Consider the following 55,398-nt stretch of genomic DNA (forward strand, 5'->3'; position numbering starts at 1 on the left):
TCGATCGCCGTCGCGTCTCGGTACAATGGTTCAGCGGGACAATTCTGACCGGACTCTGCGGCGCAGCCCTGATCGGCGGCGCCGTTTTCGCGTCTCTCGACGGCGAGATGACCTTCGCCAAGGTGCCCGAGCGGGTCGAAGGCGCGCTGCGTGGTGCGTTCGGCGCAGCCGATCGCGCCGCCACGCTGCACAAGAGCGACCGCCTGCCTCCCCCCAGTGAATCCACGGCTTCGCGCAACATCGTGCGCGTCTCGACGGTCGCCCGCGTCGGCAACCGCGACGTGATGCGGGTGCGCCCCTTCGTCCGGATCGCCGGCAATCTGTCGATGACGACGAGCGATCTGTCGGCGAAGATTCCGCCGTTCAACGCCCAGCGTCTGCTGACCGACGTCGGCTCCGATCCGAAGACGGCGTCGGAGGATCCGAACAATCCGGAGGCCGTCGAGCCCGACGCCGAGGTCTCCTTCGTCACCAAGGACCTCGCGCAGGTGCTGCCGAAGGCCAAGATCACCGCGGTGGTGGCGCTCGACGACATCCTGATGCGAGTGCGCGATGCCGCCAATTGGCGCGGCGGCAGCGGAGTTCGTTACGCCTCGCTGGCCAATGCCGCCGCCGACGTATCCGGTGCGACCGGTCCTTCCGACATCAAGATGGCCTACGCCACCGAGGTGTCGTCGTCCGATCCCTATGCCGGCTTCGAGACGCGCGTGGTGCCGGAAAACGTCACACTGCTGCCGAAGACCAAGGAACAGATCACCGGCGGCAATCCGAACGGCGAACGCGTCCACGTCGTCAAGAAAGGCGACAGCGTCGGCTCCGTCCTGCGCGATCTCGGCGCGACGGCCGAGGAAATCAAGGCGATCACCGCGACACTCGGCCCGCGCGGCCGCGATGGCGGCCTGAAGGAAGGCGAGAAACTTCGCATCCTGATGGCGCCCGCGAGCCCCGGCGCCCGGCTCCAGCCCTATCGCGTCGTGGTTGCAAACGACACCATGGTCGAGGCGATCGCGGCACTGTCCGACCTCGGCAAATACGTCGCCGTCGACGTCTCCAGCATGAACACCGTCGCCGACGCTGCGGCCAACGCCAACAGCGACGACGATGACGACGATGACGGCACCGGCGTGCGGCTCTACCAGAGCATTTACGAGACCGCGATGCGCAACAAGGTCCCGATGCCCGTCATCGAGGACATGATCAAGATCTACTCCTACGACGTCGATTTCCAGCGCAAGGTGCAGCCGGGCGATTCCTTCGACGTCTTCTACGCCGGCGAGGAAGAGGGCACGACGTCGAGCGAAAAGAACGACGTGCTGTTCGCCTCCCTCACGGTCGGCGGCGAGACCAAGAAATACTACCGCTACCAGAGCCCCGACGACGGCGTCGTCGACTACTACGACGAGACCGGCAAGAGCGCGAAGAAGTTCCTGGTCAGGAAGCCCGTCAACAATGCCATCATGCGTTCGGGCTTCGGCGGCCGCCGCCATCCGATCCTGGGCTATGTGAAGATGCACACCGGCGTCGACTGGGCCACCGCCTACGGCACGCCGATCTTCGCCTCCGGCAACGGCCTGATCGAGAAGGCCGGCCCCGAAGGCGGCTACGGCAAATACATCCGCATCAAGCATTCCAACGGCTACGAGACCGCCTACGGTCACATGTCGGCCTTCGCCAAGGGCATGGAAGTCGGCAAGAAGGTGCGTCAGGGTCAGGTGATCGGCTTCGTCGGTTCGACCGGCCAGTCGACCGGTCCGCATGTGCACTACGAAATCCTCGTCAACGGCCGCTTCGTCGATCCGCTCCGCGTAAAACTGCCGCGCGGCCGTTCGCTCGAAGGCGCGGTGCTGGCGGGCTTCGAGAAGGAACGCGACCGGCTCGACGGCATGATGAGCGGCCGCGGCGGCGCCATCGCGCGCATGTCGGACGCCACCGGCGGGCCGTTGCAGGTCAGCAACCGGTAGTCGCAACCGGCCGATACCGGCCTGACATCTCCAGACATTGCCGGAAACAGCGCTGCGAAACCGCAGGTCGCTTCACTGCATCACAACGTCAAGTTTCGTTTGCCAAAGCCGTGTGACGGGCGAATACTTTCCAAAAAAACGGGAGGTCTCGCCATGAAGAGCAGGTTCGCCTGCGCGGCCCTGGTTGCCGCGGTTTTCTCCGTCTCGAGCGCATCGGCCGACACCTGGGAAATCACAAAGCTCGTTCCCGGCTCGGCCTTCCACGGCGTGCACGGGCTTGCGATCGACAAGGCCGGCCATTTGTTCGCCGGCAGCGTCGCGGGCGCGGCGCTCTACGAGGTCGACATCCCAGGCGGTACCGCCAAGGTTGCAATCCCCGCGCCGATCGGGATGGCCGACGACATTGCGTTCGCGCCCGACGGCACCATGGCCTGGACCGGATTCCTCGCCGGCGATCTCTATGCCCGCAAGGGCGACGGCCCGATCAAGAAACTCGCCTCGGGCCTTCCCGGCATCAATTCCCTCGCCTTCCGCAAGGACGGCAGGCTGTACGCCACGACCGTTTTCCTCGGCGACACGCTCTACGAAATCGACGTCGAGGGCGTCAAACCGCCCCGCCAGATCATGGAGAAGATGGGCGGCCTCAACGGCTTCGAGTTCGGTCCCGACGACAAGCTCTACGGTCCGCTCTGGTTCAAGGGCCAGGTCGCCAAGGTCGACGTCGACAAGGCCGAGCTCACCGTCGTCGCCGACGGCTTCAAGGTCCCCGCCGCGGTGAACTTCGATTCCAAGGGTAGTCTCTTCGTGGTCGATACCGCGCTCGGCCAGCTTGTCCGGGTCGATCCCAAAACGGGCGCCAAGACGACGGTCGCCCAGTTGAAGCCGTCGCTGGACAATCTCGCCATCGACGACAAGGACCGCATTTACGTGTCCAACATGGCCGACAACGGCATCCAGCAGGTGGATCCCACGACCGGTGAGGCCAAGCAGATCATCATCGGCAAGCTCGCGCTGCCCGGCGGCATCGGCGTCACCTCGGAGAACGGCAAGGACACCATCCACATCGCCGACGTGTTCGCTTATCGCACGGTGGACGGCGCGACCGGCGAGGTCACCGAGAAGGCCCGCATGCACGCCGCCGGCACCACGCTCGAATATCCGATGAGCGCGACGGCGAACGGCAATGACGTGATCCTGTCGAGCTGGTTCACCGGCACCGTGCAGGTGATCGACGGCAAGACCGGCGCAACGCGCGACATGCTGCACGGTTTCAAGGCGCCGCATGACGCGATCGTGCTGGCAGACGGCAGCATCCTGGTGGCCGAGCTCGGCACCAAGTCGCTGACCAAGGTGAGCGGGGAGCACGGCAAGGATCGCACCACGCTGGCAGGCAATCTCGAGGGCCCGGTCGGGCTCGTTCGCGGAAAGACCGACGAGGTCTACGTCACCGAGGCCTTTGCGGGCACCGTGTCCCGGATCGACAGCAACGGCGAGAAAACCGTGCTCGCCAAGGAGCTGAAGATGCCCGAAGGCATCGCGCGAGGTCCCCAAGGCCAATTGATCGTGGCGGAGGTCGGCGCCAGGCGGCTGATCGAGATCGCACCGGAGAGCGGCCAGGTCACGGAGATCGCGGCCAATCTCCCGATCGGCCTGACGGGCGCGCCCGGCGGCCTGCCGACGCACATTCCAACGGGCGTGGCGATCGGCGCAAGCGGCGTGATCTACTTCTCCTCCGACATCGAGAATGCGATCTACAAGGTGGTGAAGAAGTAGCGTCTGCCCGCGGAACCTCCCTGCACGGGAACCGGCCCCGCCGGTTCCCCGTTAAATGCTGAGGGGAAGCCGACCAGCAGGAGGATCGCCATGACGCGCCTCTCACGCGACGATGTCATCAAGACCGTGGATCGGGCCGACGACGTCACCATTGCCCAGATTATCGGGACCGGCGCGACCGTCGAGGAACTCGCCGAGGCCCAGGCCTGGCTCGCCAATGACGAGCCGATGATCAACGATTTGCGGCCATTGGCACAGGGACGGGTGCGCGAGCTCGTCGACATCCTGTCCGAGCTCGAGGAAGACGATGAGGAGGCCGCACCGGCCGCGCCCGGCGCCGCGTCGGCACTCGGCTAGGACGTCAACCGGGCGCGATCAAAGCAGCTCGCTCAAAACAATACGCCCCGGAGAAACCTCTCCGGGGCGCTCTGTTATTTCAGGCAGCGATGACGCTCAGTTCAGCTTCCGCTTCGATACCGGCGCCTCGAACTGGGCGATCTCCGCGGTTTGCGGCGCCTTGCCGTTGAAGGTCAGCACGTTGCCTTCGGACGAGATCGCAACGTTGTCGCCGTCGCGGACGTCGCCGCCGAGGATCATCTCGGCGAGCGGATCCTGCAGGTAGCGCTGGATCACGCGCTTCAGCGGCCTTGCGCCGTAGGCGGGATCCCAGCCATTGGCGGCCAGCCAGTCGCGGCCGGCGGCGTCGAGCGTCAGAACGATCTTGCGATCGGTCAGGAGCTTCTGCAGCCGCGCAAACTGGATTTCGACGATCCGGCCCATCTCGCTCCTCTGCAAGCGGTGGAACAGGATGATCTCGTCGACGCGGTTGAGGAATTCGGGGCGGAAATGCGCCCGCACCGTTCCCATCACCTGCTCGCGCACGGCCGCGGTGTCCTCGCCCTCCGGCTGGTTCACCAGGAATTCCGAACCGAGGTTCGAGGTCATGATGATCAGCGTGTTGCGGAAGTCGACGGTGCGGCCCTGGCCATCGGTCAGGCGGCCGTCGTCGAGCACCTGCAGCAGGACGTTGAAGACGTCAGGGTGCGCCTTCTCGATCTCGTCGAACAGCACGACCTGGTAGGGCCGGCGCCGCACCGCTTCGGTGAGCGCACCGCCCTCGTCATAGCCGACGTAGCCCGGAGGCGCGCCGATCAGCCGCGAGACCGAGTGCTTCTCCATGTATTCGGACATGTCGAGGCGGACCATCGCGGTCTCGTCGTTGAAGAGGTACTCGGCGAGCGCCTTGGTCAGCTCGGTCTTGCCGACGCCGGTGGGCCCCAGGAACATGAACGAGCCGGTCGGCCGGTGCGGGTCCTGCAGGCCCGCACGGGAGCGGCGCACGGCGGTTGCGACCGCACGCACGGCCTCGGCCTGGCCGACGACGCGCCTGCCAAGCTGCTCCTCCATCTTCAGGAGCTTCTCCTTCTCGCCCTCCAGCATCTTGTCCACGGGCACGCCTGTCCAGCGCGAGACCACCTGCGCGATGTGGTTGGCGGTGACCGCCTCCTCCATCATCTCACCGGAACCTTCGCGCGCCTCGATGTCGGCGAGCTGCTTCTCGAGCTGCGGGATCCGGCCATAGGCCAGCTCGCCCGCCTTCTGGAATTCGCCGCGCCGCTGCGCAGCGGCCAGATCGACGCGCAGGGCGTCGAGCTCTGACTTCAGCTTCTGGGCGTTGGAGAGCTTGTTCTTCTCCGCGCTCCAGCGCGCCGTCAGTGCCGCAGACTTCTCTTCGAGCTCGGCGAGTTCCTTCTGCAGTGACTCGAGACGGGATTTCGAGCCGAGATCGCTTTCCTTCTTGAGCGCCTCCTGCTCGATCTTGAGCCGGATGATCTCGCGGTCGAGCGAGTCCAGCTCTTCCGGCTTGGAATCGACCTGCATCTTCAGCCGCGCCGCGGCCTCGTCCATGAGGTCGATCGCCTTGTCGGGCAGGAAGCGATCGGTGATGTAGCGGTTGGACAGCGTCGTGGCGGCGACCAGCGCGGAATCGGTGATCCGCACGCCGTGGTGCTGCTCGTACTTGTCCTTGAGACCGCGCAGGATCGAGATGGTGTCCTCGACCGAGGGCTCGCTGACGAAGATCGGCTGGAAGCGCCGCGCCAGCGCGGCGTCCTTCTCGACGTGCTTCTGGTACTCGTCGAGCGTGGTCGCGCCGATGCAGTGCAGCTCGCCGCGGGCGAGCGCAGGCTTGAGCAGGTTGGAGGCGTCCATCGCGCCGTCGCCCTTGCCGGCGCCGATCAGCGTGTGCATCTCGTCGATGAACAGGATGAAGTTGCCCTCGCTCGCGGTGACTTCCTGGAGCACGGCCTTCAGCCGCTCCTCGAACTCGCCGCGGTACTTTGCACCCGCGATCAGGGCGCCGAGGTCGAGCGACAGCAGCTTCTTGTCCTTCAGGCTCTCGGGCACGTCGCCGTTGACGATGCGCAGCGCGAGGCCTTCCGCGATGGCGGTCTTGCCGACGCCGGGCTCGCCGATCAGGACGGGATTGTTCTTGGTCCGGCGCGAGAGCACCTGGATGGTACGGCGGATCTCCTCGTCGCGGCCGATGACCGGGTCGAGCTTGCCGTCGCGCGCAGCCTGGGTGAGGTCGCGGGCATATTTCTTCAGCGCATCATAGGCGTTCTCGGCCGTCGCGGAATCCGCGGTGCGGCCCTTGCGCAGCGCCTCGATGGCCGCGTTGAGGTTTTGCGGGGTGACGCCGCCCTTGGCGAGAATCGCGCCGGCCTCGCTGGACTTCTCCAGCGTGAGACCGAGCAGCAGCCGCTCGACGGTGACGAAGCTGTCGCCGGCCTTCTCGCCGGCCTTCTCGGCGGCGTCGAAGGTGCGGGCAAGCTCGGGCGCGAGATAGATCTGGCCGGCGCCGCCGCCGGAGACCTTGGGCACCTTGTTCAGGGCCTCCTCGGTCGCCTTCAGGATCGCACGGGAATTGCCGCCGGCGCGGTCGATCAGACCGGCAGCGAGGCCCTCATTGTCGTCCAGGAGGACCTTGAGGACGTGCAGGGTGGAAAACTGCTGGTGCCCCTCGCGCACCGCAAGCGACTGCGCGGACTGGATGAAGCCCCTGGAGCGTTCGGTATATTTGTCGATATTCATGGTCTTTTCTTTCCCTCGGCCTGCCCCTGGGGCCCTCTAAGGCACCCCAAACGGCATCTTCATTGGGTTTCCGAATACCGCATTGACGTTTCTCAACCGGTAACGGTCGTCTTGGACCGGCGTTGCCGCCGGCCTGAGGCAGATGTGGGAAGCGGGCTGCTGATGCGAAAGAGGCGACTTCACAATTTCGTGCGCTGATCGGCCCGCTTGGCGGGGCTGCGTCGAATCCCCTAAGTAGCGGCATGACAGCCAGCCAGACCGCCGAGATCACCGGCCTCTACCGCTACCCGATCAAGGGCCTGACGCCCGAGAGCCTGCCCCGGGTCCCCTTACGGACCGGCCAGACGCTGCCGGCCGATCGCCGCTACGCCATCGAGAACGGGCCGAGCGGGTTCGATCCCGAAGCGCCCGAATGGAAGCCGAAAATCCTGTTCCTGATGCTGGCGCGCAATGAGCGGCTGGCTTCCCTCGACAGCCGGTTCGAGGACGCGACCAATCGCCTGACCATCCGCAGGGACGGCCAGATCGTCGCCAGCGGCGATCTGGAGACCGCCGCCGGGCGCGCCGCCATCGAGAGCTATTTCACCGAGAACTTCCAGCCGGAGTTGAAGGGCCCGCCAAAGGTCCTGTCCGGCCGTGACCACAGCTTCTCCGACGTCGCCCGCAAGGTCGTGTCGATTATCAATCTGAACAGCGTTCGCGCCATCGAGGCGATGCTGGGCGGCACCGCCGTGCATCCGCTGCGCTTCCGCGGCAACCTTTATGTTCAGGGCTGGCCGGCCTGGTCCGAGCTCGACCTCGTCGGCCAGACGCTCGCGATCGGCAAGGCCCGGCTGAAAGTGGTCAAGCGCATCGTCCGCTGTCCGGCCACCAATGTGGACCCCGTGACCGCCGCACGCGATCTCGATATCCCGCCGACGCTGTCGCGCCATCTCGGCCACATGGATTGCGGCATCTATGCCGAGGTCATCGCGGACGGCGAGATCGGCGTGGGGGATGTGGTGGCGGTGGAGCAGCCGCGACTGGTGTGACGGTTCGTAGGGTGGGTTAGCCGCAGGCGTAACCCACCACTGTCTGTCACCGCAGAAGCAGAAGAGGTGGGTTACGCTAGCGGACCGCGCTTCGCGCGACCGCCAGCTAACCCACCTTACGGCAGCGTCGCCGCCCTCACCTCAATTCGGCATCACATACGCATAGATGCGGCCGCGCGAGACCGGCGCCTCGCGGACGCGGTTGCCGTTGTTGCCGGAGATCATGATCGGATTGCCCTGCGCGTCGACGCCGGTGATGATGCCGACATGGCCGCCGCGGCGGCCGCGCGACATCACCGCGATGGCGCCGACCTGCGGACCGGAGACGCGCGTGCCATAGCGGGCGAACGAGCTCGCCATGTCCGAGCCGGTGCCCTGATGGCCGGTATGCTGCAGCACCATGTTCATGAAGCGCGCGCACCACAGGCTGCCGCGCCCGGTCGGGTTGCCGCCGAGATAGCGCCGTGCCTCGGACACGAGGCCCGATCCGCCGCCGAAGCCGCCGCTGCTTGCGACCGCCGTCGTGCTCGCCATCGCATTGCGGGCCATGCCGCCGCTGTTGGCGTTCGGATCATAGGAGGCCTGGGTGTCGCCAAAGCCGCTCGCCTGCAATTGCGCCGCGCTGCGCTCGAAGCGCGAGCTGCGTGCATGGTGGCGATAGTGATGATGTCTGGCGTGATGTGCGTGAGCGTGCCGCTCTGCGCTGTGACGATGGTGAGGCCGCGCTGAGGCCGGAGAAACGAAAGCGGCAACCGCCGCGAAGACGATCGCCAGCGCGACAACACAGCGCGACAGGCGAGACGCAAACAACTCAAACATACTTCATCCTTCGTTACACCCCTCTTTCCCGTCGGCCCGTGCGGTGGCCGACATCCGTCGGGCCGTAAAGCTTCCGGATGTGGCGAGAAAAAGACGCCACGCCCGGCGAATAGCTGCGATGATTTTGCGCTGGTGCTGCGATCACGCTGCCGCATTGCGGACAACAACATTAACTGCGATCCTGCGTGCACGGCTTGAAGAGAGGGAAACGGTTAATGCCCCACGCCACGACCAGGGATGACGTCCGCATCTATTTCGAAGAAGCGGGCCAGGGAACGCCGATCATTTTTCTGCACGAGTTCGCGGCCGACTACACCAATTGGGAGCCGCAGATGCGCTACTTCTCGCGCGGCCACCGCTGCATCACCTATTCCGCGCGCGGCTACACGCCATCGGACGTGCCCGCGGGCGAGGTCTACAGCTACACGCATTTCTACACCGATGCGCTCGCGGTGCTCGATCATCTCAAAATCGAGCGCGCACATCTCGTCGGCCTCTCGATGGGCGCCTATTCGTCGCTCCAGATCGGATTGAACGCGCCGCAGCGCGCGCTGTCGATGACGCTCGCCGGCGTCGGCTCGGGCTCCGAGCTCGAGAACCTGGAGGCTTGGCGCAAGCAGTGCCGTGCCAATGCCGAGCAGTTCGAGACGCTGGGCTCCGCGGAGGTCGCAAAGGTCACGCGCGAGGCGCCGAGCCGGATTCCCTTTCTTGTGAAGGACCCGCGCGGCCATGCCGATTTCTACGCCGCGCTGGCGCGGCACGATTCCAAGGGCTCGGCGCGCACGATGCGCGGCTTCCAGGGCGGCCGACCCTCGATCTACACGCTGACGGAATCGATCGCGAAGGTCGCGACGCCCGCACTGATCATCTGCGGTGACGAGGACGATCCGTGCATCGGCGCGAGCCTGTTCCTGAAGAAGCACCTGCCCGCCGCCGGGCTCGCGGTGTTTCCGAAGTCGGGCCACGTGCTCAACCTCGAAGAGCCCGCGCTGTTCAACGAGAGCGTCGAGCGCTTCGTGACGCTGGTCGAGGCCGGCCGCTGGCCGGTGCGGGATCCTAGGTCGCTGGCGGCGCATTAGAGCGAAGGTGCGGCGAAACTCTCCGTCGCGTAGCCCGGATAGAGCGCAGCGTAATCCGGGATTCTCGACCGCGGCACGACCTGCCCCGGATTGCGCTGCGCTCCATCCGGGCTACGGGCCGCTACTTCCCTTGCCCGCCGCGCGTCAGCAGAAACACGCCCTGCTCGCCGAACATGTTCCACACCCACCAGGGCAGGTTCAGCGGCACGGGGCGGCCGTAGAGATCGAGCGCCACGGAGCGCTCCATCTTGACGTTGATCGCGTCGCAGAGCTCGACGAAATCCTTGATGGTGCAGAAGTGGATGTTGGCGGTGTCGTACCAGGTCGCGGGCAGATTCTCCGTGCGCGGCATGTGGCCGCCGATCAGGAGCTGGAGCCGCATCTTCCAGAAGCCGAAATTCGGGAACGACACGATGGCGCGATGGCCGATGCGCAGCAAGTTCTCCAGCACGACCTTCGGCTGCCGCGTCGCCTGCAGCGTCTGCGACAGGATCACGTAATCGAATGCATCGTCGGGATAATTGACGAGGTCGGTGTCGGCATCGCCCTGCACCACGGCAAGGCCCTTGGCGACGCAGCGATTGACGCCCTCGCGCGACAATTCGATGCCGCGCCCGTCGATGCCGCGGGCCTCGAGCAGCTGCAGCAGATCGCCGTCGCCGCAGCCGACGTCGAGCACTCTCGAGCCCGGCTTGACCATCTCGGCCACCAGCAGATGGTCGGCGCGAGCCTGGCCGGATTGTCCGGCCGCAACGCCGCCGAGCGGCAGCACTTCCTGTACAGACATCGCTAGCCGTCCTTAGCCGTAAGCCCGCGTGCCTTGCCGGCCGATTGCAGGAAGGCGCGGGAGATGTCGAAGAATTCGGGCACGTCGAGCAGGAAGGCGTCGTGGCCGCGATCGGTCTCGATCTCGGCGAACGACACCCGCGCGCTCGACGCATTCAGCGCATGCACCAGCGCGCGCGATTCCGAGGTCGGGAACAGCCAATCGCTGGTGAACGACACAACGCAGAAACGCGTCTGGATGCCGGCGAACGCCTTCGCCAGCACGCCGCCATGGTCGGCCGCGATGTCGAAATAGTCCATCGCGCGCGTCAGATAGAGATAGGCATTGGCGTCGAAGCGCTCGACGAAGGACGAGCCCTGGTAGCGCAGATAGGACTCGACCTGGAAGTCGGCATCGAACGAGAAGGTCGGCAATTCGCGATCCTGCATGCGCCGGCCGAACTTGCGATGCAGCGCCGCGTCCGAGAGATAGGTGATGTGCGCGGCCATGCGCGCCACCGCGAGGCCGCGATGCGGATGGATGCCCTGATCGGCATAGCCGCCATTGTGCCAGTCGGGATCGGCCATCACCGCCTGCCGGCCGAGCTCGTGGAAGGCGATGTTCTGCGCCGAGTGCCGCGTTGCGCAGGCGATCGCCAGCGCGGAGTAGACGCGGCCAGGATAGGCCGCAGTCCATTGCAGCACCTGCATGCCGCCCATCGAGCCACCGACGACGGCGAACAGCGTGTCGATGCCGAGCCGGTCGATCAGCATCGCCTGCGCGCGCACCATGTCCGGAATGGTGATGACGGGAAAATCGAGGCCCCACACCTTGCCGGTGGCGGGATTGATCGAGGCCGGCCCGGTCGAGCCCATGCAGCCGCCGATCACGTTGGAGCAGATGATGAAGTAATGCTTGGGATCGAGCGGCCGGCCCGGGCCGACCAGCGTCTCCCACCAGCCGGACTTGCCGGTGACGGGATGCACATTGGCGACATGCTGATCGCCGGTCAGCGCATGGCAGATCAGCACCGCGTTGGAGCGATCGGCGTTGAGTTCGCCATAGGTCTGATAGGCGATCTGGAACGGGGAGAGATCGACGCCGCAATCGAGCCGCAGCGGCTGGTCGGCGCCGAACTGCGCGACCGGCGAGCTCGGATGATCCACCTCATGCGACCGGTCGTCGGCACTGATCGCGGGACTGGGCACGGACTTGACGCCAACCATCATCGACCTCGTTTGCGACTGTCGTCAGACCGCCGCTGGAATCAGGCCATGAAAAACCCGGCCTGAACGATAGGTTCGGCCGGGATCGGAAGCGTCCCCGGCCTGTTTAGCGAGTTTTTTAACGTGGCTGCAAGCCGGCCGGCTCAAATGACCACGGAACGGGCAAAAAACTACCGGCTTGGGCGGTTTTCGTCAAGTCGCGGACCGGATCAACCAAATTCGTCCCTGTCTTGCCCGCCGGACAGGCCGTCATTTCTCTTTGCTTTCGCCGCCCCGACTGCCTAATCAAGACGTCGATCGCAGCGGATCCGGCCTTACCAGTTTCCTACCAGTTTCCTGGGCCGGCCCGCATTGGAACGCCTCTCAACAGTCCAGTCAGATATGTCCCAACGTCCGCCCGCGCCACCGTCATTGCAGGAATTGCGCAAGGAGATTGACGCGATCGACGAGGGCATGCATCGCCTGCTGATGCAGCGCGGCGACATCATCGACCGCCTGATCCAGGTCAAGCAGACCCAGGAGGTCGGCTCGGCCTTCCGTCCGGCGCGCGAGGCCTCGATGATGCGCGAGATCGTGCAGCGTCATCGCGGCATCCTGCCGCTCGACACGGTCGAGAGCATCTGGCGCGTCATCATCTCGACCTTCACCTATGTGCAGGCGCCGTTCTCCGTGCACGCCGACATCTCGGTGAGCGAGCCAGCGATGCGCGATTCCGTGCGCTTCCATTTCGGCTTCACGGTTCCTTACGTCGCGCATTTCAGCGCGCAGGCAGCGGTCGAGGCGGTGGCGAAATCCAAGGGCGATCTGGCGCTGGTCTCGGCGACCTCGAGCCGCACACCCTGGTGGCTGGAGCTGGAAGCAGAGGGCGCGCCGAAGATCATCGCGCGGATGCCCTTCGTCGAGCGCGCCGACCATCCGGCCGCGCTGCCGGTGTTCGCGATCTCGCGCGTCGCCGACAGCGCCCTGGTGACGGAGGTCGAGACCTTCAGCGTGCGCGTGTCGGGATGGAATGCCGAGGTCGCGCGCGCCCTGTCGCCGCTCGCCGAGATCGTGGCGGTGCCCGATACCGCCTTCGACGGCGCGGCCTTGCTCGTCTCGGTTACGAGCGAGAGCAGCATCGGCAAAATCAGGGCTGCCCTGATCGAGGCGGGGGCCTCGGTACGCTCCACGGCCCTCGTCGGCAGCCACGCAACGCGCTATACGGTGGCCCCGACCGGGCCGAAATCGTAAATCGCGTATCGCCTAAAGCCTATCCGGAGTTGAAGATGTCCCGCCCCGTGCCGAACCCCGGCATTCTCGATATTGCGCCCTACACGCCCGGCAAGACCCCGGTGCCGGAGCCGGGCCGCAAGGTGTTCAAGCTGTCGGCCAACGAGACGCCGTTCGGGCCCTCGCCCAAGGCGATCGAAGCCTTCAAGCGCGTGGCGGATCATCTGGAAGACTATCCGGAAGGCACCTCGCGCGTGCTGCGCGAAGCGATCGGCCGCAGCTATGGCCTCGATCCCAACCGCATCATCTGCGGCGCCGGCTCGGACGAGATCCTCAACCTGCTCGCCCACACCTATCTCGGCCAGGGCGACGAGGCGATCTCCACCACGCACGGATTCCTGGTCTATCCGATCGCTACCATGGCGGTCGGCGCCAGGAACGTGATCGCGGAGGAGACCAACCTCACCTGCAACGTCGACGCCATCCTGAAGGCGGTGACGCCGAAGACGAAGCTGGTCTGGCTCGCCAACCCCAACAACCCGACCGGCACCTACATTCCGTTCGACGAGGTCAAGCGGCTGCGCGCCGGCCTGCCCTCGCATGTGCTGCTGGTGCTGGACGCCGCCTATTGCGACTACGTTTCCCGCAACGACTATGAAATGGGCATCGAGCTCGTCGCCACCACCGAGAACACGGTGGTGACGCACACCTTCTCCAAGATCCACGGCCTGGCGGCGCTGCGCATCGGCTGGATGTTCGGCCCCGAGCACATCATCGATGCCGTCAACCGCATCCGCGGTCCCTTCAACGTGTCGACGCCGGCGATGTACGCCGCGGTCGCCGCGATCGAGGACACCGCGCATCAGGCAATGTCCAAGCAGTTCACCGAGACCTGGCGCAACTGGCTGACCGAGGAGATCACCAAGCTCGGCCTGAAGGTGACCCCGAGCGTCGCCAATTTCGTGCTGATCCACTTCCCGACCGAGAAGGGCAGGACCTCGGACGACGCCGACGCGTTCCTCACAAAGCGCGGCCTCGTGCTGCGCGCGCTGAAGAACTACGGCCTGCCGCATTCGCTGCGCATGACCATCGGTACCGAAGAGGCCAACCGCCTCGTCGTCGACGGCCTGCGCGACTTCGTGGCCGGCAAATGAGCGCGCAGGCGCACTTCCAGCGCGTCGCCCTGATCGGCTTCGGCCTGATCGGTGGCTCGATCGCGCGCGCCGCCAAGCTCCAGGGCTTGGCTGGCGAAATCGTCACCACCGCGCGCTCCGAGAAGACGCGTGCGCGCGTGATCGAGCTCGGCATCGTCGATCAGGTCGTGGCGACCAATGCGGAAGCGGTGAAGGATGCCGATCTCGTCATCCTCTGCATTCCCGTCGGCGCCTGCGGGCCGGTGGCGCAGGAGATCGCACCGCATCTGAAGCCCGGCGCGATCGTGTCCGATGTCGGCTCGGTGAAGGGCGCGATCGTCAGGGACATGGCGCCGCACCTGCCGAAGACCGTTCATTTCGTGCCGGCGCATCCCGTCGCGGGCACCGAGCATTCGGGCCCCGATTCCGGCTTCGCCGAGCTCTTCATCAACCGCTGGTGCATCCTGACGCCGCCGGAAGGCGTCGATGCAGCTGCGACCGATCACCTGCGCGCGTTCTGGGCCGCGATGGGCGCCAAGGTCGAGATCATGACGCCGGATCATCATGATCTCGTGCTCGCGATCACCAGCCATCTGCCGCATCTGATCGCCTACACCATCGTCGGCACCGCCGACGAGCTGGCGCAGGTGACCGAGTCCGAAGTGATCAAGTTCTCGGCCGGCGGCTTCCGCGACTTTACCCGCATCGCCGCGTCCGACCCGACGATGTGGCGCGACGTGTTCCTCGCCAACAAGGAAGCCGTGCTGGAGATGCTCGGCACCTTCACCGAGGATCTCGCCAAGCTGACCCGCGCGATCCGCCGCGGCGACGGCGAGGCGCTGTTCGACCACTTCACCCGCACCCGCGCCATCCGCCGCGGCATCGTCGAGATCGGCCAGGATTCGGCGGCGGCGGATTTCGGCCGGCAACACGGGCAGTTGGACAAGAAGCCGTAGCGGCGCGTCCTCACCCTTCCGTCATGGCCGGGCTTGTCCCGGCCATCCGCGCGCATCCGCGATTCAAGAGAGACGTGGATGCCCGGGACAAGCCCGGGCATGACGATGGAGCACGCAGCCCGGATGAGCGCAGCGACATCCGGGACTGGTGCCCGCATGTCGCGGCGCTCATGCGGGCTACGCGTTGCGAGCTAGTACAGCGGCGGGATCTGGCCGACCTTGACCGGGCCGAGCAGCACCGCGCCGTCGACGAATTTCAGCGGGAAGCTGCGCGCCTTCTTGCCCTCGAGCGTGCTCTCGGTGCCGATCGAATTGATGCCGGCGGCAAGTCCGGCATTGGCGTTCTGCTTGATGACCTTGCCGAGGCCGGGAACGGCGCGGTCGAGCGCGCCGAACAGATTGTTGAGATCCTGCGACTTCACGCCGGGCGCGACGCGATCGAGGGTGGCCTGCGGCACGCCCTCCTCCAGCATCTTCTCGATGCCGAGCGCCGGGATCACGCGCTCGAGGCCGGTCACCGTCATCTGCAGCTCGCCGTCCAGTCGGCCATTGGCCGAGAGGCCGAGCGTGCCGGCCGCGACCGCGATCATCTCGCCCTGCTGGATCCGCGACTGCACGATCTCGATATGGCCGCCGGCAGCCTGGATCTCGCGGAAACGCTGCGGCCACGGCTTTGGCGTGAGGTCGGAGAGGCCGGTGATCTTGGCGCGCGTATCGGCCTCGAACGGCTCGGCGAGCAGGGGATGAACGCCCTGGATGCTGCCTTGCGCGACGTGGAGCACGGTCTCAATGACAGGATGATCGGACTTCGATCCCTCCGCGAGACGTCCATGCAGCTCGATCTGCTTGGCGCGCGCGAGCGGCACCTGGACGCTGCCGTCGAGCCGATTCAAGGTGGGATCGTCGAACACGATGGAGGCGCGGTCCGGCACAGCCGGCAGGCCGACGACGCTGCTGCGGCCCTTGCTCCAGTTCACCACGAAGGTGTTTTGCGTGACGCCGTCGACCAGCGTCGCCGGCGCGGAGAACTCAGCGATGACGAGCTTGGGATCGTAAACCTGCGCAACGACCAGGATGTTGTCGAGCTTCGCCGTGAACGGCGTCTTGCTGGCATTCTGCGACACCAGGGCGACGCTGGCGCCGGAACACTGGACCTCGAAGCGGAACGGGAAGCCTGCGATCGAGCGCTTGGCGCAATCATAGATGCGGCCGGATTTGGCCTCCTGCGCGCGCCAGGCGTCGGCAGCGACTTCGGCCTGCGACGCCGCATAGAACCAGAAACAGCTCCACGCGACCGCGAGGATCAGGACGAGAACGGGTGCGATGAAAAGGCCCCAACGGGAGCGCCGGCCTGCGGCAACGGTCATGTTTGACATGCGGCGACCCTTTGACCCCAGATTCTGGCAAATGTAAGCGAGGCCGGCTCCTGGCGAAAGGCGGAGAATTCGCTTCGCTTAGGGGCTTCATTCTGGTAGCCGTGCCCGAAATGTCCGAAATCACCCTCCCCTCCGTCACCGTAGCCAAGGGCGACCTCTGGGTGTTCGGCTACGGCTCGCTGATGTGGCGGCCGGGTTTCGAATTCGAGGAGCGCGTCCCGGCCAGGCTGGTCGGCGAGCATCGCGCGCTCTGCGTCTATTCCTTCGTCCATCGCGGCACACCGGAGAAGCCGGGCCTGGTGCTCGGGCTCGATCGCGGCGGCGCCTGCCGCGGCATCGCCTTCCGCGTCGCAGAGAAGAGCCGCGCCGACGTCGTCGCCTACTTGCGGGCGCGCGAGCAGGTCACATCGGTCTATCGTGAAGTCATGCGCTCGGTGTGGCTGGAAAACGATGCGCGCCAGCGCGTCTCCGCGCTCGCCTATGTCGTCGATCGCGGCCATGTGCAATATGCCGGCCGCCTGTCGCTCGCCGATCAGCATCGCCACGTCATCCAGGGCCACGGCCAGTCCGGCGCCAACCGCGACTATGTCACGGCGACGGTGAAGGCGATCGAAGCCGAAGGCTTTCGCGACACGCAGCTGCATCAGCTCGCGACCATGCTGCATGGTGATGCACATTCCCTGCACGCGCCTGCGTCCGAAGACCGAGAGAACCGCTAGCTCTCCGACGGCGCGTAGCTTGGCGCGCTGCCGATCAGCTGTTCCTGCTCTTTCCGGCCCGCTTCGACGATGCGGCCCGTCGCCTCTTCGATGACCGTCTGCACGCGGGCGAGAAACTCGTCCTTCGGCAGTCCCGGCGGCAACGGATCGAGAAACTCGACCACCAGCGTGCCGGGATAGCGCATGAAGGTGCGGCGCGGCCAGAACAGGCCGGAATTGAGCGCGATCGGCAGGCACTGTACCCCGCACGACGAATAGATCTGCGCGAAACCGGTCTTGTAGTCGGGCGGCGCACCCGGTGCGCGTCGGGTGCCTTCCGGAAAGATCACGAGCTGCTTTCCACTGCGCACGGCATCGCGCGCCCGCCGCGTCATGTCCAGCAGCGCCTTCACGCCGGCGTTGCGGTCGATCGCGATCATCCCCGTCTTGGCCAGGAACTGGCCGAACACCGGGATCTGCATGAGCTGGCGCTTGAGGATGAAGATCGGGCGGTTGAAAAACCTGGGCAGCACGAAGGTCTCCCAGAACGACTGGTGCTTCGCCGCGATCACCAATGGCCCCTGCGGGATCTTCTCGGTGCCGCGGAATTCCACCTTGATGTTGCAGACCACGCGCATCAGGAACAGGGTCGCCTTCGCCCACCATTCGGCAACGGTCAGCATCGCGCGCGGCGGCAACGCGAAGGTCGGCAGCGCCACGATCGCAAGGGCGACCAGCACGGCGTAGAACAGCACGTTGAACACGAGCGAACGCAGGAAAATCAGGAACATCGAAGGTCCGATCAATTGGCCTGTGCGGTGGCGGGCCGCCTCACTTGCTGGCCTGCAGGCTGCTCCGACATCTCGGGCGAAAGGTCAATCCCGAAATCCTCCAGCCGCACCCTGAGCTCGGCCGCGATGTACTTGACATATTCGGACAGCAGCAGCCGCAAGGTGGACGCCGAGGTCCACCATGGCTCCTCGCGCCATTTGTCGCCGACCACCGCGAACGGGATCAGCTTCGTCTCCGGCATCGCATGCGAGAATTCCACCAGCGCGCGGGGCATGTGATAGTTCGAGGTGACCACGATCAGCGACTTGAAACCGCGCCCCTCGGCCCAGCGTCGCGTCTCTGCGGCGTTACCGCGGGTCGTGAGCGCGGTGCGATCGAGGTCGACGCAGCAGGTCATGAAGGACTGGTTCTCCGGCAGGGTCCGCGAGATGTCGTTCGCCGTCGAGGTCGGATGCACACCGGAGATCAGCAGCCGCTTGCCGTAGCCGGCCGCCAGCAGCTCCATCGCGTCCGACACCCGCGAGGAGCCTCCGGTCAGGACCACGATGCCGTCGGCCTTGCGGTCCGGCGCGATCTCGGCGCCGCGCATCTGCGACAGGAACGCGACGAAGCCCGCCGCCGCGCTGACGAAAGCGAGCGCAATTGCCGACACCAATACCGCGCGCAGCCAGCCGCGCGGCAGTTTCGGCGATCGATCGTCGGTCGGCGCGGTCATGCGATGTCGGTGATCCCTTCCCTGGATGATTTTAGGACGTTTTGAGGCGAAGTGGAGTCCGGTTTCTTCACCCGCCCCCACGAGGAAGCAGGAAGAACAGAAATCTCAATCCACGTCATTCAACGTCGCGAACAACGTCTGGCGCGAGGCGACCGCGGTGATGGCGCCGATCAGCACGGCCTGCACCGCGAGCACGACATAGCCTGATGGACGCAGCGAGAAGGTGCCGAGCAGCGCTGCGAACTGATCCCCGACGGGCGTGCCGGAGAACCAGCCCGCGATCGACTCGGAGAAGCCGAACACCAGCATGGCGACGCCGCCGCCGATCACGCCGCCCTCGAGGCCGAGCCTGAGGAAATGGCGCAGGAAGCGATTGGCGATGTAGCGGTCGCCGGCGCCGACGAAATGCAGCACCTCGACGATCGGACGGTTCGCCGCCATGGCGCCGCGGGTCGCGAACGACACCGAGATGATGGTCGCGATGATGACGAGCGCGAGGATGCCGAGGCCGGCAAGCACGGTCGCGTTGGTCATCGACCGCATCCGCTCGATCCAGGCGCGGTGATCGTCGACGCTGGCGCTCGGCGCAACCTGGGTCACGCGGGCGCGCAGGGCGCCGAGGTCGAGCTGGGTCCCGGGCTGCACCCGCGCGATGATCATGCGCGGCACCGGCAGATCGTCCATCGACAAGCCGGTGCCGAGCCATGGCTCGAGCAGCTTGCCGCTTTCGTCCCTGCTGAACGGCTTGACCTCGACGATGCCGGGCTGCGCCCGCATCGCCTCGGTCACCGCCGCGGTGTCGCGGTCGAGGTCGCGTCCCGTCTGCGGGCGAACCTGGATGGTGATCTCGCTCGCGACGTCCGACTGCCATTCCGCGGCGGACGCGCTGACCAGCAGCACCGTGCCCGTGGTCATCGACGCCAGGAAGGTCATGATGGCGACGACCGCGACCAGCGCGCGGCCGTGGATCGAGGCGCGCGGCACGATCGGCGACATGTTGCGCGCCCTCGCCGGGAGCTGCGGACGCTCCTGTCCGAGGTCGACCAGCACGCCGCGCTCGTCGGTCTTACTCATAGACGTGCAACCGTCCCTGATGCAGCACGAGCCGCCGCGCCTCGTACTGGTCCATCAGGCCGATGTCGTGGGTGGCGATGATGACGGCGGTACCCGATTTGTTGAGCTCGATGAAAAGCCGCAGCAGGCGGCGCCCCAGCGTCGGATCGACGCTGCCGGTCGGCTCGTCCGCGAGCAGCAGCTGCGGCCGCGAGATCACCGCGCGCGCGATCGCCGCGCGCTGCTTCTCGCCGCCGGAGAGAATGGGCGGCAGCGCGTCCATGCGCTCGCCGAGGCCGACCCAGCGCAGGAGGTCGATGACCTCCTTGCGATAGCTCGACTCGCTGCGGCCCATGACGCGGAACGGCAGCGCCACGTTCTCATAGGTCGTCATGTGATCGAGCAGGCGGAAATCCTGCAGCACGATGCCGATGCGCTTGCGCAAATCCGCAATCTCGTCCTTGCCGAGCTGCGAGATGTCGTGGCCGAACAGGTTGACGAGGCCGCGCGTCGGCCGGTGCGACAGGAACAACAGGCGCAGCAGCGAGGTCTTGCCGGCGCCGGACGGGCCGGTGAGGAACTGGAAGGAATGCGCAGGAATCTGGAAGCTGAGGTCGCGCAGAATCTCCGGCCCCAGACCGTAGCGCAATCCGACATTTTCGAACCGAACCAAGCTCAGCTCCGTTCGAGAGGTGGCGACAGAAGCGCCGCGACGCTCCGCCTTGTGCGGCCAACGGTTTTTGCGGCCGTTATGGTTTCCGGTTCGTTAACGGTCGCCTTGTAGCATCCTGAGCAACCGCCACTCCGGCTCGTCAAGACCAGTTCGTGCATCAAGGCTCGTCCATGCATATCGTCTGCCCCCATTGTACGACATCCTACGCCATCAAGCCCGCGAGCCTCGGGGCGAACGGGCGGACGGTCCGCTGCTCCCGCTGCAAGGAAACCTGGGTCGCCTATGCCGAGGATGCCATCGAGGAGGCATCCGTCCCGGCCATGGCCGCGGCCAGCCAGGCCGACGACCAATCCGACCTTGCCGAGCAGTGGAACTCCTACGCCAAGGACGATAACGCCGCCGACACCCCGGTGGTCGAAAGCCCCTCGATCGCGGGCGACTGGCCGGCCGAGACCGCCCAGGAGATCGAGGACGAGTGGTCGGCAGCGGCCCGGGCCGCCGAGGAAGAAGCCGTCGGCGCCCAGCACCAATCCTGGTTCCGCAACCTGTTCAGCCGCCCCGGGGCGCGGGTCAAGCGCCCGACGCCGGCCGTGGCACCGCGCAAATCCTATTTCGGCCTGCCGACCGCCTGCGCCGCCATGGCCGCACTGGTGCTCGCCATGATCATGTGGCGCGGCGACGTGGTGCGCCTGCTGCCGCAGACGGCGGCCTTCTACAAGATGGTCGGGCTCGACGTTAACCTGCGCGGTCTGACCTTCAAGGACGTCAAGCTCTCCAGCGAGACCGTCGACGGTAAGCAGGTGTTGGTGATCGAGGGCGTGATCGTCGGTCAGGGCAAGAAGCCGCTCGATATCCCGCGGCTGCGCTTTGCGGTGCGCGACGCGCAAGGCGCGGAGATCTACGCCTGGAACACCGTGCTGGAACAGACCGTGCTGCAGCCCGGCGAGCGCGCCTTCTTCCGCTCGCGCCTCGCCTCGCCGCCGCCGGAGGGCCGCAACATCGACGTCCGCTTCTTCAACCGGCGCGACATCGCCGGTGGCAGCGTGTAATCAGGTTCGCAATATCCGCGGGAGCTGATCCCAAGGCTGGTCTCATGCCGAAAATCCTGATCGCCGACGACGAGGACTCGATGCGCACGCTGGTGGCGCGCGCCATCGCCATGGACGGCCATGAGACCGTGACGGCGCAGGACGGCGCCGAGGCGCTGGAGATCCTGACCCGCGAGGACGGCGCGTTCGACCTTCTGCTCACCGACATCCAGATGCCGGTCATGGACGGCATCGCGCTGGCGCTGTCCGCCGCGCGCGATTTCCCCGACCTCACCATTTTGTTGATGACCGGCTTTGCCGACCAGCGCGAGCGCGCCTCGAACTTGAATGCGCTGGTGCATGACGTCGTGACCAAGCCGTTCTCGGTCGCCGATATCCGCACCGCAGTGGCGGATGCGCTGGCGGCGAAGAAGGGGTAGCGAGCAGCTGCCGCCGCTGTGACGCGAGGTTGCTCCTGCACGATCGGTGTCGTCCCGGCGAAGGCCGGGACCCATACTCCCCAGCAGCAGTCACGACGCGAGCTGGTCACTCCGAGTCTTCGCCAAACCACTCCCTGTGGTTATGGGTCCCGGCCTTCGCCGGGACGACATCGGGGAGAGAGCTCGCAGCCTCAAAAATCCTTCAGCAGCCGCTCGATGTAATCGAGCTCGATCTGCGGGCGCGAGGGATCGCCCAAGCGGCGGCGGAGTTCTTCGAGGATGCGGCGGACGCGCTGGGCGTCGATCTCGCCGGGGATCTTGACCGTGTAATCGTCGCTGAATTCACGGCCATGGAGCGGACGGCCGAGCGGGTCGGTCTGATTGCCGCCGCTCTGCTGACGGCCGGCCCGGTTGCCGGGGCCATCGCCCTGCCCGTCGCCGTCGCCCTGCTGCATCGCCTCGGCCATCTTCTGCGCACCTTTGCGCAAAGCGTCGAGCGCCTTGCCCTGCGAATCCACGGCGCCGTCCGCATTGCCTTCGCCGAGCTTCGAGCCGGCATCGCCCATGGCGCCGTCGGCGGCGTCGAGGCTGCCGTCGTCATCGCTCTGGTCGCCGTCCTGATCGCCATCCTGGCCGGACTGTCCGGGGTCGCCCTGCTGGCCCTTCTGTCCCGGCTGGCCTTTCTGGCCCTTCGGTCCCTTCTGCGTGAGACCGCGCTTGGCGAGCTCGTCCTGCAGCTTCTTCAGGCGATCGCGCAGCGCCTGCTGGTCCTGCTGGAGGTCCGACATCGACTGGTCGCCCGGCTGCTTGCCGCGCGAGCGGTCACGCCGGGAATCCTGGCCCTGCTTGAAGGTCTTGTCGCGCAATTGCTGCTGCTTGCGGATCATGTCGCTGAGCTCGTTCAGCGCCTGTTCCATGTCGCTGTCGCCGGACTGCCCCGGCTGCGCCATCTGGAGATTTTCCATGATCTGCGCGAGCTGCTCGAGCATGCGCTGCGCGGCCTCTTTGTTGCCTTCGCGCGCGGCCTTCTCGATCTGCTTCAAGAGTTCGTCGAGATCGCGCTGCGTGATGACGTTGCGATCACGGTTGGAGGACTGGCTCCGTTCCGTCGCGCGCTTGTATTCCTCGAGCTTATGGATCGCGTCCGACTGGTTGCCCAGGCTCTTGCCGGATTCCTTCTGCCTGAGGCTGTCGCCGGAATCCTGCATCGCCTTTTCGGCGCTGTCGAGCAGCGCGTCGGGATCCTGGTCCAGCTGGGCAGCCGCCGGCGCGACGCCGCCGAGCAGCAGAGCGAGGCAGGCGATCGGGATCGCCTTGAAGACTGGCACGCGCGCTAGCTTCCGCATTTCCGGTCTCGCGTAAACTGGTTGGCCCCGTCGTTGCCCGCCTTGGCCCGGTTGCTCGCCGACTTGCGATAGGCCTGAAGCTGCTGGCGAAGCGCGTCCTGCTGCTGCGCCAGCTCCTCGAGCTGCTCCGCCGTCGCATTCTGGGTCTTCTGTCGCAGCTGGATCGCCTTGTCGAGGATGAGCTGGACCTCCGCGGGGAACGGCTGCCGGGGCCCGAGCGGATTCTGCTCGGCGCGGCGGGCGAGATCGCGCACCTTGCCGGCCATGGCCTCGCGGAGCTTCTGCGTCAGGACCTTGATCTCGTCCTCGCTGGCGCCGCGTTCCAACGCCCGCTTGAGCGCATCCTGCGCCGAGCGCAGCGCCGCGTTGACGCTGCCGGCGACGCCGTCGTCCTCGATGGTGACCGCGAACGCCCACATGCTGCCCACCACCTCGCGCAGCGCGTCGTCGGTGCGGGCCGCTTCGAGCTGGAGCGCGAGGCTGCGCAGGCCGAGATAGCAGCCGGCATCCGGCGTGAACAAGTCGGGCGCGATCATCAGCGCGTCGAGCGCGGCGTAGACGTCGGAATTCTTGTTGGCGTCGAGCGCGAGGATGCGGCGCTGCTCGATCAGCGCGCGCGCTAGCGAGTTGGTGAAGAGGCGCTCGGGCAGGCGCATGTTGAAGGGTTCGCTCTTGGCCTCGTTGCCGGCCTCGTCCTTGGCGGTGAGCGTCAGGGTGACGTCGGCGCCGGCATAGGGATCCTCGCTGAGATCCTTCACGGTCTGGCCGACGCCGTTGCGGGTGCGCGCATTTGGCAGCACCAGCGGGAATTGCGGCGGCTGGAACAGCGGCCGCGCGGCGGCGGCCTTGGTGTCGTCCTTAGTTGGGTCCTTGCCATCGGCAGCACGCAGACCGATCTGCGCCTCGGCGCCGGTGACGCCGTAATCGTCCTCGATCTTGTAGGAGAGCTGCAGCGCGCCGCGCGCCTGGCGCTCGGGATCCTTGGCGAGCGAGATCGTCGGCGGACGATCGGGCGTCGCGGCAAAAGCCCATTGCGGCTGGCCGGACGGCGCGCGGACATGCGCGGTGCCGTCGGCGGTGATGGCAAAGTGCTTTTCGTTGGTGCCCTTCGGCGTGGCCTCGGTGGGAGCGACCTCCTTGAGGCCGCCGGAGACGACGACGTCCAGGGTTCCGCCGGACGACCGCACGATCAGGGTCGAGCCGGCAGGCACGGCGAGCGGGCCGCTCGCGGGCAGCGCGGCGGCTTCCTTGTTCGCGGCCGACAGGATCACCGGCGGCTTGCCGGTGTAGAGCGGCGGCGTGACCCAGGCGTCGACGCGGACATTGGCCGGTGCCAGCACGCCGTTCCAGTCGAAGGCGGCGCCGAGGCGCATCGCGCGCTCGTCGCCCGCGGCAAAGAACGTCGCAACCAGCATCACCATGACCAGGGCACGCAGCGCCCAGGGATCATGCAGCGCGAGCCGCGGCCGCGGCAGGCCGGCACGGATGCGCTTGAGCGAGGCCAGCGTGCGCTCGCGCTGCGCCTGCCACAACGCCTTCGCGATCGGGTCCTGCGAGCTCAGCGTGTCGGTGAGCGTGGTGGCCGGGCGATGGCGGATGCCGGAGCCGCGGTCGAGCCGGCTCAGCGCTTCCTCGCGGCTCGGCCAGCGGAAGCGGACCAGCGGGAACAAGGCAGCAATCGCGAGGCCGGCGAAGACGGCGAGACCGATGGCACGGGCGAGGAACGGCAGCGCCAGCCAGAGACCGGCCCAGGACACCACGAGGAACAAGCCGATGACGGTCAATAGCCGCGCGAGATTTGGCCAGGCACGCTCCCACGCGATGGCATAGATGGCCCTGTCGAGGGCCTGCGCCAGCTTCAGCCGCGACAGAGCGTCGCCATCGCGGATCGGGTCTGACGGGTCGGGGGTGACGCCGTTCAATAAGCTCTCCAGGTTGCCCGGTAGAGCGAAGCCTACCACAACGGCAGCACTGAGGCATCCGTTCCTGTACGGGAGACACCCCTTTTCCCGCATAACACGAGGACGTGACTGGCCCGCCGCAACCCCGTAATTTCCGCGCGCCATTCCCAAGAGGACGAGAAGGAAACGCCATGGACAAGAAAATGCACGACAAGGGCCTGGAAGTCCGCAAAGCGGTGCTGGGGGAAGCCTATGTCAACAACGCCCTGAAGAACGTCGACGATTTCAACCGTCCGTTCCAGGAGATGCTCAACGAATATTGCTGGGGCACGGTGTGGGGCCGCGAGGAACTGCCGCGCAAGACCCGCAGCATGCTCAACATCGCGATGATCGCGATCCTCAACCGCCAGCACGAGTTTCGCGCGCATCTGAAGGGCGCGCTCACCAACGGCGTCAGCCGCGACGAGATCCGCGAGATCCTGATGCAGGTCGCGATCTATGGCGGCATGCCGGCCGCCGTCGACAGCTTCCGCATCGCGCGCGAGGTGTTCGCGGAGATCGACGGGAAGGCGTGAGGGCTGCGGTGAGGGGCGCGAACTCCCCTCACCACCGTCGTCCCGGCCTAGCGCGCAATTGCGCGCGGGGGGCCGGGACCCGTAACCACAGGCAGATGTGGTTACGGGGACTCGGAGTTATCAGCTTCGCGCCACACCGCTCCCTGGGGTTCCCGGCCTTCGCCGGGACGACACCGAAGATGTGGCGCGCAGTTCTCGACCAACAACGAATAACAAGCACAAGGAAACACCATGGACATCGGATTCATCGGGCTCGGAAACATGGGTTTCCCGATGGCGCGGCGGCTGATCGAGGCGGGGCACAGGCTCGTCGTGTTCGACACGCGCAAGGAGGTCACGGACAAGCTCGTGGCCCGCGGCGCGACGGCTGCGACATCGCCGAAGGACGTCGCCGACCAGGTCGAGACCGTGATGGCGAGCCTGCCCTCGCTGCAGGCTTCGCTCGAGGTCGCCACGGGCGCCAACGGCGTGATCGAGGGCAAGCGCGCCAAGCGCTTCATCGATCTGTCGACCGTCGGCTCGGCGATGGCCGTGAAGATCCACGGCCTGCTCGCCAAGCGCGGCATCGTGCAAATCGACTGCCCCGTCTCCGGCGGCGTCGGCGGCGCCGAGAAGGGCACGCTGGCGGTGATGGTGTCGGGGCCGAAGGCGGAGTTCGAGCTCCTGAAGCCGGCACTCGACGTGATCGGAAAGGTGTTCTTCATCGGCGAGAAGCCCGGCGCGGCGCAGACCATGAAGCTCGCCAACAATTTCCTGTCGGCCACCGCCATCGTGGCGACGTCCGAAGCCGTCGTGATGGGCGTGAAGGCCGGGCTCGATCCCGCGGTGATGATCGACGTCATCAATGCGGGCTCGGGCATGAACACCGCGAGCCGCGACAAGTTTCCGCGCTCGGTGCTGCCGCGCAGCTTCGATTTCGGCTTCGCCACGGGGCTGATGGTGAAGGACGTGCGGCTGGCGCTGGAGGAGATGAAGCAGCTCGGCCTGTCGATGGAGGTCGCCGACGCAGTCGGGCGTCTCTGGGAGACGGTGATCGCCGCGGAAGGCGCCGAGTCCGATTTCACCGCGGCGATCAAGCCGATCGAAAAGCAGGCGGGAGTCGTGGTCGGCGGCAAGGGCGGTTTGGCAGGGAAATAGCCGCACGCCTTAAGCCGCGCAGCCCGGATGGAGCGAAAGCGACATCCGGGATTGCTGCATCATTCCGAGAGTCCCGGATGGCGCACCGCTGCATCCGGGCTACGACACCGCAACTGGCGCGCGAGCGTCTCGTAAATCTCGCGGCGCCACCTTTCACCCTTGAGTTGTATTCTTTGTAAGTTATCCTGTCCTCTCTACAAGCCTGCAAAAAATCCCGGGAGGACGGAATGAAGCGTCATCGACACTTACTTGTCGGTGCGGCCATGGCCCTGTTTGCCAGTGTCGCAATCAGTTCGCCTGCAATTGCGACGGCGTGCACCAATCTTCGATCCTTGCAACTGCCGCACACGGTGATCAATTCGGCGGACGACAACACGACCGGCACCTTCGTGCCGCCCGGCGCGAGCCCGATCACCGGCCTGCCCGCTTTCTGCCGCGTCACCGCAACCCTGGTCCCCAGCTCCGACTCCGGCATCAGGATCGAGGTCTGGCTGCCCGAGACCAGTTGGAACGGCAGGTTCCTCGGCACCGGCGGCGGCGGCTTCCAGGGCGTGATCACCTACAATGAGCTCGCCATCGGCCTCCGGGCCGGCTTTGCCGCGACCAACAGCGATCTCGGCACCGGATCTTCGGGATGCAATCCGCTGTTCTGCGGCTCGGCCGGCAACATGGGCAATCCGCTCGCCATTCAATTCGGCGATCCCGCGAGCCCCTCGGCCGGCCTGTTCGGGCATCCCGAGCGGATCAAGGATTTCGGTTATCGCGCGATTCATCTGATGACCGTGCGCGGCAAGGAAATCGCCAATGTGTTTTACGGACAGCGGCCGCAGAGGGCCTATTTCGCCGGCTGCTCCACCGGTGGTCAGAACGCCCTGATGGAGGCGCAGCGCTTCCCCAATGATTACGACGGCATCCTCGCCGGCGCGCCCGCGTTCAACCGCACCCACCTGCACATGGCGGGCCTCTATGGCTGGCAGAACGCGCATGCGAGCCCCGGGCGGTTCATCCAGACTGGCCAGATGACTCTGATCAACCAGGCCGTGCTCAAGCAATGCGTCGGACAGGACGGCGGCGCCCCCACCGATCAGTTCCTGACCGACCCGCGCGATTGCCGTTTCGATCCGAAGGTCCTGCTCTGCAAAGGCGGCAATGTGCCGCCCGCATGCCTGACCTCCGAGCAGGTCACGACCATGCAGCGGTACTACGCCGGCACGATCGACCCGGTGAACGGGCAGATCATCAATCCGGGATCGCAGCGCGGCAACGAGACCGACGATATCCTCGCGCTCGGTCTTGCCTTTCAGGAGCGGCTGCCCGAGCCGGCCTTCGACGGCCTGTTCTATTGGGTGTTCGGCCCGAGCTTCGGCTACCCTTCAAGCCCAACCAATTTTGCCAATTTCGACTTCCACCATGACATCGCCAAGGTGGACGACCAGCTTGCCGCGGTGCTGAACGCCACCAGCACCGATCTCGGCGAATTCCGCGCGCATGGCGGCAAGCTGCTGATGTACCACGGCTGGGCCGATCCGCTGATCCCGTCGCAGAGCAGCATCAACTATTTCCTCGCGCTGGTGGGGAATGAGGGCCAGGGGGTGCAAGAGGCCAGCTTCTTCGATCATGGCAACGGCCCTGGCAATCCGGCGCTGAGGCGGACCCAGAGCTACACGCGTCTGTTCATGGTGCCCGGCATGTATCATTGCTCGGGCGGGCCTGGTCCGAACACGTTCGATGCGCTCACACCGCTGGTCAAATGGGTCGAGGCCGGCGTCGCGCCGGACACGATCCTCGCCACGAAGTTCGTGGCCGATACGCCGCCTGCAGTCCAGATGACCCGGCCGCTCTGCGTATTCCCCAAGGTCGCGAAGTACAACGGCCGCGGCGACAGCAACAATGCGGCGAGCTTCACCTGCGTCACCGACGACAACGATTTCAATCAGAAGCCGGCTCCGAAATACGGGCCGTAACGAGCACGTAGCGCCGGCGAGTGCACCTCGCCGGCGTCCTCACAGCCACGGCGCCGGCGTGTCCATCGCGATCAGCTGCTCGACCTCGATGCGCGGGCGCACCACGGCGTATTGATCGCCCTTCACCAGCACCTCGGGCACCAGCGGACGCGTGTTGTAGGTGCCGGCCTGCACGGCGCCATAGGCACCGGCCGTCATGATCACGAGGAGATCGCCCGCCTTCGGCGTCGGCAGCGTGCGGTCGAGCGCGAGATAGTCGCCGGTCTCGCAGACCGGGCCGACCACGTCGGCCTTGATCGTGTCAGCCCCCTTCGCCGGCTGCGTCACCGGCAGGATGTCGTGATGGGCCTCGTACAGCGTCGGGCGGATCAGGTCGTTCATCGCGGCGTCGATGATGACGAAATTCTTGCCGTCGCCGTGCTTCACATAGATCACCTTGGCGACCAGGATGCCGGCGTTGCCGACGATCATGCGGCCCGGCTCGAACATCAGCGTACAGCCGAGATTGTGGCTGACGCGCTTGACCATGGCGGCATAGGCGGCGGGCGCCGGCGGCGCCTCGCGGTCCATGTAATAGGGAATGCCGAGGCCGCCGCCGAAATCGACGTGGCTGATGTCGTGGCCGTCGCTGCGCAGCGTCTGCACGAAGTCGGAGAGGATGCGGAACGCCGTCTCCATGCCGGAGAGATCGGTGATCTGGCTGCCGATATGCACGTCGGTGCCGGTCACCTTGATTCCGGGCAGCTTCGCCGCGCGCGCGTAGACCTCGCGGGCATGCACGATCGGGATGCCGAACTTGTTCTCGGACTTGCCGGTGGAGATCTTGGCATGCGTGCCGGCATCGACGTCGGGATTGACGCGGATCGAGATGCGCGCGGTCCTGCCCGTTTCGGTCGCAAGGCGCGACAGCAATTCGAGCTCGGGCTCGGATTCGACGTTGAGGCAGAGGATGTCGGCGGCCAGCGCGGCGCGCAGCTCGTCTTCCGTCTTGCCGACGCCGGAGAACAGGATCTTGCTGGCGGGAATGCCCGCGGCGAGCGCGCGCTTCAACTCACCGCCCGAGACCACGTCGGCGCCGGCGCCGAGCTTGGCCAGCGTGCGCAGCACCGACTGGTTCGAGTTCGCCTTCATGGCGTAGCAGACCAGCACCTTCTCGCCGGCGAAAGCCTCGGTGAAGACGCGGTAATGCCGCTCTAGCGTCGCGGTCGAATAGCAATAGAACGGCGTGCCGACGGTCGCGGCCAGCTCGGACAGGTTCACGGCCTCGGCGTGCAGCACGCCGTTGCGATAGTCGAAATGGTTCATGGCGTTGGCTCAGTTACCCCGGCCTACCGGCCGGGTTTGTCGTCCAGGAGCGGATCGAGAATAAACGATTTCTTGTTGCCCTTGGGCGCCGCTGGAGCTGCGTCCGCACCGTAGGTCGGATTGAACACGCTCGGCGTCTTCTGGGCTTCGGTGTCGGTATCGGTCGGCCCGGCGATGTTGGCCGTGGACGCACTGGAGGCGGTCGGCGGCAGATCGAGCGGACCTTTGCGGCCGCAGCCGGCCAGCGCGAGCGCCGTCAGGCTCAAGACAATGATGGCCCACCCCGAGCCGGCCGGGCGAAACTTTGACGTCACGACGAAATCCCCACTACGCGGGGCGCACCATACAGAGATTGGCGCGCTCTGGCGAGAGCCGGATGACCATGAAACATAAGCGAAATTTTGCCCGCAGCCCTATTTCCGCTCTTTTTCCAGCCGCTTCGCCCAGCTCTTCGCCTGCGACATCACATTCTTCGGCGCGGTGCCGCCGAAGCTGGTCCGGCTCTTCACCGACGATTCGACCGAGAGCACGCCGAGCACGTCCTTGGTGATCTTGGGCTCGATTGCCTGCATCTCCTTCAGCGGCAGCTCGTGCAGCGCCACGCCGCCCTCGGCTGCCTTGGCGACGATGCGGCCGGTGACGTGGTGGGCGTCGCGGAACGGCATCTTCAGGGTCCGCACCAGCCAGTCGGCGAGATCGGTCGCGGTGGCATAGCCCTCGCCTGCGGCCGCCTTCATCTTGGCCTCATCAGGCACGAGGTCGCGGACCATGCCGGTCATGGCGCGGATCGCCAGCGACAGGGCGGCAAAGCCCTCCATGGCGCCCTGCTTGTCCTCCTGCATGTCCTTTTGATAGGCGAGCGGCAGGCCCTTCATCACGATGAGCAGGCCATTGAGCGCACCGATGACGCGGCCGGTCTTGGCACGCACCAGCTCGGCCGCATCCGGATTGCGCTTCTGCGGCATGATCGAGGAACCGGTGGTGAACTTGTCGCTGAGCCGGACCAGGCCGACCAGGGGCGAGGTCCAGATCACGATCTCCTCGGCAAAGCGCGACATGTGCACGGCGCAGATCGAGGCCGCGGACAAGGTCTCCAGCACGAAATCGCGATCGGAGACGGCATCGAGCGAGTTCGCCATCGGGCGGTCGAAGCCGAGCGCCTTCGCGGTGGCGTGGCGGTCGATCGGGAACGAGGTGCCGGCGAGCGCCGCGGCGCCGAGCGGCGATTCATTGAGCCGCTTGCGCGCGTCCTGGAAGCGGCCGCGGTCGCGCGCGGCCATCTCGACATAGGCGAGCAGATGGTGGCCGAAGGTCACGGGCTGCGCAGTCTGAAGATGCGTGAAGCCGGGCATCACGGTCGCGGCATGTTCGAGCGCGCGATTGACCAGCGCGGCCTGGAACGCGGCGAGCGCGGCATCGGTCTCGTCGAGCACATCGCGGACATAGAGACGGAAGTCGGTCGCGACCTGGTCGTTGCGCGAGCGCGCGGTGTGCAGCCGGCCGGCGGCGGGGCCGATCAGCTCCGACAGGCGGCTCTCGACATTCATATGGATGTCCTCGAGCGCGCGCTTGAATTCGAACCCGCCCTTGCCGATCTCTGACAAAATCGTGTCTAGACCCTTGCCGATATTTTTCGCATCAGAGGCCGTGATGATGCCATTCGCGGCGAGCATCGCGGCGTGGGCCTTGGACGCGGCAATGTCCTGGGCAAAGAGGTGACGATCGACGTCGATGGAGACGTTGATCTCTTCCATGATCTCATCGGGACGCTCCGAGAACCGGCCGCCCCACATCTTGTTGCTCATGATCCCCTGCTCGCGCCTTGCCTTGCCGCACATTTGCTGGCCGCAGCCAGCCGTATTAAGAGGCCCCTGATAGCCATATCTGCGACCGGATGACAAACGATATGCTCGACAAGAAGCCCTCCGCCACGCGCCGGATCCCCCTCGTCATCGCCACCGTGGCGGTTGGAGGGCTGGCCGCGTTCGCCGCGCTGTACGGGCTGGGCCTGAGCCGGGCGCCCTCAGGCGATCCGACCTGCAAGCCGGCGGTGGCGACGGCGCAAAAGATTGCCCCGCTCGCCCATGGCGAGCTGGCGGCGCTAACCATGGCCAGCGCACCGCTGAAGCTGCCCGACCTCACCTTCGAGGATGCCGACGGCAAGCCGAAGAAACTGTCCGATTTCCGCGGCAAGACGCTGCTGGTGAACCTCTGGGCCACCTGGTGCGTGCCCTGCCGCAAGGAAATGCCGGCGCTGGACGAGCTCCAGGGCAAGCTGTCGGGCCCGAATTTCGAGGTGGTGGCGATCAACATCGACACCCGCGACGCGGAGAAGCCCAGGACCTTCCTGAAAGAGGCCAATCTGACCCGTCTGAGCTATTTCAGCGACCAGAAAGCCAAGGTTTTCCAGGATCTTAAGGCGATAGGCCGGGCGCTGGGCATGCCGACCTCGGTGCTGGTCGACCCGCAGGGCTGCGAGATCGCGACGATCGCGGGGCCGGCGGAATGGGCGAGCGAGGATGCGCTCAAGCTGCTGCGGGCCGCGACCGGCAAGGCCGCCGCCTCGTTCTAGGGTGGTTCAGGCCGTCACGTTGAGATTGCCGCCGACGCCGGGGCCGACATTGGCAAGGGAGGGCTGACCGGCGCCCATCAGCGTCAGGACCGTGGATTTCTCCATATCCATGTTCTGCTTGGTCAGCGTCGCCGCAATATTCGACTGCAGTGCGCCTTGCTGAGCGGCCAGCATGGTGCTGACCATCGCCATCATGTCCATTACGCGAACCCTCGTACTGGCCGTAACCTAGAGGCGAGCGGTTAATGGGACATGAATTGTCACAGGTGCCGTAGGGTGGGTTAGCCGAAGGCGTAACCCACCTCTTTGGTTTCCGTGGAGACAGACAGCGGTGGATTACGCTTCGCTAATCCACCCTACGGCACCCACGGCGCCGGGACCGCCTTTACCGCGTCGGAACCGGCTTGGCGCCGCGGTAGTCGTAGAAACCACGCTGGGTCTTGCGGCCGAGCCAGCCGGCCTCGACGTATTTCACCAGCAGCGGGCACGGGCGATATTTGGAGTCGGCAAGGCCCTCGTGGAGGACCTGCATGATCGACAGGCAGGTATCGAGGCCGATGAAGTCGGCGAGCTCGAGCGGCCCCATCGGATGGTGCGCCCCGAGCTTCATCGCGGCGTCGATCGCCTCGACGTTGCCGACGCCTTCATACAGCGTGTAGATCGCCTCGTTGATCATCGGCAGCAGGATACGGTTGACGATGAAGGCCGGGAAATCTTCGGAGACGGCGACCTGCTTGCCGAGCTTGGCGACGAATTCCTTGGAGGCCTCGAAGGTGGAATCGTCGGTGGCGATGCCGCGGATCAGCTCCACCAGCTCCATCAGCGGCACCGGATTCATGAAGTGAATGCCGATGAAGCGCTCGGGCCGGTCGGTGGCGGCGGCAAGGCGGGTGATCGAGATCGAGGACGTGTCGGAGGCGACGATCGCCTCGGGCTTCAACACCGCGCAGAGCTCGTGGAAGATCTTGCGCTTGACCTCTTCCTTCTCGACCGCGGTCTCGATCACGAGATCGCAATCGGCGAGATCGTCGAGCTTCTCGGCCAGCGAGATGCGCGCCATCGCCTTGGTCTTGTCGTCCTCGGAGACGGCCTTCTTGGAGACCTGGCGGGCCAGATTTCCGTTGATGGTGGCCATGCCCGACTTCAGGCGGTCCGCCGAAACGTCGTTGAGCACCACGTCGAAGCCGGCCAACGCCGCAACATGCGCGATGCCATTGCCCATCTGACCCGCGCCGATCACGCCGACCTTCTTGATCACTGCCGCCATAATGTCATCCACCGGAACGGCGCGCAGATCGCGCCCTGCCTATCCCCTGAGCCGGGAGGTCTGATTTGACCAGAAGCCTGATTTAATCAGAACCTTGGCTCGAAACCTAGATTGGATCGCTTCGAAGGCGTGCCCCACGCCAAAGAAAACGCCTCAAAAATGAAACACCGGCCGGAGTTTATACCTCCGGCCGGTGTTTTGTACGGCTTTTACTTGCCGAGCTTGGCGAGTTCGTCGGTCAGCTCAGGAACCGCCTGGTAGAGGTCGGCGACCAGGCCATAATCGGCGACCTGGAAGATCGGCGCGTCCTCGTCCTTGTTGATCGCGACGATCACCTTGGAGTCCTTCATGCCGGCCAGATGCTGGATCGCGCCGGAGATGCCGACCGCGACATAGAGCTCGGGGGCCACGACCTTGCCGGTCTGGCCGACCTGCCAGTCGTTCGGCGCATAGCCGGCGTCCACCGCCGCGCGCGAGGCACCGACGCCGGCGCCCAGCTTGTCGGCCAGCGGCTCGATGTACTTGGCGAAGTTCTCGCGGCTCTGCATGGCGCGGCCACCGGAGACGATGATCTTCGCCGAGGTCAGCTCGGGACGGTCGCTCTTGGCGACTTCCTCGCCGACGAAGGACGACAGGCCGGGATCGGCCGCCGCCGCAACGTTCTCGACGCTCGCGCTGCCGCCTTCGCCCGCCGCGGCGAAGGTGGAGGTGCGGACCGTGATGACCTTCTTGGCGTCCTTCGACTTCACCGTCTGGATGGCGTTGCCAGCATAGATCGGACGCTCATAGGTGTCGGGGGCGACCACCTTGATGATCTCCGAGACCTGCATGACGTCGAGCAGGGCTGCGACGCGCGGCATCACGTTCTTGAAGCGCGAGGTCGCGGGCGCGACGATCGCGTCATAGCCGGAAGCCAGCGAGACGATCAGCGCAGCCAGCGGCTCGGCCAGATCGTGCGCATAGGGCGCGCCGTCGGCAAGCAGCACCTTCTTCACGCCGGCGAGCTTGGCAGCGGCGTCGGCCGCGGCCTTGGCGTTCTGGCCGGCCACCAGCACCTCGACGTCCGCGCCGAGCGCGGCAGCCGCGGTCAGGGCCTTGTTGGTCGCATCCTTGAGCGACGCATTGTCGTGTTCGGCAATCAGAAGCGTCGTCATCAGAGCACCCCGGCTTCGTTCTTGAGTTTCGACACCAGCTCGGCGACGTCCTTGACCTTGACGCCCGCCTTGCGGCCCGCCGGTTCAGTGGTCTTGAGAACCTCGAGACGCGCGGCGACGTCGACGCCGTAATCGGCGACGGTCTTCTCCGCGATCGGCTTCTTCTTCGCCTTCATGATGTTCGGAAGCGAAGCGTAACGCGGCTCGTTGAGACGGAGATCGGTGGTGACGATCGCCGGTCCCTTCAGCTTGACGGTCTGCAGGCCGCCGTCGACTTCGCGCGTGACCTTGAAGTCAGATCCTTCGACCTCGAGTTTGGAAGCGAAGGTCGCCTGCGACCAGCCGAGCAGCGCGGCCAGCATCTGGCCGGTCTGGTTCGAGTCGTCGTCGATCGCCTGCTTGCCCAGAATGATCAGGCCCGGCTGCTCTTCGTCAGCAACCTTCTTCAGGATCTTGGCAACGGCGAGCGGCTCGACATTGCCGTCGGCCTTCACCAGGATGCCGCGGTCGGCGCCCATGGCAAGACCGGTGCGGATCGTCTCCGACGCCTGCGCCGGTCCAATGGAGACCACCACGACTTCGGTCGCCTTGCCGGCTTCCTTCAGACGCAGCGCTTCCTCGACCGCGATTTCGTCGAACGGGTTCATCGACATCTTGACGTTGGCGAGTTCAACGCCCGATCCATCGCCCTTGACGCGGACCTTGACGTTGTAATCGACCACCCGCTTTACCGGCACTAAGACCTTCATCGATCCTCTTTCACTCAATTTGGGAGGGGGGTTATCAACTGGCGCGGAACCTAAAGGCCTGATCCGGCCCGGTCAACGCGCGAAGGGGCCAATTTTTAGACCTTAGAAATGCGCGATCCAAATGGGTCAGCGGTTCTGGCCCGGAACCCAGAGCACGTCCCCGGCGCCATTATGGTTAGCGGCGCGGCTCGCCACGAACAGGAAGTCCGAGAGGCGGTTCATATACTGGATGCCAGCGCTACCAACGGTCTCGCCAGGCTGCGCCGCCAGTTCCACGATCACGCGTTCCGCCCTGCGGCATATCGTGCGCGCGACGTGGAGGGTGGCTGCAGCCGGCGTGCCCCCGGGCAGCACGAAGGAGGTCAGCGGGGCGAGCTTGTCGTTGAGCGCGTCGATGTCGCGCTCGAGCCGCTCGACCTGGCTTGCCACCACCCGCAGCCGCTCCGCCTTGCCTTCGCGCTCGGGCACCGCGAGGTCGGCACCGAGGTCGAACAGGTCGTTCTGGATGCGGCCGAGCATCGCGTCGAACTCGGGCATCTCATGGGTATGGAGCCGCACCACGCCGATCGCGGCGTTGGTCTCGTCGACAGTGCCATAGGCCTCGATGCGGAGATCGTATTTCGGACGGCGCTCGCCCGAGCCGAGCGCTGTCGTGCCGTCGTCACCGGTCTTGGTATAGATGCGGTTCAGCACGACCATGCAAGACTCCTTAGTTTCAGGGCGTGATCTGATCGGAAAACCGCTTCACACTTTTCCGGATCACGCGCTACCGCCCCATCGCCCAGACCGCGACCATGGCGATGACGATCGCCACGAACTGAAGCAGCACGCGCCAACGCATGAGCTTCTGCGAGGTGTTCGGAGAGCCGCCGCGCATCATGTTGACGAGACCGAGCAGCAGCACCAGCGCCACGGCGCCGACCGCGATCGGGAGGATGATCGTACTCAGGATAGATGCCATCTAAAGGTAGATAACACCCTGTGCGGCGCTTCGCTATGGCGTTCCCGATCTGGCTTTTAAGCCAATAATATCAGAAGCTCATGAGATGATTTCCGATTTGCATCCGCCGCCGGCCCTCTTCGCCTCTCCCCGCGTGCGGGGAGCGGGGCAAAGCCGGGGCACGCCGTGAAAGCCATCCGCACCATCTACGGCGTGGTGATGGACGCGTTCTACACGTTCCTGGCCGACGACGGCTGGGCGATCGCGAGCCATATCGCGCTGTCGACGCTGATGGCGCTGTTCCCGTTCCTGATCGTGCTGACATCGCTCGCCGGCTTCTTCGGCTCCAAGGAACTCGCAGACCAGGCCGCCAGCCTGATGCTTCAGGTCTGGCCCAAGCAGGTCGCCGATTCGATCTCAGGCGAGATCCACGACGTGCTGACCACGACCCGCACCGGCGTGCTGACGATCGGCGCAGCCCTGTCGGTCTATTTCGCCTCGAACGGCGTCGAGGCGCTCCGCGTCGCGCTCAACCGCGCCTATGCCGTGGTGGAGATGCGGCGCTGGTACTGGCTGCGGCTGGAATCGATCGGCTACACGCTGGTCGCGGCCGTCACCGCGCTCGCCATGGCGTTCCTGATCGTGCTCGGCCCGCTGTTCATCGAGGCGGCGCGGCGCCACATCCCGCTGTTCGTCGAATCCAACGAGAGCATCCTCACCTGGCTGCGCTACGGCATCACCGTCGGGGCACTGGTGGTGGCGCTGCTGATCCTGCACGCCTGGCTGCCGGCGGGCCGCAGGAGCTTCGTCCAGATCCTGCCCGGCATCGTCTTCACCATCGTGGCGTCGCTGATCTCGGGCATCGTGTTCGGACAATATCTGGCGCGCTTCGCCAACAATTACGTCACGATGTATGCGGGGCTCGCCTCGGTCATCATCGCGCTGGTGTTCCTGTATTTCATCGCCGCGATCTTCGTCTACGGCGGCGAGCTCAACGCCGCGATCATCAAGTCGCGACTTCCTCACGGCGTGTCGCTTCAAGCAGCGCAGTCGCTAGAGCCCGCGGAGACACGGGCTTGACGAGGAAGGCGTCGGCACCGGCTTCGCGCGAGGCCGCCTCGTCCTCGCCGCGCCCGGAGACCCCGATGATGGGGATCCGAGCCAGCGGCGCCGCCATGGTGCGAATGCGCCGGATCGCTTCGATGCCGTCGATCCCCGGCAGCACCATGTCCATCAGCACCGCATCGAAGGCGCCCTGCTCCAGCCGGCTCACGGCATCCTCGCCGCGTCCGATGAACTCGGCATGATGGCCGAGCTCGGTCAGGATGGTGTTGAGCACGACGCGGCCGAACGGATTGTCCTCGACGCTGAGCACGCGCAGCGCGGCGACCGCGTTCACCCCGGCTTCGCCCTTCGCTTTGCGCGACCGGGCCGGCTCCGCCGCATCCAGCGACACCGTCAATGTAAACGTGGCTCCGCCGCCGCCGCGCGGCGCGACCGAGATGTCGCCGCCCATCGCGCGCGCCAATTGCTTCACCGAGGACAGCCCGAGCCCGGCGCCGCCGAAGCGCGAGGCGATGGTGACATTGGCCTGGGTGAAGGGGCGGAACAGCCGCTTGATCTCGGCCATGGTGAGGCCGATGCCGCTGTCCGACACCGCGAAGGCGACACCGACCCTGCCTTTGCCCTTGGCCTTGCCTTTGGCCGGACGCCAGGGCGCGACCGCGAGCGCCACGGCGCCGTGCTCGGTGAACTTCACGGCATTATCGATCAGGTTCTCGAGCGCGGCACGCAGGCGGACGGGATCGCCGACCACCAGCCCCGACAGCTTGTCGGAAATCTCGACACGGGCCTGAAGCCCCTTGGCCGCGGCGCGCCCGGCGAGCGAATCGCCGGCGCTGCGGGCAAGCGCCCTGAGGTCGAACAGGTCCTGCCGCAGCGCGCTGCCGCCCTTGCCGGCTCCCTTGCCCGTCCTGGCCGCGTCCACGAACAACGTGGCGAGGCTCGCCAGATGCTCCGCGCCCGCCTTGATGGTGTCGGCCCAGCGCCGCTCCCGCTCGCCGAGATCGGAGGTCGCGAGCAGGTCGCTGATGGCGAGAATACCAGTCAGGGGGGTGCGGACCTCGTGGGCAAAGGCGGCGAGCGCCGCCTGGACCACGTCGGGCGCGTCTGCCTTGGCGCTGCGCTTGCGCACCTTGCCGGCCGCCCCGGACCGCTTCCGAGGCGGTCGCCTGGACGTCCGCGTAGTGCGCGCTGCGCGCGATTTCGCCGCCATAACTCCCCTTCGAAGTGTCCCTTCGAACCCCGGGCCGTCGAGCAAGCATGGCACGGCGGAACCCCCGGAGTCACGGCAGCGTTTTGCTAACCCCCAGAGAAACTTGACCTAATCCCCACCAGCCGGCGGATACCGTCAGGCGAGGTCCCGCCGGCACGCAACTCCCGCAATCCGGTCGCCTGGCTCGACTTCGACAGCTTCCGCCCCGCCTCGTCGCGAATCAGGGCGTGATGGCGCCAGACGGGTTCCGGCAGGCCGAGCAGGACCTGGAGCAGGCGGTGGACGGAGGTCGCGTGAAACAGGTCCTGCCCGCGCACCACCTCGCCGATCCCCTGGAGCGCGTCGTCGACGACGACCGACAGGTGGTAGCTGGTCGGCGTCTCCTTGCGGGCCAGGATCACGTCGCCCCAGGCCTCCGGACGCGCCGGCACGGTGCCGCACTCGCCATTAGGCCCCTCGCCGAGCTCGTTCCAGGTCAAGCCGGCAAAGCGGCGGCAGGCGGCAGCCATGTCGAGCCGGAGCGCATAGGGCACGCCCGAGGCGATCAGACGCGTCCGCTCGCCGGCGGCCAGCGACCTCGCTTCGCCGGGATAAAGCGGCGCGCCGTCGGGATCGCGCGGCCATGGCCCGCCGGCCTCGCGCGCGGCCACCAGCCTTGCGATCTCGGCGCGGCTCTCGAAGGCGGGATAGACGAGGCCGAGCGCCGAGAGCTTGTCCAGCGCGGCGCGATAGTCGGACAAATGCTCCGACTGCCGCCGCACCGGGCTCTCCCAGGCGATCCCGAGCCAGGCGAGGTCCTCATAGATCGCCGTCTCATATTCCGGCCGGCAGCGCGTCGCGTCGATGTCCTCGATCCGCAGCAGCAGCCGCCCGCCGGTCTCGCGCGCGCGTTCGAAGTTGAGCAGCGCGGAATAGGCGTGGCCGAGATGCAGGAAGCCGTTCGGGCTGGGGGCAAATCGGAAAACGGGTGGCATCAGGCAAGCCGGAACGGAAGAACGGCACCATTCTCCCGTTCGAGGCGCTCCACCACGCCGCGGTAAAACTGTTCTGACCGAATGATCATCTGTTCCGATGCACTTGGTGCACTGCTCTCGAAGAGACCACGGGCAAGCTCGAACTCAGCATCGAGGAAGCTGGCAACGGTTCGCGGCAGTGGCGCTGAGCCGAGCTCGTGCGTGACCGACTTCCGGGCCATGAGCTCGGCGACCTCTGATTTCAGTTCGCTCGGCGGGTCGCACTCATCCATCAGGGTAGGAAAATGCATTGGCGCCACGGCTTCGGCAGGACGCATCCGCAGCCATCGCAAAGCGGCGGCGGGCCGAAGTGCATAGAAGATCTTCTTTTGCGCAACGCTCGTCCCATCACCGAAATAGACACGCCGTTGGCGCTCGCCGAGATGAAGATAGTGGCGGCAGACCGCCTCCCGGCTCGCGGCCTCCCTGGCAAACGCCAGAAACTCGTCGCGGAACCATGCCTGCCCCCGGTAAACGACGGGCGAGCACAGCCACTCCACGATGACGGCATTGCCCTTCAACAGGAGCTGGAGCGCCTTGCGCAAGTCCCAACCGTTGGCGTCGAGATCCCCTTCGAACGGGAGCTCGATGACGTCACGGCTGACCCACGGCGTGATGTGATCGAGCGCGCGGCGCACATAGACAAAGCGGCAGTCATAGTCGCTGTCAGGAGATGCAAAACCCCAAGCTCGGCTTCCACTTTCAATGGCCAGCGGCAGGAAAACGCGGTGTTCATCGGCGACGCGATCCAGCATGGCATCGATCAGGGCGACTTTCCCGCCGTCCATCTCCACAGGAATACTTCTCAAAGTCATCGAACGCTTCCGGGATTCCGATAGTATGGTCTTAATCTTATCGTCCCAAGGCGTCCACAGGACGCCAAATCCGCATCGCGGCGAGCCGATGACGCCATGACCATCCACCTCGAAACCCAATCCGATCTCGAAGAGGCCGTCCAGGCGCTGATCAAGCGCGATCCGCGCCTCAAGCCGGTGCTCGAGGTCGCGGGCATGCCGGCGCTGCGGCGGCGCGAGCCGGGCTTTGCGGGACTCGCGCACATCGTCTGCGGGCAGCAGCTCTCGACCGCGAGCGCGGCGGCGATCTGGGGCCGGCTGTCGGCAGCGTTCGATCCGTTCGACCATGACGCCGTGCGCCGCGCCCGCACCGACCGGCTGGGACGGCTCGGCCTGTCCGCCGCCAAGATCAAGACACTCAAGCATCTCGCGCGCGAGATCAATGCGCAGCGACTGAGCCTCGAGGTGCTCGCGGAGGAAGACGCCGACGCAGCGCATCACACCTTGATCTCCCTGCCCGGCATCGGCCCCTGGACCGCCGACGTCTATCTGCTGTTCTGTCTCGGCCATGGCGATGCCTGGCCGGCCGGCGACCTCGCCGTGCAGGAGGGCATCAAGATCGGGCTCGGCCTGAAAGCGCGGCCGACGGAAAAGCAGATGGCGCCGCTCGCCGAGCCCTGGCGTCCGCTGCGCGGCGCCGCCGCGCATCTGTGGTGGAGCTATTACCGCGCGGTGAAGAAGCGCGAGGGCGTGCTTGCGGGATCGGCCTAGCCTCGCAACTGCTCGCGATCGGCGCGGGCACATCCGGCCACGAAGTCGATGACCGCGCGCACCGCGGACAGCTCGACCAGATCAGGATGCGCGAGCAGCCAGAGGTCGGCGACGCTGACGAGCTTCTGCGGCGCGACGCGCACGAGGTCCGGATAGCTCTCCGCAACGAAGCAGGACAGCGCGGAGATTCCGATTCCCGCGCGCACCGCCGCCAGCATGTCGCCTTGCGACGAGCAGCGCATCACGACGGTGCCCTGGCGTGTGATCGTGTCGCTCCAGCGCGCAAGCTGCGCGTTTGAATCCTGATCGGCAAAGCCGACGACGCTGTGCCCTTTCCATTCGCCGCTCCGCTCCGGCAGGGACCGGCCGGCGGCATAGTCGCGCGAGGCATAGAATCCGGTGCCGAGCCGGCCGACCTTGCGGCCGACGAGGTTCTCTTCGCCGCTGTCGACCGGACGCAGCACGACGTCGGCCTCCCGGCGGCGCACGCTGGCCGGAAACGGGTGGGTGATGATCTCGAGCCGGATATGATCATGCTCGCTCAGGAAGGATCGCAGGCGCGGCATCAGCCAATGCGAGGCCAGCGTGGCGCCGATCGACAGCTTGACCGTGCCGCGCGCCTTGCGCCCGCCGGCGCCGACGGCGGCCTCGGCCCGAAGCGCGGCGGCCGCCATCGCCTCCGCATGCTCGCGCAGCATGCGTCCATCGGCGGTGAGCACGAAACCGTCCGCGGCGCGCGCCAGCAGCTTCGTGCCGAGCTGCGCCTCCAGCGCCGCGATCTTGCGGCTGACGGTCGGATGGCTGGCGTGCAGCCGCCGTGCCGCGGCGGTGAAGCTGCCGGTGTCGGCGACCGCGACGAAGGTCTTGCAGAGATCCCAGTCCACCGGTAGCTCCGTTCAAATCTGAGTAGGCGCATGTTCAATATTGAACGATCCCATACCCGCCGTCCAACCCTATAGTGGGGTCAAAGCACCGGGCGGCGGATATCCCCGCCGGTGCGACAATCGACATGGAAGCGCTCACCATTGGCCGGCAGGCCGTTGACGCGCGTTGTCAGGAGGATCGGATGGCACTGCCCGCCCTGCTCAAGAACAATCTGGAGCTGCCCGTCGTCGGCTCGCCCCTCTTCATCGTCTCCGGTCCGGAGCTGGTGATCGCCCAGTGCAAGGCGGGCGTTGTCGGTTCGTTTCCCGCACTCAATGCCCGTCCGGTCGAGAAGCTCGACGAATGGCTGAGCCGCATCGAGGACGAGCTCGGCGAATTCAAGTCGCGCAATCCCGGCAAGAAGGTCGCGCCCTACGCCGTCAACCAGATCTGCCATGCCTCCAACGACCGGCTGATGAAGGACATGGAGACCTGTGTGAAGCACAAGGCGCCCATCATCATCACCTCGCTGCGGCCGCCGGCGGAGATCGTCGAGGCCGCGCATTCCTATGGCGGGCTGGTGTTCCACGACGTCATCAACGTCAAGCATGCCCGCAAGGCCGCCGAGCAGGGCGTCGACGGCCTGATCCTGGTCTGCGCCGGCGCGGGCGGACATGCCGGCACGCTGTCGCCCTTCGCGCTCGTGCGCGAGGTCAAACAATGGTTCGACGGCGCGATCCTGCTGTCGGGCGCGATCAGCGACGGTTTCGGTATCGCCTCCGCGCTGACGCTGGGCGCCGATCTCGCCTATATGGGCACCCGCTTCATCGCGACGCAGGAAGCCAATGCCGATCAAGCCTACAAATCCGCGCTGACGCGGCACGCCGCCCACGACATCGTCTACACGAACCTGTTCACCGGCGTGCACGGCAATTACCTCGGCCCCTCGATCGCCGCCGCAGGGCTCGATCCGGACAATCTCCCGGTCGCCGACAAGACCAAGATGAATTTCGGCTCCGGCGGCAACATGAAGTCCAAGGCATGGCGCGACATCTGGGGATCGGGCCAGGGCATCGGGCAGATCGCCGACGCGCCGCCGGTCGCCGAGCTGGTCGGCCGGATGAAAGCGGAATTCGATCAGGCCCGGCAGGATTTCCTGATGCGCGCCAGCGCCTGACGGCTTGGTCCGGCAAGAAGATTGGACTGAAAAGACAAACGGGAGGACATCATGAAACTGGCGGCCGCACTGATCGGCCTGTCGTTGCTGGGGCTCGCCGCCGGCAGCGCCTGTGCCGAAGGCGCCGGCGAGATTCGCATCGGCCAGACCCTGCCCTATAGCGGCCCGGCCTCCGGCTTCGGCGCGATCGGACGGACGCAGGAGGCATTCTTCGAGAAGGTCAATGCCGAAGGCGGCATCAACGGCCGCAAGGTCAGGTTCATCACGCTGGACGATGCCTATTCGCCGCCGAAGACGGTCGAGCAGACCCGCAAGCTGGTGGAACAGGACGAGGTGCTGATGATGTTCGGCTCGCTCGGCACCGCCACCAACAGTGCCGTGCAGCGCTACCTCAACGGCAAGAAGGTGCCGCAGCTCTTCGTGCTCTCCGGCGCGACGAAATGGGCCGAGCCGCAGAAATATCCATGGACCATGCCCGGCATGGCGGCCTACGAGTCCGAAGGCGTGGTCTATGCCAAGCACGTGCTGCGCACCAAGCCCGGCGCGAAGATCGTCATCCTGTCCCAGAACGACGATTTCGGCCGCGACTATGTTGCCGGCTTCAAGCGCGCGCTCGGCGAGAAGGCCGCGAGCCTGATCGTGGCGGAGCAGACCTACGAGACCAGCGCGCCGACGATCAGCTCGCAGCTCTCGACGCTGAAGGCCTCGGGCGCCGACGTGCTGTTCGGCGTCGTGCTCGGCAAGTTCACTTCGCAGATGGTCAAGGGCGTCGCCGAGATCGGCTGGAAGCCCGAGCTGTTCTTCGTGCCGACCTCGGCCTCGTCGATCTCGTTCCTCGAGCCGGCCGGGCTCGACAACGCGGTCGGCCTGATCTCGTCGAGCAACCAGAAGGACACGATGGACCCGCAATGGGCCGAAGATCCCGGCGTGAAGGAATATTTCGCCTTCATGAAGCAGTACATGCCGGCCGCAGACCTCTCCAACTCCAATTACGCGGCCGGCTATCACTACGCGACGCTGCTGATGACGGTGCTGAGGGCCTGCAAGGACGATGTCAGCCGCGACAACATCATGCGCCAGGCCGCCTCGCTGAAGGAGGTGAAGCTGCCGCTGCTGTTGCCGGGCATGTCGGTGACGACCGGCCCCGACGACTACCTGCCGTTCCAGCAGCTTCAGCTCCGCCGCTTCAACGGCAAGAGCTGGGTGGGCTTCGGCGACGTGCTGGATAACCGCTAGACCAAAGCGAGATTGAGGACACGCCATGATCATCAGCGGCGAACGCCGGATCGGCTATGACGAGATCCAGGCCCGCATCAGGCGGGCGGCGAGCGGGCTTCGTACGCTGGGCCTCGCCGAAGGCGCTCCGGTCGCCATGATGCTTCGCAACGATTTTGCGCTGTTCGAGGTGGTTGCCGCGTCCGCCGCGCTGGGCAGTCCGGTGGTGCCGATCAACTGGCATCTCAAGGCCGAAGAGGTCCGCTACATCCTGACCGACAGCGGCGCGAAGATCCTGGTCTGCCATGCCGATCTGCTGCCGCAGATCCGCGACGGCCTGCCGCCGGACGTCCGTCTTCTCGCCGTCGCGACGCCGCCCGAGCTCGCGGCGACCTTCGCGATTCCCCCTGGGCTGATCGAGATCCCGGCGGGATCGACCGATTGGGACCGCTGGCGCGACAGCCATCCGGAAATGCAGGAGTCCCCGCGCCGGGCCGCAGCGATGATCTACACGTCGGGGACCACGGGCATGCCGAAGGGCGTGCGGCGCATGCCGATGCAGCCCGAGCAGGCGGCCGCCTCCGAACGCGTCGGGGCGATCGCCTATGGCATCAAGCCGCGCGACAATCAGGTCGTGCTGATCAACGGCCCGATGTATCACTCGGCGCCGCACTCCTACGGCATGCTGGCGTTCCGCAGCGGCTGCACCATCGTGCTCCAGACGCGGTTCGACGCCGAGGAGCTGCTCGCGCTGATCGAGCGCCACCGCGTCACGCATATCCACATGGTGCCGACCATGTTCGTCCGGCTGCTGCGGCTGCCGGAGGATGTGAAACAGCGCTACGATCTCTCCTCGCTGCGTTTCGTCGTGCACGGCGCCGCGCCCTGCCCGCCCGACGTGAAGCGGGCCATGATCGATTGGTGGGGACCGGTCATCAACGAATATTTCGGCTCCACCGAGACCGGCATCCCGGTGTGGCACTCGGCCGAGGAGGCCCTGCAGAAGCCGGGCACGGTCGGCCGCGCCATCGAAGGCGGCATCGTCAAGATTTTTCGCGAGGACGGCAGCCTCTGCGGCGCCGGCGAGGTCGGCGAGATCTACATGCGCCAGACGGCGGTGCCTGATTTCGACTATCACGGCAAGGCGCAGGCGCGGGCCGAAGCGGGGCGCGACGGCCTCGTCAGCGTCGGCGACGTCGGCTATCTCGACGAAGACGGCTATCTGTTCCTGTGCGACCGCAAGCGCGACATGGTGATCTCGGGCGGCGTCAACATCTACCCTGCCGAGATCGAGAACGTATTGATTGCGATGCCCGGGGTGCGCGACTGCGCCGTGTTCGGCATTCCCGATGCCGAATTTGGCGAACGGCTGTGCGCCTGCATCGAGCCGGAGACGGGCGCGCAGCTCTCCGCCGCCGCTGTACAGGCCTTTCTGCGCGAGCGGCTGGCCAACTTCAAGGTGCCGAAGGAGGTCCAGTTCCTGGATGCGCTGCCCCGCGAAGCGACCGGAAAGATCTTCAAGCGCAAGCTGCGCGATCCCTACTGGGCGTCGTGATCGCGAACTTGCTTCTGGTCGGCGATTGATGCCAGGTAAGCCGTACGGCCCGCTGCAATCGCGCTGATGCCGTGCCGTTGCCACGAAAACTGTCCGTCGATCTCGGTTCGCGAGAAGGGGCCAGTACCGTGGGCGTGTCGAATACAATCCGCTCGGGCAAAGTGCGCGCCGTATGGATCCGGATGATGCTCCGGTCAACATCGACCTCGGTGCTAGCCTGGAGAGGCGCAGGAAAAAGATAATCGGCCAGGAAGAGCGGCGCCACAAGCAGGCCGCCGACGAAGGCGAAATACCGAATGATGGCATGTGAGCAGGAAATGCTCCCTGGTTGCGGAGCTGCATCAACGGGAAATCATGGCAATCGTTCCTGCGCGTCGTCCCGCCGCGTGATCATCATGCGCGTCGTGCCCGATCCACGTTGTTCGCGTGCGCTGTGATCGCGATTGCTTAGCAACCAATCTGAATCTCGACTGTTGTCGCCCGGCACAATCAACTGCCGGAGAGCAACAATGTCTCGTCTACCCATTATCGCCGCAGCACTCTTGCTGCTCGGATCAGCGCCTCTCAGCGCACAGTCGCAGCCCGCGCAAAGCGGGCCGGGCAACAACGCGATCAACAGTTCCGATCAGAACAACTCGAACGCTCCGGTCGCGGGCCGCAACAGCTTCACCGAAGGCCAAGCGAAATCGAAGATCGAAGCAGCCGGCTATTCCAACGTATCCGGCCTCCAGAAGGACAATGACGGTGTCTGGCGCGGCAAGGCCGATAAGGCCGGAGCCAAGACCGACGTCAGCGTCGACTTCCAGGGCAACGTGAACCCCGCCAAGTAACCGGAGGATGCAACATGACCACCACCATTTCCCGACTCTATGACAATTATTCGGATGCGGAGCGCGCAGTGGCTCGCCTCGAGGCTGCGGGGGTGCCGCACTCCGACATCAGCATCGTCGCCAACAATTCCGACAATTGGTACGGCTCCTCGACACGCAAGGTCGATCGCGACCGCGACGGCGTCGACGATCGCGCCGAAGGAGCGGGTACGGGCGCCGGCGTCGGCGCGGGCCTCGGAGGCGCCGCGGGCCTGCTTGCGGGCCTTGGATTGCTCGCAATTCCTGGACTGGGCCCGGTCGTCGCTGCGGGCTGGCTGGCATCAACGGCGGTGGGTGCCGCGGCCGGCGCCGCAACGGGGGGCATCGTCGGCGCGCTGACCGAAGCTGGCGTATCCAGGGACGATGCGTCCCGCTATGCGGAGGGTGTCCGCCGCGGCGGAACGCTGGTGTCTGCGAAGGTCCCCGACCTGGACCGTTCGCGTCTCGAAGCGCTGCTGCACGAGAGGTCGGTGAACCTGCAGGATCGGAGCGCTGCCTGGCAAAAAGCCGGCTGGACCGGCTTCGATGCCGCGAGCCCGCCGCTGTCTCCCGACGATGTCGGACGCGAACGCGAATTGTATGGCGCCGGCACCCGGGCCCGATAGGACGGTTTGCCGTCGCCGGAGCGACCTGTAGCTCAATGCGTGCGAAAGGCTCCGCCCAGGCGGAGCCTTTCCTTTGAGTGCAGGCCTGCGAGCAAACAGCGTTTAAAACTATGTTGAGGTTGCAAACAGGGCGCGCATAGCCGATGAGATGCCGGCACGGATCAGAGCCGGGATCGACGTCATGACAGCCACCGACTTCATCGTTGCACGGGACAATCTCGAAACCTGCAAGACGATCGTGGCGGAGCTTCCGCCTGCAGACGCGCTGCCGCAGGATGCGCTGCTCGTCAAAGTCGACCGCTTCGCGCTGACCGCCAACAACATCACCTATGCGGTGATGGGCGACGAGCTGAAATACTGGCAGATCTTTCCCGCCCCTGAAGGATTCGGCAACATTCCCGTGTGGGGCTTTGGCGAGGTGATCGCCTCGAAACATCCGAACGTCCCGGTCGGCGAGCGCCTGTTCGGCTATTTCCCGATGGCGACGCATCTCGTCATCGAGGCCACCGACGTCAGCAAGCGGGGCTTGCGCGACGGCGCCTTGCACCGGCAAGGCGTGGCGCCGGTCTACAATGCCTATGCGCGCGTCGGTGGCGATCCCGCTTACGCCGGACGGCAGGGCGATCATCAGGCGCTGCTGCGGCCGCTGTTCATGCTGTCGTTCCTGGTCGACGACTTCCTCGCCGAGAACGACGATTTCGGTGCGCGCACCGTGCTGCTGTCGAGCGCCTCGAGCAAGACCGCGTTCGGCCTTGCCCATCTGCTTCACGCGCGCGGCCGCAAGGTGATCGGGCTGACCTCGTCAGGCAACACCAGCTTTGTCTCGTCGCTCGGCTGCTATGACGAGGTCGTCACCTATGACCGCGTGACGTCGTTGCCGTCGGACTCGCCCGTTGCCTTCGTCGACATGGCCGGCAACAGCGCGCTGCGCACCACGCTGCACCGGCATTTCGGCGACCAAATGAAGTGCTCGGTGCGCGTCGGATTGACGCATCGCGCGACCGAGGCCGACGAAGGCGTGCTGCCCGGCGCGAAGCCGCGCTGGTTCTTCGCCCCCGACCACATCCGCAAGCGCGCCAGGGAATGGGGCCCGGGCGGCATCGAGCAGCGCTTTGGCGCGGCATGGTCCGGCTTCGCGCCGATGCTGGACCGGTGCCTGCGTGTGGTCGAGAGCCGCGGCCCCGAGGCGGTGCGGCAGGTCTATCTCGACACCCTGCAGGGCCGCATTCCGCCGGAGCAGGGCCACATGCTCTCGCTGCTCGGGTAAAGCGCTTTTGGCGGCGCCTGATCCAGTATAGCGTTCCTCCCAAGGGAAACGCCGAAGACGGCCACGAGGTCGCGCATGCTGGATCGTACGACGGATATTGCTTCATCCGCTCAAGCCTGGCTCGATGAATTTGAGCGCACGCTGGGCAAACCCGAGCCCGCCTCGCTCGACCGGCTCTTCTTCGTCGATAGTTTCTGGCGCGACGTGCTGGCGCTGAGCTGGAACCTGCAGACGCTTGCGGGACGCACCGCGGTCGCACAAGCACTGGCCGCACTCGCGCCCAAGGCCACGCCGACCGGTTTCAAGATTGCGCCGAACCGCGCAGCACCACGCTGGGTGACGCGTGCCGGCACCAACAACATCGAAGCGATCTTCAACTTCGAGACCGCGATCGGCCGCGGCAGCGGTATCGTGCGGCTGGTGCCCGACCCCGCCGACGGCGACCGCCTGAAGGCATGGACGCTGCTGACCGCACTGGACGAGCTCAAAGGCTTCGAGGAGCAGCTTGGCAGCGCGCGGCCGCGCGGTCAGGCCTATTCGCGCGACTTTCGCGGACCGAACTGGCTCGACCAGCGCAACGCATCGCGCGACTACACCGGCCGGGACCCCGCCGTGGTCGTCGTCGGCGGCGGACAGGCTGGGCTCGCCATCGCGGCGCGGCTGAAGCAGTTGAAGGTCGACGCGCTGATCGTCGACCGCGAAAGCCGGATCGGCGACAATTGGCGCAAGCGCTATCACGCGCTGACCCTGCACAACCAGGTGCAGGTCAATCACCTGCCCTACATGCCGTTTCCGCCGAACTGGCCGACCTATATCCCCAAGGACAAGCTCGCCAACTGGTTCGAAGCCTATGTCGACGCGATGGAGCTGAACTTCTGGACCGGCACCGAGTTCGAAGGCGGCTCCTACGACGCGGCGAAGGACCACTGGACCGTCACGCTGCGGGGCGCCGACGGCAGCAGGCGGACCATGCATCCGCGCCATGTGATCATGGCGACCGGCGTCAGCGGCATCGCCAATATTCCCGAGATTGCGACGCTCGAAAACTTCAAGGGTACGCTGGTGCATTCCAGCCGCTACGAGGACGGCGAGAACTGGACGGGCAAGCGCGCCATCGTCATCGGCACGGGCAACAGCGGCCACGACATCGCGCAGGATCTTCACTCCAGCGGCGCCGACGTGACGCTGGTGCAGCGCTCCCCGACGCTGGTCACCAATATCGAACCATCGGCGCAACTGGCCTATGCGGCCTACAATGAGGGCACGCTCGAGGACAACGATCTGATCGCGGCCTCGATGCCGACGCCGCTCGCGAAGAAGACGCATGTGATGCTGACCGAGCAGTCGAAGCAGCTCGACAAGGATCTGCTCGACGGCCTCTCGCGCGTCGGCTTCAAGCTCGATTTCGGCGAGGCCGGAACGGGCTGGCAGTTCAAATACCTCACCCGCGGCGGCGGCTATTACTTCAACGTCGGCTGCTCCAACCTGATCGTCGAGGGCGCGATCAAGCTGAAACAATTCGGCGATATCGAACGCTTCACCGCCGAGGGCGCGCGAATGAAGGACGGCGCGACCATCCCGGCCGACCTGATCGTGCTCTCGACCGGCTACAAGCCGCAGGAATATCTGGTGCGAAAGCTGTTCGGCGACGGCGTCGCCGACCGCGTCGGCCCGGTCTGGGGGTTCGGCGAGGGCTTCGAGCTGCGCAACATGTATGCGCGCACGGGGCAGCCCGGCCTCTGGTTCATCGCCGGCAGCCTCGCGCAATGCCGGATCAACTCGAAATATCTCGCGCTCCAGGTCAAGGCGATCGAGGAAGGGATTTTGGGGCGCGAGGTGAGCACAAGTTGAGCCTCCTCGTCATTGCGAGCGTAGCGAAGCAGTCCAGAATCCTTCCGGGGAGACAGTCTGGATTGCTTCGCTGCGCTCGCAATGACGGTGTGGAGACAGTGTCGCACCGCGACGATGAATAAAGGAGACCACCCATGCCAGCCATTCTCGGCAGCGGCGAACACCGCTACCGCGTCGTCGAAAACTTCGCGAAACTGCCTGACGGCTGGACGCTGACCGACGTCGCCTCGGTCGCCGTGGACAGCAAGGACCGCGTCTACGTCTTCAACCGCGGCGCCCATCCGATGGTGGTGCTGGATCGCGAGGGCAACTTCCTGCGCAGTTTTGGCGAAGGCCTGTTCTCGCGCGCGCACGGCCTGCATATCGATGCCGACGACAATCTCTATTGCACCGACGACGGCGACCACACCGTGCGCAAATGCACCACCGACGGCAAGGTGCTGCTGACGATCGGCATCCCCAAGAAGCCGGCACCGTTCATGAGCGGCGAGCCGTTCCATCGCTGCACCCACACCGCGCTGTCGCCGAACGGCGAGATCTACGTCTCCGACGGCTATGGCAATGCGCGCGTGCACAAATACACGCCGGACGGCAAGCTGATCAAAAGCTGGGGCGAGCCCGGCACCGATCCCGGCCAGTTCAACATCGTGCACAATATCGCCACCGATGCCGATGGCTGGGTCTATGTCGCCGACCGCGAGAACCATCGCGTGCAGGTTTTCGACGGCGAGGGCCGATACGAGACGCAGTGGAACAATCTGCACCGCCCCTGCGCGCTGTGCTGCTGCGGCGGCGCCAAGAGCCCGACCTTCGTGATCGGCGAGCTCGGCCCCGGCCTCGACATCAACCGCAATGTGCCCAATCTCGGCCCACGGCTGTCGATCGTCGATGCGCAAGGCAAACGCATCGCCCGGCTCGGCGGCGAGGACGGCCCGGGTGTCGCCAGCGGCAAATTCCTGGCGCCGCACGGCCTCGCGCTGGATTCAAGGGGCGACATCTATGTCGGCGAGGTCGGCGTGACCAACTGGAAGGCGAGCTTTGGCGATCAGGAGATGCCGGCCGAGGTGCGCGCGACGCGGTGCCTGCAGAAGCTGGAGCGGGTGCGGGAATAGCGACCGGGACGTTATTTGGACGACGCGATCTCCTCGCCGTCGTCCCGGCGAAGGATGTGATCGTTCAATACTCCCAACACCCCTACTCCACCTTCACGCCTGACGCCCTAATGATCGGCCACCAGCGCTCGGCTTCTTCCTTCTGGTACGCGCGCAGCGCCTCCGGCGATTGCTGGGCGAGCGGCGAGACCTGGATGCCGAGTTCGGCAAAGCGTTGCGTGACCTGCGGGCTCGCCAGGATCTCCACCATGGTGGTGTTGAGCTTTGCGGTGATGTCCTTCGGCGTGCCCTTCGGCACCCACAACCCGTACCAGAGCGAGGCGGAATAGCCTGACAGCCCCGCTTCGTCGGCTGTCGGAATGTTCGGCCACGATGGCGAGCGGGCCTTGCTGGTCACGGCAAACGTCTTGATGCTGCCGGCGCCGACCAGCGCCTTGAAGTTCGACGCCGGCTCGATCATCGCGTCGATCTGGCCGGCGACGAGGTCCTGCATCGCCGGCCCGTTGCCGCGATAGGGCACGAACTGGAATTGCGTGCCGGTCGCCTTCTGAAAAGCGATGCCGGCGAGATGGCCGGTGGCGCCGACGCCCGCGATGCCGATCGAGGCCTTGTCCGGATTCGCCTTCAGCCACGCGATCAATTGCATGAGATCGTCGGCGGGAAGATCCTTGCGCCCGACGATCAGCAGCGGCTCGTTGCCGATCAGGATGACCGGCTCGAGATCGTGGAGCAGATCGAACGGTAGCGCGTAGAGCCCGCCCGTCAGCATATGCGTGGTCGAGGTTCCGATCGACAGGGTGTAGCCGTCAGGCGCAGCGCGCACCGCGCGGCCGACGCCGAGCGAGCCCGCGGCACCGCCGACATTCTCGATCACGATTGGCTGCTTCAGCACCACGTTCAGGCGCTCGCCGAGGAACCGCGCCAGGGTGTCGGTGGCCCCGCCCGCGGGGAACGGTACGATCATGGTGACGGGGCGCGCCGGATAATCCTCGGCCGCAGCAGGCCCATTCAGCCCCGCGCCGAGCATGGCCACGAGCAGCGCGGCGAGCCAGCCTCGCATGGACCCCTCCCCGAATCGCGGCGTTTTTGAGCGTCTTTGCCACCCCGCCGCCGCATTGCATGCGCCTGAATAAGTCGCTCAACGGGCTTCACAATCCCGTCACGCTGCATGTAGTATGTCAATACATGCTGCTTCGCAGCGTACATTGGAGGCCGGGAGCGTTACTTGAACGCACATGTCTCGCAAGGCAGTTGGCCGGTGTTGGTGCTGAATGCGGACTTCCGGCCGCTGAGTTACTACCCACTGTCTCTGTGGTCGTGGCAGGACGCGATCAAGGCGGTGTTCCTCGACCGCGTCAACATCGTCGCTCACTACGATCAGGCGGTCCACAGTCCCACGCTGCAAATGCAGCTGCCGAGCGTCGTCTCGCTCAAATCCTTCGTCAAGCCGACCACCCATCCGGCCTTCACCCGGTTCAACGTCTTCCTGCGCGATCGTTTCGCCTGCCAATATTGCGGCTCACCCGAAGACCTCACCTTCGATCACATCATTCCCCGCAGCAAGGGCGGCCAGACCACCTGGGAGAACGTGGTCGCGGCATGCTCGCCGTGCAATCTGCGCAAGGGCAATCTCACGCCCGCGCAAGCCAAGATGTTTCCGCGCCAGACAGCGTTCGCACCGACCGTGCACCAGCTCCACCGCAACGGCCGGCTGTTTCCACCGAACTATCTGCACGATAGCTGGCTGGACTATCTGTACTGGGATACGGAGCTGGATCCGTAGGATCGGCACTCACATCCCGATCGCATTCCGCGCCACCACGTCGCGATAGAAGGCGGCGCTCAGCTTCGGCACCCTTGCCTGCGTCTCGAAGTCGACGCGATAGAGGCCGAAGCGCTTGCTGTAGCCGAAGATCCACTCGAAATTGTCCATCAGGCTCCACAGGAAATAGCCGCGGATCGGCACGCCTTCGCTGATCGCGCGCTGCATCTGGGTCAGATAGTTGCGCAGGAACATGATGCGGTCGAGGTCGTAGACCTGGCCGTCGGCGGCGATCCTGTCCTCGGACGAGGTGCCGTTCTCGCTGATGTAGATCGTCTCGATGTTCCAGATCTTCGCGGCGAGGCGGGGCGCCCAGTAGATCACTTCGGGGCCGACCCGCAACCATTCCGAATTCATGTGCGGAAACGAGGTCGGGAACGGCAGCACGTGGAAGCCCGGCGCGCGATTGGAGGCGGTGACGTAGTACTGCGGCGCATAGATGTTGAGGCCGACGAAATCGTTCGGCGTGCCGATGATCTTCAACTCCTCGGGCGTGAATTTCGGCGCGTCGGCGCCGGCAAAGGCGAGGAAGCCGTCGGTGTACTTGCCTTCCAGCACCACGCCGAGGAAGCCGGCATTGAGCTCGCGCGTCGCGATCTCGGCGGCGCGGATATTCTCCGGCGTCGCGATCGCCGGTACGCAAGCGGCGATGTTTTCGGCTGCGCCCACCCGCGTGCCGGCCCGTCCCGAGGCGCGGATCGCCTGCACGGCGAGCCCGTGCCCGAGCGCGACGTGATGGCGGGCCTGGTTGAGCTGCCCGGTCGGCAGCCTGAGGCCCGGCGCGTCGATGCCCCAGCCATAACCGAAATTCAGGAAGCGCCCGACCTCGTTCACGGTGAAGATGGTCTTCACGCGATCGGTCAAGCGAGCGGCGACGTAGGCTGCGTAATCGGCAAAGGCCTTTGACGTGTCGCTCGACTGCCAGCCGCCAACGCGGTCCTGCAGCGCCTGCGGCAGGTCCCAGTGATAGAGCGTGGCGTAGGGCTCGATGCCGTTCGCGAGCAGCTCGTCGACGAGGCGGTTGTAGAAATCGAGCCCCTTTGGATTGGGCTGGCCCGATCCCTCCGGGAACACGCGCGGCCAGGCGATGGAGAAACGATAGGCCTTGACGCCGAGCGCCTTGATCAGCGCGACGTCCTCCTTGTAGCGGTGATAGTGCTCGTTGGCGCGATCGCCGGTCGTGCCGTCCTCGATCTTGCCGGGCGTGTGGCTGAAGACGTCCCAGATCGACTTGCCGCGCCCGTCCTCGTTGACGGCGCCTTCGATCTGATAGGACGAGGTCGCCGTGCCCCACAGAAAATCCCTGGGGAAAGGCGCGGGCGCGTGAGGGTCGGCTAGAGCGGTCTCCGCGGCCCTTGCGCCGGTCGCCGCGCCAAGCGCAGCGAGAGCCGCAAGCCCGGCAAATTCGCGCCGCGAGACATCAGCTGACATCGCTATCTCCGCGCCTGCTCCATGTCGATCTGATAGACGGAGATCC

54 protein-coding genes and 1 riboswitch (2 of these 55 only partly in view) are annotated in these 55,398 nt (G+C 65.9%); of the genes, 27 read left to right on the forward strand and 27 right to left on the reverse strand.

What is annotated here, in order from left to right; translation table 11 throughout:
* From JQ617_RS16365 to JQ617_RS16375, 3 genes are all read left to right on the forward strand, one after another.
* Nucleotides 1-1,961, forward strand: the 3' portion of a protein-coding gene (locus JQ617_RS16365) for a M23 family metallopeptidase (protein WP_212027190.1). It extends 103 nt beyond the left edge of the window; only the last 1,961 of its 2,064 coding nucleotides appear in the window; the start codon falls outside the window, past its left edge; its stop codon occupies nt 1,959-1,961.
* Between the two features lie 153 nt (nt 1,962-2,114).
* Complete coding sequence (locus JQ617_RS16370; RefSeq protein WP_212027191.1) at nt 2,115-3,734, forward strand: SMP-30/gluconolactonase/LRE family protein; 1,620 nt, start codon at nt 2,115-2,117, stop codon at nt 3,732-3,734.
* A 90-nt stretch (nt 3,735-3,824) separates the two neighbouring features.
* Nucleotides 3,825-4,091, forward strand: coding sequence for a hypothetical protein (locus JQ617_RS16375; RefSeq protein WP_212027192.1), 267 nt, complete (start codon nt 3,825-3,827; stop codon nt 4,089-4,091).
* A 96-nt stretch (nt 4,092-4,187) separates the two neighbouring features.
* Here the strand turns inward: JQ617_RS16375 and clpB are convergent, their stop codons facing one another.
* Nucleotides 4,188-6,827: an ATP-dependent chaperone ClpB gene (clpB, locus tag JQ617_RS16380; RefSeq protein WP_212027193.1), complete on the reverse strand. Its 2,640-nt coding sequence runs from the start codon at nt 6,825-6,827 to the stop codon at nt 4,188-4,190.
* Between the two features lie 242 nt (nt 6,828-7,069).
* Between clpB and JQ617_RS16385 the strand changes: the two genes are divergently transcribed.
* Nucleotides 7,070-7,858: an MOSC domain-containing protein gene (locus tag JQ617_RS16385; RefSeq protein WP_212027194.1), complete on the forward strand. Its 789-nt coding sequence runs from the start codon at nt 7,070-7,072 to the stop codon at nt 7,856-7,858.
* Between the two features lie 141 nt (nt 7,859-7,999).
* Here JQ617_RS16385 and JQ617_RS16390 read toward each other — a convergent pair whose 3' ends face one another.
* Nucleotides 8,000-8,677 (reverse strand): NlpC/P60 family protein, encoded by a 678-nt coding sequence (locus tag JQ617_RS16390; RefSeq protein ID WP_212027195.1) that lies wholly within the window; start codon nt 8,675-8,677, stop codon nt 8,000-8,002.
* Nucleotides 8,678-8,892: 215 nt separating this feature from the next.
* Here JQ617_RS16390 and JQ617_RS16395 point away from each other — a divergent pair, with 215 nt between their 5' ends.
* Nucleotides 8,893-9,756: an alpha/beta fold hydrolase gene (locus tag JQ617_RS16395; protein ID WP_212027196.1), complete on the forward strand. Its 864-nt coding sequence runs from the start codon at nt 8,893-8,895 to the stop codon at nt 9,754-9,756.
* Between the two features lie 121 nt (nt 9,757-9,877).
* Here the strand turns inward: JQ617_RS16395 and metW are convergent, their stop codons facing one another.
* On the reverse strand, nt 9,878-10,543 hold the full coding sequence (metW, locus tag JQ617_RS16400) for a methionine biosynthesis protein MetW (protein ID WP_063694648.1): 666 nt from the start codon (nt 10,541-10,543) through the stop codon (nt 9,878-9,880).
* A gap of 2 nt (nt 10,544-10,545) precedes the next feature.
* Nucleotides 10,546-11,748, reverse strand: coding sequence for a homoserine O-acetyltransferase MetX (metX, locus tag JQ617_RS16405; RefSeq protein WP_145669877.1), 1,203 nt, complete (start codon nt 11,746-11,748; stop codon nt 10,546-10,548).
* A gap of 85 nt (nt 11,749-11,833) precedes the next feature.
* A riboswitch (SAM riboswitch) is annotated at nt 11,834-11,913 on the reverse strand.
* A 216-nt stretch (nt 11,914-12,129) separates the two neighbouring features.
* On the opposite strand from metX, the gene JQ617_RS16410 reads away from it, so the two are divergent.
* From JQ617_RS16410 to JQ617_RS16420, 3 genes are read left to right on the forward strand one after another with little or no spacing between them, the layout of a single operon-like run.
* Entirely contained in the window at nt 12,130-12,978 is an 849-nt protein-coding gene (locus JQ617_RS16410) for a chorismate mutase (RefSeq protein ID WP_212027197.1), read from the forward strand.
* A 35-nt stretch (nt 12,979-13,013) separates the two neighbouring features.
* A complete protein-coding gene (hisC, locus tag JQ617_RS16415; RefSeq protein ID WP_063694754.1) occupies nt 13,014-14,111 on the forward strand; it encodes a histidinol-phosphate transaminase in 1,098 nt (365 codons plus the stop codon).
* Entirely contained in the window at nt 14,108-15,046 is a 939-nt protein-coding gene (locus JQ617_RS16420) for a prephenate/arogenate dehydrogenase family protein (RefSeq protein ID WP_212027198.1), read from the forward strand. The genes hisC and JQ617_RS16420 overlap by 4 nt, the downstream gene beginning before the upstream one ends.
* A 191-nt stretch (nt 15,047-15,237) precedes the next feature.
* Here the strand turns inward: JQ617_RS16420 and JQ617_RS16425 are convergent, their stop codons facing one another.
* Nucleotides 15,238-16,422: a DUF2125 domain-containing protein gene (locus tag JQ617_RS16425; RefSeq protein ID WP_145669883.1), complete on the reverse strand. Its 1,185-nt coding sequence runs from the start codon at nt 16,420-16,422 to the stop codon at nt 15,238-15,240.
* A gap of 110 nt (nt 16,423-16,532) precedes the next feature.
* On the opposite strand from JQ617_RS16425, the gene JQ617_RS16430 reads away from it, so the two are divergent.
* Complete coding sequence (locus tag JQ617_RS16430; protein ID WP_212027199.1) at nt 16,533-17,141, forward strand: gamma-glutamylcyclotransferase; 609 nt, start codon at nt 16,533-16,535, stop codon at nt 17,139-17,141.
* Here JQ617_RS16430 and JQ617_RS16435 read toward each other — a convergent pair.
* The 4 genes from JQ617_RS16435 to ftsE form a co-directional block, all read right to left on the reverse strand.
* Nucleotides 17,138-17,911, reverse strand: coding sequence for a lysophospholipid acyltransferase family protein (locus JQ617_RS16435; protein ID WP_212027200.1), 774 nt, complete (start codon nt 17,909-17,911; stop codon nt 17,138-17,140). The two genes, JQ617_RS16430 and JQ617_RS16435, sit on opposite strands and share 4 nt — an antisense overlap.
* Before the next feature lie 11 nt (nt 17,912-17,922).
* Nucleotides 17,923-18,627 (reverse strand): YdcF family protein, encoded by a 705-nt coding sequence (locus JQ617_RS16440; RefSeq protein ID WP_212027201.1) that lies wholly within the window; start codon nt 18,625-18,627, stop codon nt 17,923-17,925.
* Between the two features lie 105 nt (nt 18,628-18,732).
* Nucleotides 18,733-19,701 (reverse strand): cell division protein FtsX, encoded by a 969-nt coding sequence (locus JQ617_RS16445; protein ID WP_212027202.1) that lies wholly within the window; start codon nt 19,699-19,701, stop codon nt 18,733-18,735.
* Nucleotides 19,694-20,353: a cell division ATP-binding protein FtsE gene (gene ftsE, locus JQ617_RS16450; RefSeq protein WP_063694655.1), complete on the reverse strand. Its 660-nt coding sequence runs from the start codon at nt 20,351-20,353 to the stop codon at nt 19,694-19,696. The genes JQ617_RS16445 and ftsE overlap by 8 nt, the downstream gene beginning before the upstream one ends.
* A gap of 170 nt (nt 20,354-20,523) precedes the next feature.
* On the opposite strand from ftsE, the gene JQ617_RS16455 reads away from it, so the two are divergent.
* Both JQ617_RS16455 and JQ617_RS16460 read left to right on the forward strand, forming a co-directional pair.
* Nucleotides 20,524-21,402, forward strand: coding sequence for an MJ0042-type zinc finger domain-containing protein (locus JQ617_RS16455; RefSeq protein WP_212027203.1), 879 nt, complete (start codon nt 20,524-20,526; stop codon nt 21,400-21,402).
* Nucleotides 21,403-21,446: 44 nt separating this feature from the next.
* On the forward strand, nt 21,447-21,821 hold the full coding sequence (locus JQ617_RS16460) for a response regulator (protein WP_025033579.1): 375 nt from the start codon (nt 21,447-21,449) through the stop codon (nt 21,819-21,821).
* A 191-nt stretch (nt 21,822-22,012) separates the two neighbouring features.
* On the opposite strand, the gene JQ617_RS16465 is transcribed toward JQ617_RS16460, so the two are convergent.
* The gene (locus tag JQ617_RS16465) at nt 22,013-23,167 is read right to left on the reverse strand and encodes a DUF4175 family protein (RefSeq protein ID WP_212027204.1); all 1,155 of its coding nucleotides are present in this window, start codon (nt 23,165-23,167) and stop codon (nt 22,013-22,015) included.
* Nucleotides 23,155-25,089: a TIGR02302 family protein gene (locus JQ617_RS16470; RefSeq protein ID WP_212027205.1), complete on the reverse strand. Its 1,935-nt coding sequence runs from the start codon at nt 25,087-25,089 to the stop codon at nt 23,155-23,157. Before JQ617_RS16470 ends, JQ617_RS16465 begins: the two co-directional genes overlap by 13 nt.
* Nucleotides 25,090-25,259: 170 nt before the next feature.
* On the opposite strand from JQ617_RS16470, the gene JQ617_RS16475 reads away from it, so the two are divergent.
* From JQ617_RS16475 to JQ617_RS16485, 3 genes are all read left to right on the forward strand, one after another.
* Complete coding sequence (locus JQ617_RS16475) at nt 25,260-25,643, forward strand: carboxymuconolactone decarboxylase family protein (RefSeq protein WP_014491654.1); 384 nt, start codon at nt 25,260-25,262, stop codon at nt 25,641-25,643.
* Nucleotides 25,644-25,874: 231 nt separating this feature from the next.
* Nucleotides 25,875-26,780 (forward strand): NAD(P)-dependent oxidoreductase, encoded by a 906-nt coding sequence (locus tag JQ617_RS16480; RefSeq protein ID WP_212027206.1) that lies wholly within the window; start codon nt 25,875-25,877, stop codon nt 26,778-26,780.
* 227 nt (nt 26,781-27,007) lie between these two features.
* The gene (locus tag JQ617_RS16485) at nt 27,008-28,744 is read left to right on the forward strand and encodes a tannase/feruloyl esterase family alpha/beta hydrolase (protein ID WP_212027207.1); all 1,737 of its coding nucleotides are present in this window, start codon (nt 27,008-27,010) and stop codon (nt 28,742-28,744) included.
* A gap of 39 nt (nt 28,745-28,783) precedes the next feature.
* Here the strand turns inward: JQ617_RS16485 and lysA are convergent, their stop codons facing one another.
* From lysA to argH, 3 genes are all read right to left on the reverse strand, one after another.
* Entirely contained in the window at nt 28,784-30,049 is a 1,266-nt protein-coding gene (gene lysA / locus JQ617_RS16490) for a diaminopimelate decarboxylase (protein WP_212027208.1), read from the reverse strand.
* Nucleotides 30,050-30,072: 23 nt separating this feature from the next.
* Nucleotides 30,073-30,363 carry an LPS translocon maturation chaperone LptM gene (gene lptM / locus JQ617_RS16495; protein WP_212027209.1) on the reverse strand — a complete coding sequence of 97 codons (291 nt, stop codon included), beginning with the start codon at nt 30,361-30,363 and terminating at the stop codon, nt 30,073-30,075.
* Nucleotides 30,364-30,462: 99 nt separating this feature from the next.
* Nucleotides 30,463-31,854, reverse strand: a complete 1,392-nt coding sequence (argH, locus tag JQ617_RS16500) for an argininosuccinate lyase (RefSeq protein WP_063694663.1) — start codon at nt 31,852-31,854, stop codon at nt 30,463-30,465.
* Between the two features lie 101 nt (nt 31,855-31,955).
* Between argH and tlpA the strand changes: the two genes are divergently transcribed.
* Complete coding sequence (gene tlpA / locus JQ617_RS16505; RefSeq protein WP_212027210.1) at nt 31,956-32,621, forward strand: thiol:disulfide interchange protein TlpA; 666 nt, start codon at nt 31,956-31,958, stop codon at nt 32,619-32,621.
* 6 nt (nt 32,622-32,627) lie between these two features.
* On the opposite strand, the gene JQ617_RS16510 is transcribed toward tlpA, so the two are convergent.
* The 6 genes from JQ617_RS16510 to JQ617_RS16535 all read right to left on the reverse strand — a co-directional run bounded on the left by JQ617_RS16510 (nt 32,628) and on the right by JQ617_RS16535 (nt 36,752).
* Nucleotides 32,628-32,822, reverse strand: coding sequence for a putative motility protein (locus tag JQ617_RS16510; RefSeq protein WP_028182113.1), 195 nt, complete (start codon nt 32,820-32,822; stop codon nt 32,628-32,630).
* A gap of 184 nt (nt 32,823-33,006) precedes the next feature.
* Nucleotides 33,007-33,888 (reverse strand): 3-hydroxybutyryl-CoA dehydrogenase, encoded by an 882-nt coding sequence (locus JQ617_RS16515; protein ID WP_063694665.1) that lies wholly within the window; start codon nt 33,886-33,888, stop codon nt 33,007-33,009.
* Between the two features lie 209 nt (nt 33,889-34,097).
* Nucleotides 34,098-35,042: an electron transfer flavoprotein subunit alpha/FixB family protein gene (locus JQ617_RS16520; protein WP_063694666.1), complete on the reverse strand. Its 945-nt coding sequence runs from the start codon at nt 35,040-35,042 to the stop codon at nt 34,098-34,100.
* Nucleotides 35,042-35,791 carry an electron transfer flavoprotein subunit beta/FixA family protein gene (locus JQ617_RS16525; RefSeq protein WP_063694667.1) on the reverse strand — a complete coding sequence of 250 codons (750 nt, stop codon included), beginning with the start codon at nt 35,789-35,791 and terminating at the stop codon, nt 35,042-35,044. The genes JQ617_RS16520 and JQ617_RS16525 overlap by 1 nt, the downstream gene beginning before the upstream one ends.
* Before the next feature lie 126 nt (nt 35,792-35,917).
* Nucleotides 35,918-36,490 carry a cob(I)yrinic acid a,c-diamide adenosyltransferase gene (locus JQ617_RS16530; protein ID WP_212027211.1) on the reverse strand — a complete coding sequence of 191 codons (573 nt, stop codon included), beginning with the start codon at nt 36,488-36,490 and terminating at the stop codon, nt 35,918-35,920.
* A 67-nt stretch (nt 36,491-36,557) separates the two neighbouring features.
* Nucleotides 36,558-36,752, reverse strand: coding sequence for a twin transmembrane helix small protein (locus JQ617_RS16535; RefSeq protein ID WP_212027212.1), 195 nt, complete (start codon nt 36,750-36,752; stop codon nt 36,558-36,560).
* A gap of 165 nt (nt 36,753-36,917) precedes the next feature.
* Here JQ617_RS16535 and JQ617_RS16540 point away from each other — a divergent pair, with 165 nt between their 5' ends.
* Entirely contained in the window at nt 36,918-37,811 is an 894-nt protein-coding gene (locus JQ617_RS16540) for a YihY/virulence factor BrkB family protein (protein WP_212027213.1), read from the forward strand.
* Here JQ617_RS16540 and JQ617_RS16545 read toward each other — a convergent pair.
* The 3 genes from JQ617_RS16545 to JQ617_RS16555 all read right to left on the reverse strand — a co-directional run bounded on the left by JQ617_RS16545 (nt 37,738) and on the right by JQ617_RS16555 (nt 40,834).
* Nucleotides 37,738-39,006, reverse strand: a complete 1,269-nt coding sequence (locus JQ617_RS16545; protein WP_212027214.1) for an ATP-binding protein — start codon at nt 39,004-39,006, stop codon at nt 37,738-37,740. The genes JQ617_RS16540 and JQ617_RS16545 overlap by 74 nt on opposite strands.
* A gap of 86 nt (nt 39,007-39,092) precedes the next feature.
* Nucleotides 39,093-39,980: a tRNA glutamyl-Q(34) synthetase GluQRS gene (gene gluQRS, locus JQ617_RS16550; protein ID WP_212027215.1), complete on the reverse strand. Its 888-nt coding sequence runs from the start codon at nt 39,978-39,980 to the stop codon at nt 39,093-39,095.
* A complete protein-coding gene (locus JQ617_RS16555) occupies nt 39,980-40,834 on the reverse strand; it encodes a nucleotidyltransferase domain-containing protein (RefSeq protein ID WP_212027216.1) in 855 nt (284 codons plus the stop codon). Before JQ617_RS16555 ends, gluQRS begins: the two co-directional genes overlap by 1 nt.
* 96 nt (nt 40,835-40,930) lie before the next feature.
* On the opposite strand from JQ617_RS16555, the gene JQ617_RS16560 reads away from it, so the two are divergent.
* Nucleotides 40,931-41,584, forward strand: coding sequence for a DNA-3-methyladenine glycosylase family protein (locus JQ617_RS16560; RefSeq protein WP_145669918.1), 654 nt, complete (start codon nt 40,931-40,933; stop codon nt 41,582-41,584).
* On the opposite strand, the gene JQ617_RS16565 is transcribed toward JQ617_RS16560, so the two are convergent.
* The gene (locus tag JQ617_RS16565; protein WP_063694673.1) at nt 41,581-42,468 is read right to left on the reverse strand and encodes a LysR family transcriptional regulator; all 888 of its coding nucleotides are present in this window, start codon (nt 42,466-42,468) and stop codon (nt 41,581-41,583) included. The genes JQ617_RS16560 and JQ617_RS16565 overlap by 4 nt on opposite strands.
* A gap of 182 nt (nt 42,469-42,650) precedes the next feature.
* On the opposite strand from JQ617_RS16565, the gene JQ617_RS16570 reads away from it, so the two are divergent.
* The 9 genes from JQ617_RS16570 to JQ617_RS16610 all read left to right on the forward strand — a co-directional run bounded on the left by JQ617_RS16570 (nt 42,651) and on the right by JQ617_RS16610 (nt 52,099).
* Entirely contained in the window at nt 42,651-43,625 is a 975-nt protein-coding gene (locus JQ617_RS16570; protein ID WP_212027217.1) for an NAD(P)H-dependent flavin oxidoreductase, read from the forward strand.
* Between the two features lie 51 nt (nt 43,626-43,676).
* Complete coding sequence (locus JQ617_RS16575; protein ID WP_212027218.1) at nt 43,677-44,861, forward strand: ABC transporter substrate-binding protein; 1,185 nt, start codon at nt 43,677-43,679, stop codon at nt 44,859-44,861.
* A gap of 25 nt (nt 44,862-44,886) precedes the next feature.
* Nucleotides 44,887-46,395, forward strand: a complete 1,509-nt coding sequence (locus tag JQ617_RS16580) for an acyl-CoA synthetase (RefSeq protein ID WP_212027219.1) — start codon at nt 44,887-44,889, stop codon at nt 46,393-46,395.
* A gap of 172 nt (nt 46,396-46,567) precedes the next feature.
* Nucleotides 46,568-46,705, forward strand: coding sequence for a hypothetical protein (locus tag JQ617_RS16585; RefSeq protein WP_212027220.1), 138 nt, complete (start codon nt 46,568-46,570; stop codon nt 46,703-46,705).
* Nucleotides 46,706-46,904: 199 nt separating this feature from the next.
* The gene (locus tag JQ617_RS16590; protein ID WP_212027221.1) at nt 46,905-47,225 is read left to right on the forward strand and encodes a hypothetical protein; all 321 of its coding nucleotides are present in this window, start codon (nt 46,905-46,907) and stop codon (nt 47,223-47,225) included.
* 14 nt (nt 47,226-47,239) lie between these two features.
* Nucleotides 47,240-47,869 (forward strand): general stress protein, encoded by a 630-nt coding sequence (locus JQ617_RS16595; RefSeq protein ID WP_212027222.1) that lies wholly within the window; start codon nt 47,240-47,242, stop codon nt 47,867-47,869.
* A 181-nt stretch (nt 47,870-48,050) separates the two neighbouring features.
* Nucleotides 48,051-49,136, forward strand: a complete 1,086-nt coding sequence (locus tag JQ617_RS16600; RefSeq protein ID WP_212027223.1) for a DUF2855 family protein — start codon at nt 48,051-48,053, stop codon at nt 49,134-49,136.
* 75 nt (nt 49,137-49,211) lie between these two features.
* The gene (locus tag JQ617_RS16605) at nt 49,212-50,987 is read left to right on the forward strand and encodes a flavin-containing monooxygenase (protein ID WP_212027224.1); all 1,776 of its coding nucleotides are present in this window, start codon (nt 49,212-49,214) and stop codon (nt 50,985-50,987) included.
* 134 nt (nt 50,988-51,121) lie between these two features.
* On the forward strand, nt 51,122-52,099 hold the full coding sequence (locus JQ617_RS16610; RefSeq protein WP_212027225.1) for a peptidyl-alpha-hydroxyglycine alpha-amidating lyase family protein: 978 nt from the start codon (nt 51,122-51,124) through the stop codon (nt 52,097-52,099).
* Nucleotides 52,100-52,181: 82 nt separating this feature from the next.
* Here the strand turns inward: JQ617_RS16610 and JQ617_RS16615 are convergent, their stop codons facing one another.
* Nucleotides 52,182-53,159: a Bug family tripartite tricarboxylate transporter substrate binding protein gene (locus JQ617_RS16615; RefSeq protein ID WP_212027226.1), complete on the reverse strand. Its 978-nt coding sequence runs from the start codon at nt 53,157-53,159 to the stop codon at nt 52,182-52,184.
* A gap of 165 nt (nt 53,160-53,324) precedes the next feature.
* On the opposite strand from JQ617_RS16615, the gene JQ617_RS16620 reads away from it, so the two are divergent.
* On the forward strand, nt 53,325-53,882 hold the full coding sequence (locus tag JQ617_RS16620) for an HNH endonuclease (protein ID WP_063694680.1): 558 nt from the start codon (nt 53,325-53,327) through the stop codon (nt 53,880-53,882).
* Between the two features lie 9 nt (nt 53,883-53,891).
* On the opposite strand, the gene JQ617_RS16625 is transcribed toward JQ617_RS16620, so the two are convergent.
* Both JQ617_RS16625 and JQ617_RS16630 read right to left on the reverse strand, forming a co-directional pair.
* The gene (locus JQ617_RS16625) at nt 53,892-55,352 is read right to left on the reverse strand and encodes a GH1 family beta-glucosidase (RefSeq protein ID WP_212027227.1); all 1,461 of its coding nucleotides are present in this window, start codon (nt 55,350-55,352) and stop codon (nt 53,892-53,894) included.
* Nucleotides 55,353-55,354: 2 nt separating this feature from the next.
* Nucleotides 55,355-55,398, reverse strand: partial view of a glycoside hydrolase family 16 protein gene (locus tag JQ617_RS16630; protein WP_212027228.1) — the 3' portion only. It continues 958 nt past the right edge of the window; 44 of the gene's 1,002 nt are visible here — the last part of the coding sequence; the start codon falls outside the window, past its right edge; it ends in the stop codon at nt 55,355-55,357.

Source organism: Bradyrhizobium sp. KB893862 SZCCT0404, from assembly GCF_018130885.1.
GTDB lineage: Bacteria > Pseudomonadota > Alphaproteobacteria > Rhizobiales > Xanthobacteraceae > Bradyrhizobium > Bradyrhizobium stylosanthis.

Excerpts from the sequence above, each read along its gene's own strand:
- JQ617_RS16370 (WP_212027191.1), top strand. The coding sequence starts at position 2,115 with ATGAAGAGCAGGTTCGCCTGCGCGGCCCTGGTTGCCGCGGTTTTCTCC.
- JQ617_RS16375 (WP_212027192.1), top strand. The coding sequence starts at position 3,825 with ATGACGCGCCTCTCACGCGACGATGTCATCAAGACCGTGGATCGGGCC.
- clpB (WP_212027193.1), bottom strand. The coding sequence starts at position 6,827 with ATGAATATCGACAAATATACCGAACGCTCCAGGGGCTTCATCCAGTCC.
- JQ617_RS16385 (WP_212027194.1), top strand. The coding sequence starts at position 7,070 with ATGACAGCCAGCCAGACCGCCGAGATCACCGGCCTCTACCGCTACCCG.
- JQ617_RS16390 (WP_212027195.1), bottom strand. The coding sequence starts at position 8,677 with ATGTTTGAGTTGTTTGCGTCTCGCCTGTCGCGCTGTGTTGTCGCGCTG.
- JQ617_RS16395 (WP_212027196.1), top strand. The coding sequence starts at position 8,893 with ATGCCCCACGCCACGACCAGGGATGACGTCCGCATCTATTTCGAAGAA.
- metW (WP_063694648.1), bottom strand. The coding sequence starts at position 10,543 with ATGTCTGTACAGGAAGTGCTGCCGCTCGGCGGCGTTGCGGCCGGACAA.
- metX (WP_145669877.1), bottom strand. The coding sequence starts at position 11,748 with ATGGTTGGCGTCAAGTCCGTGCCCAGTCCCGCGATCAGTGCCGACGAC.
- JQ617_RS16410 (WP_212027197.1), top strand. The coding sequence starts at position 12,130 with ATGTCCCAACGTCCGCCCGCGCCACCGTCATTGCAGGAATTGCGCAAG.
- hisC (WP_063694754.1), top strand. The coding sequence starts at position 13,014 with ATGTCCCGCCCCGTGCCGAACCCCGGCATTCTCGATATTGCGCCCTAC.
- JQ617_RS16420 (WP_212027198.1), top strand. The coding sequence starts at position 14,108 with ATGAGCGCGCAGGCGCACTTCCAGCGCGTCGCCCTGATCGGCTTCGGC.
- JQ617_RS16425 (WP_145669883.1), bottom strand. The coding sequence starts at position 16,422 with ATGTCAAACATGACCGTTGCCGCAGGCCGGCGCTCCCGTTGGGGCCTT.
- JQ617_RS16430 (WP_212027199.1), top strand. The coding sequence starts at position 16,533 with ATGTCCGAAATCACCCTCCCCTCCGTCACCGTAGCCAAGGGCGACCTC.
- JQ617_RS16435 (WP_212027200.1), bottom strand. The coding sequence starts at position 17,911 with ATGTTCCTGATTTTCCTGCGTTCGCTCGTGTTCAACGTGCTGTTCTAC.
- JQ617_RS16440 (WP_212027201.1), bottom strand. The coding sequence starts at position 18,627 with ATGACCGCGCCGACCGACGATCGATCGCCGAAACTGCCGCGCGGCTGG.
- JQ617_RS16445 (WP_212027202.1), bottom strand. The coding sequence starts at position 19,701 with ATGAGTAAGACCGACGAGCGCGGCGTGCTGGTCGACCTCGGACAGGAG.
- JQ617_RS16455 (WP_212027203.1), top strand. The coding sequence starts at position 20,524 with ATGCATATCGTCTGCCCCCATTGTACGACATCCTACGCCATCAAGCCC.
- JQ617_RS16460 (WP_025033579.1), top strand. The coding sequence starts at position 21,447 with ATGCCGAAAATCCTGATCGCCGACGACGAGGACTCGATGCGCACGCTG.
- JQ617_RS16465 (WP_212027204.1), bottom strand. The coding sequence starts at position 23,167 with ATGCGGAAGCTAGCGCGCGTGCCAGTCTTCAAGGCGATCCCGATCGCC.
- JQ617_RS16475 (WP_014491654.1), top strand. The coding sequence starts at position 25,260 with ATGGACAAGAAAATGCACGACAAGGGCCTGGAAGTCCGCAAAGCGGTG.
- JQ617_RS16480 (WP_212027206.1), top strand. The coding sequence starts at position 25,875 with ATGGACATCGGATTCATCGGGCTCGGAAACATGGGTTTCCCGATGGCG.
- JQ617_RS16485 (WP_212027207.1), top strand. The coding sequence starts at position 27,008 with ATGAAGCGTCATCGACACTTACTTGTCGGTGCGGCCATGGCCCTGTTT.
- lysA (WP_212027208.1), bottom strand. The coding sequence starts at position 30,049 with ATGAACCATTTCGACTATCGCAACGGCGTGCTGCACGCCGAGGCCGTG.
- argH (WP_063694663.1), bottom strand. The coding sequence starts at position 31,854 with ATGAGCAACAAGATGTGGGGCGGCCGGTTCTCGGAGCGTCCCGATGAG.
- tlpA (WP_212027210.1), top strand. The coding sequence starts at position 31,956 with ATGCTCGACAAGAAGCCCTCCGCCACGCGCCGGATCCCCCTCGTCATC.
- JQ617_RS16510 (WP_028182113.1), bottom strand. The coding sequence starts at position 32,822 with ATGGACATGATGGCGATGGTCAGCACCATGCTGGCCGCTCAGCAAGGC.
- JQ617_RS16515 (WP_063694665.1), bottom strand. The coding sequence starts at position 33,888 with ATGGCGGCAGTGATCAAGAAGGTCGGCGTGATCGGCGCGGGTCAGATG.
- JQ617_RS16520 (WP_063694666.1), bottom strand. The coding sequence starts at position 35,042 with ATGACGACGCTTCTGATTGCCGAACACGACAATGCGTCGCTCAAGGAT.
- JQ617_RS16525 (WP_063694667.1), bottom strand. The coding sequence starts at position 35,791 with ATGAAGGTCTTAGTGCCGGTAAAGCGGGTGGTCGATTACAACGTCAAG.
- JQ617_RS16530 (WP_212027211.1), bottom strand. The coding sequence starts at position 36,490 with ATGGTCGTGCTGAACCGCATCTATACCAAGACCGGTGACGACGGCACG.
- JQ617_RS16535 (WP_212027212.1), bottom strand. The coding sequence starts at position 36,752 with ATGGCATCTATCCTGAGTACGATCATCCTCCCGATCGCGGTCGGCGCC.
- JQ617_RS16545 (WP_212027214.1), bottom strand. The coding sequence starts at position 39,006 with ATGGCGGCGAAATCGCGCGCAGCGCGCACTACGCGGACGTCCAGGCGA.
- gluQRS (WP_212027215.1), bottom strand. The coding sequence starts at position 39,980 with ATGCCACCCGTTTTCCGATTTGCCCCCAGCCCGAACGGCTTCCTGCAT.
- JQ617_RS16555 (WP_212027216.1), bottom strand. The coding sequence starts at position 40,834 with ATGACTTTGAGAAGTATTCCTGTGGAGATGGACGGCGGGAAAGTCGCC.
- JQ617_RS16560 (WP_145669918.1), top strand. The coding sequence starts at position 40,931 with ATGACCATCCACCTCGAAACCCAATCCGATCTCGAAGAGGCCGTCCAG.
- JQ617_RS16570 (WP_212027217.1), top strand. The coding sequence starts at position 42,651 with ATGGCACTGCCCGCCCTGCTCAAGAACAATCTGGAGCTGCCCGTCGTC.
- JQ617_RS16575 (WP_212027218.1), top strand. The coding sequence starts at position 43,677 with ATGAAACTGGCGGCCGCACTGATCGGCCTGTCGTTGCTGGGGCTCGCC.
- JQ617_RS16580 (WP_212027219.1), top strand. The coding sequence starts at position 44,887 with ATGATCATCAGCGGCGAACGCCGGATCGGCTATGACGAGATCCAGGCC.
- JQ617_RS16585 (WP_212027220.1), top strand. The coding sequence starts at position 46,568 with ATGGATCCGGATGATGCTCCGGTCAACATCGACCTCGGTGCTAGCCTG.
- JQ617_RS16590 (WP_212027221.1), top strand. The coding sequence starts at position 46,905 with ATGTCTCGTCTACCCATTATCGCCGCAGCACTCTTGCTGCTCGGATCA.
- JQ617_RS16595 (WP_212027222.1), top strand. The coding sequence starts at position 47,240 with ATGACCACCACCATTTCCCGACTCTATGACAATTATTCGGATGCGGAG.
- JQ617_RS16600 (WP_212027223.1), top strand. The coding sequence starts at position 48,051 with ATGACAGCCACCGACTTCATCGTTGCACGGGACAATCTCGAAACCTGC.
- JQ617_RS16605 (WP_212027224.1), top strand. The coding sequence starts at position 49,212 with ATGCTGGATCGTACGACGGATATTGCTTCATCCGCTCAAGCCTGGCTC.
- JQ617_RS16610 (WP_212027225.1), top strand. The coding sequence starts at position 51,122 with ATGCCAGCCATTCTCGGCAGCGGCGAACACCGCTACCGCGTCGTCGAA.
- JQ617_RS16615 (WP_212027226.1), bottom strand. The coding sequence starts at position 53,159 with ATGCGAGGCTGGCTCGCCGCGCTGCTCGTGGCCATGCTCGGCGCGGGG.
- JQ617_RS16625 (WP_212027227.1), bottom strand. The coding sequence starts at position 55,352 with ATGTCAGCTGATGTCTCGCGGCGCGAATTTGCCGGGCTTGCGGCTCTC.